The following is a 53,638-nucleotide window of genomic DNA, read 5'->3' as shown; positions in this document are numbered from 1 at the left end:
TCCTCGGCGCTGGATCGGTACTGCACAGCCACGTGGTAGCCCGCGCCCGCCAGCGCCAGCGCCACCCCGCGCCCGATGCCCCGTGCTCCGCCGGTGACGAGGGCGGTATACGGCTTCATGCGCCTTCCTTGATGGCCAGCTCGACTAGGGTGCGGGTAAAGCTGTTGAGCGGGTAGCTCAGCGCTTCTTCCAAACTGACCCAGGCCCACTGGACGATCTCCTCATTGGGCGCGACGCTTTCGCCCTCCGTGTGGGCAAAAAAATCGAACAACAGCATGTGTGAATCTTTGTGGAATTCGGCTGAGCGCACCGCTTCTTGAGTCTGGGCGGAGCGGATGCCGGTGATCTTCAGGCCGGTTTCTTCCACAAATTCGCGCTCAATGGCAGCACTCAGCGTTTCGCCGTACTCGACTTTGCCGCCGGGCACGCCCCAACTGCCGCGCCATTTGGTAGTCTGGACGATGAGGTAGCCAGCGGGGCCGCGCACCAACGCGCCGACGCACACCAGCGGCCTTGATGGGGGGGCAGCAGAAGAAGGGCTATTCATGGAGTGAGCTTAGCGGCTGGCGGGGGAGAGGACAGATGTTGTGCTCACGCTCAGCAGCGGAACAGCCAATCTTAGCGGTGCGCCGCCGATTTGAACCGGCTGGCGCGTGTAGGCTGCGGTTCTGCTTTTGGCGCTGCTCCCTGTTAGCCCACCGTGAAATCACGTTCCCTGAGCAGGCGCATTTCTGGCGACGGGGCGGGGCGGAAGGCCAGCAGCAAACTCAAAAAGCCCACCCGGCCCAAAAACATCAGGGCGACCAGCACCAGCTTGCCGCTGCCTGAGAGGTGCGGGGTGAGGTTGACGCTCAGACCCGAGGTGGTAAAGGCGCTGACCGCTTCAAACGCCAGCGCCAAGGGCCGCTGCCGCGCGTCACTGAGCATCAGGGCGAAGGTGCCCAGACCTATGGCCAGCACCGCCAGCGTGACCACCGTCAGCGCCCGCATCAGCGTGGACGTGGGCATACGCCGCCCCGCCAAGTGAACGTCTTGTTCGCGGCGCAGCACCGCTCGGGTCGCGGCGAGCAGCACGGCGGCGGTGGTGGTTTTGATGCCGCCCGCCGTTGAGCCGGGGTTTCCCCCGATAAACATCAGGCCCATGATCAGCAGCAGCGTCGGCGCGGCGAAGTGGCCGTAGTCGAGCGTGGCAAAGCCTGCCGAGCGGGCCACAGTCGTCTGAAAAGCGGCGTTCAGCAGTTTGGCCGGAACAGCCAGCGGCCCCAGCGTCGCGGCGCGGTTCCATTCCAGCGCCGCAAACAGCGCTGCTCCGGCCAGCAGCAGCGTGCCCGTGACCTGTAAGCCTATGCGCGTCTGGGTAGACAAGCGGGGTGGGCGGCGGCCACGCCGGAAGCGCACCTGCATATTGCGCTCCAGTTCGTCGAGCGTCACGAAGCCGATGCCGCCCAGCACCACCAAGGCCATCAGCGTCAGCAGTGAACTGGGCAGCAGGCGGGCGACACCGTCCGGCCACATCCCGAAGCCCGCGTTCCCGAAAGCCATGACGGCGTGGAGCAGGGCGTAGCGCGCTCCTTTGACGGCTCCTTCCAGCCGGATCATGTCGGGGAGCAGCAGGGCCGCGCCGACCAGTTGAATGCCCAGCGTCAGCGTCAGTACCCGGTGCAGCAGGCCCCGGAAATCTTGACCCGCGCGGACGCCCAGTTCTTCCAAAGCCTGAGCGCGGCCCATCAAATTCTTTCTGCCCAGTTCCACGAACCCGAAGGCCAGCACCAGCAGGGCCAGTGCGCCCACTTCGATCAGCAGGGCCAACCACACTTGACCGGCGGGCGTCAGCACCTCGGCGACGTTCACGCTGCTCAGACCGGTGGTGCAAACGGCGCTGGTCGCCAGCAGCAGGGCGTCTACCCAACTCAGCGCGTTCGTATGGGCAAGCGGGGAAAGCAGGCCCAGCGTGCCGATAAGGATCAGCCCCACCACGCCCACCACCAGCAGCTGAACCGGACGCTGGACGATCATCAGTGGGCGAAAGCGCAGCTTCACCGCTTGGGCGGTGCTGGGTGAAGCGCCGAGTGAAGTTGGGCGTGTTCGTCCCCGACATCATCTCCGCCTGGGCAGCGCAGGCCGTTGAAGTAAGCACTGCTGAGGTCAGCGCTGTGTCGTCCGGTAAGCTGCCAAGCGCTGCTAACCCGGTGGCACGCACGCCAAACCTGTGGGCGTGCCGCCAGCAAGAGCAGGGAGCGGGCCAGTTTCATGCTCTCAGTGTGCGCCGAGCGCCGGGTCTTTGGAATGGCCGCTGAGCCAGCCGGACTGGCCATCCGGCCAGCGGGCCAAGCCACCTGACCGAATGACGCGCCCGGAGCGGGGGTGCATTGTGTGGGCATGTCACTTCCTTCGCAGACCCCGGCACCGACCTTGCACACCGTCCAAACCCGCTGGGCTTTGCACGACTTCTGGGCCAGCTGTTTGGAAACGGGCTCGCTGCTGCGTCAAGGCGTGACCCGGCCTGTGTTGTTGGTCTGGGCACTTTTGCTCGGCGGCTTAACGGTCTTGGTGCTCAGCGGCAGCTAGGCGCTGGGCGGCTGCGCTAAGCGACTTCTCTGAGAGCCGGTTGGCTCGGCAGGCTGCACCTCGTCTCAGCGCCCCGTGTTCCGGTGTTCTGGCCCTAGAGCCAGCCCTGCCGCAGCGCCTTGACCGCCGCCTGAGTCCGGTCGGCAGCCTGCAATTTGACCAACAATTCCTGCACGTACAGCTTGACGGTGCTGACGCTGACCCCCAGCTGCGCCGCAATGTCTTTGTTGGACAGGCCGTCGGCGATCAGGCGCAGCACTTCCAGCTCGCGGGGGGTCAGCAGTGGAGCCGAACCCGGCGCACGCACGCCGCCCAGCACGTGGTGGGCCACCTGCGGATCGAGGTAGGCGCTGCCCGCCGCCGCCGCCCGCACCGCCAGCAGCAGCAGTTCGGGTTTGGCGCTCTTGAGGCAGTAAGCCGCCGCCCCGGACGCCAGCGCCGCGAAGACTTCTTGGCGCAGGTCGTGGGCGGTCAGCATCACGATCCGCACCTCCGGCCAGCCGCGCCGGATCTCGGCGGCCGTCTGAATACCGTCTATGCCGGGCAAGCCGATGTCTACCACCGCCACGTCCACTTCCACGCTGGCTAAGCGCTCCAAGGCTTCTTCGCCGCTACGGGCCTCGGCGACGACGTGCAAGTCGGCTTCCAAATTAAGGGTGGCCCGCAGGCCGTCGCGGGTAAAGGCGTGGTCTTCTACCAATAAAATCCGGATCGCTTCTTCAGACATGGGCCTTCCCTCCAGAACCAAGCTCTTCAGGAGCAGGCTCCCCGGTGACGGGCAGCGTCAGGGTAAAGAGGCTGCGGTTTTTGCTGGTGCGGGTGTAACGGACATGGCCGCCGTGGGCCTCGGCGATGCGGCGGGTCAGGTAAAGGCCCAGCCCGGTGCCGCTGCCCGCGCCGCCGCCCCGGAAGCGCTGAAACAGTTGCGGCTGACGGGACGCTGACACGCCCGGCCCCTCGTCTTGCACGCTCAAAATTGCCTCGCTGTCTTCCTCACCTAGAGAAACGCGCAGGGTGCTGGCGAGCGGGCTGAACTTGACCGCGTTGTCCAGCAGATTCTGAACGGCGCGGCGCAGATCGTGCGGGCGGCCCCACAGCCGCACCGCTTCCAGATCGCGCTCCACGATCAAGCGGCGCTCCTCGATGCGGGGGCGCAGGTCTTCGAGCACACTTTTCACCAGCGCCCGCAAGTTGACTTCCTCCATCAGGTCGTCGGCCTCGCCGCTCTCGTACTTGGTGACTAAGAGGAGCTTCTCGGCGAGGGCCAGCAGCGTGGCGTTGGACTCCAGGCCGTTTTCCAGCGTGCCCAGATATGTTTCGGGAAGCGGGCCGTACGCGCCGCGCAGGGCAGCTTTCATGTTCACCGCATTAGCGAGCAGTGGAGTCCGCAGATCATGCGAAAAGGCGTAGACCAGATCGCGCAGCAGTTCGCCGCGTTCGCTGACTTGCTGGCGCTGAACGCGTAAATCGTCTAACAGGGCGGTGCGCTCCAGCAGCGGTTGCAGCGCCGAAACCGCTTCAGCCGTCAGGGCCAGCGGAATCTGAGGCCGGTAAACGATCAGCAGCAAATCGCCGCCCTCGGTTCGGCGCAGCCTGGCCAGCAAAAGCGCTCCGCCGTCTGCCGCCCACACGTCGCCCGCGCCCACCGGCTGGGCCAGATACTCCAGCGGCAAGCGGCTATTCAGGTGGGAGCGGTGATCATCCGCTTCAACTCCTGGCGCAAAAGCCAGCGCGTGGGGACGGCGCAAGATGGCCTTTTCGACCGCGCCCACCTCGACGCTGCTGGCCCCGGTCAGGCGCTGGAGGGCAGTGGCGGCCCGCTCCACGAACTCGGCCTGACCCAGCGGGCCGCCCATGTCTTCAGCGAGGCGGCGCAGCAGGCGCTCGCGCTGCAACTGGCGCTCGTCCTCGGCGATTTGCACGGCCCGTTCGGAAGCCTCGCGGGAGCGCAGGGTCAGCCCGCCCACCAGCAAAATGGCCAGCAAGCTGACGATCCGGTTCGACAGGTCGGCGCTACTGAAGCCGTCGGCCCGCGCGTTGAACAAAGCGGCCACCAGTGAACCCAGCACTCCCAGCAGCGTCAAGATCAGCACCGGGCGGCGCGAACTGCCCAGCGCGGCCAGCGCCACCGGCACCGTGAGCAAGGTGCCCACCACCAGCGAAGCGGGCGTCAGCAAATCGATCAGCAGCACCACGCCCAGCAGCGTGAGGCACACCGCCCACAGCGTCGCGCTTTGCAGCGGCAGTTTGGGCGGCGCGAACAGAAGACGCAGGGTTTCCCTCATCGCCCTTGAGGCTACCCGAAAGCGGCGAGCGGGCCACTGGCCAACTGGCCAATCTGACTGGCCGATAGACGAATGGTAAGGATGAGGGCGTCGGCGCACCATAAAGTGGCACTGAAATGGCGACACTAAAATCACCGGCGTACCCGAGCTGAACGAGGAATTTCTGATACTCACTTTCCCCCTTTTCGAATCCGACCAGCTCGCCCCGAACCCTGGCCCTCACATCCGCACTGCCGGAGCCGAGGTTCAAGTGGCGTGGGTGCGCGAACTGGTGAACGCCGCCACCGAGCCGAAACCCAATTGGCCACTCAATGCGGCGGCTCCGCAGACTGGGCGCTGAAGAGATGCCGGACGCCGAGTCCCCTTCTGAGCGCTCCCCGCAGCGGCTGACCCTCCCCGGTCAGTCGGGCGGGTCCGCTGGTCCTGTGCGCGGCGTCCACAAAGTCTTTATCGGCATGGCGGCGGGCGTCGGCAAGACCTACCGGGCCCTCAGCGAACTGCGCGAGCGGGTGGCAAAAGGCGAGGACGCCCTGATCGGTATCGTGGAAACCCACGGACGCCCCGAGACTATCCGCGCCGCTGAGGGGCTGCCGCTGTTTCCCCGCCGGGTGATCCTGTACGGCGGCACCGAACTGACCGAGCTGGACGTGCCGGGTCTGTTGGCCCGCCGCCCCGAAGTGGTGCTGGTCGATGAGCTGGCCCACACCAACGCCCCCGGCAGCGAGCGCCAAAAACGCTGGCAAGACGTCGAAGTGCTGCTGGCGGCGGGCATCACCGTGCTGTCTACCGTAAATGTGCAGCATCTGGAATCGCTCAACGACACCGTGGCCCGGCTGACCGGCGTGCGGGTGCGCGAGCGGATTCCCGACGCCGTGCTGAGTGAGGCCACCGAACTGGTGCTGGTCGATTTGACGCCGCACGACCTCCGCGCCCGGATGAAGGCCGGTCACGTCTACGGCCCCGAAAAAGTGGATCAAGCGCTGGGCAATTTCTTTACCTCACCCAACTTGATGGCGCTGCGCGAAATCGCTCTGCGGCAAGTGGCGAGCGTGGTGGAGCAGGCCGCGCCGACCGGCAGCCCCGGCGTTCATGAAATCGTCGTCGTCGCCATTGCCGCCGAGGAAAGTGCTGGGCGCTTGATCCGGCGGGGCGGTCAACTGGCTGCCCGGCTACACGGTGCGCTGCATGTGGTCACCATTCGCGGCCCGCGCGTCACGTCCGATCAGTCGCGCCTGCTCGATGCCTACCGCACCCTGACCGTGGCGCTGGGCGGCCAGTTTGAAGTGCTGGACGGCGAAAGCGGGGTGGCCGCCGCATTGATCGGCTATGTCGGGCGCTCGCGGGCCACCCAAGTGGTCATGGGCGAAACCAGCCGCTCACGCTGGGCCGAACTCTGGCGCGGCGATTTGATCAAACAAGTTCTGCGAAGCACGCGGGACGTGGACGTGCACATCATCAGCCGGGACTGAGGGCAGCGTTAAACCGCTCGCAGCAAAACGCATTGCAGGTGCAGGGAGGCCATTCCCAAAAGCTGCCCGGTTGACCTGCTTGGTCGCCGATAACGTTCAGTGTGCTATGTCCCTTCACTCACTCGCCATTCAGTGATAATTCTGGGGCAACAGGAGGCACACACCGTGAACATAACGATTTTTGGCGGGACGGGGCGCACAGGCAGCGAGATTCTTCGCCGCGCCTTGCAAGACGGCCATGAAGTCAGGGCGCTGGTCAGGTCGCCCGAAAAGAGTGCGGCGCAAGCAGGCCTGACACTGATTCAGGGCGATGTGCGAGACGCGGAAGCGGTCAGGCAGATCATCGCCGGAGCGGACGCCGTCGTGAGTGCCCTCGGAACAGATTCGGCGACCACGCTGACTGAGGCGACGGCGGCCATCATTCAAGGCATGAAAGAGCACGGCGTAGCGAGAATCGTCACCATCGGAACGGCGGGCATCTTGGAGAGCCGAACCGAGCCGGGCAAGCTGCGCTATCAGACCAGCGACTCGCGCCGTAAGCAGACCTTCGCCGCAGAGGAGCACCAAAAAGCGTATGAGATGCTGCGTGATTCTCCGCTCGACTGGACGGTCATCTGCCCGACCTATTTGCCGGATGGAGAAGCGGTCGGCGGCTACCGGACGCAGCGCGATTACCTTCCGGTGGACGGCCAGCAGATCTCCACCGGCGACACGGCGGCTTACGCCTACGCCGAACTGCTGGCAAAAAAGCACATCGGTTACCGGGTGGGCATCTCTTACTGACGGCGAGCCTTCAGTGCCAAGTCACCCACTGACCCGCTGCTCAGTGCGCTGCGGCCTTCTTCGGGCGCAGATGCAGCGCCGCCACGATGAGGCCGCCCACCAGCACGCCCACCACCGCAGACCCCAGCGTTTCGACCAGCCACTCTACAATTCCCTTTGCGAAGGGAACGGCCTGCCCAGCTCCCAACGCCAGATCGTGCAGGGTGTGGGCAGGCCAGCTCAGCCCGAACTTGTTGAGTCCGTCGGTGAGGATGTGGCCGCCGACCCACAGCATCGCCGCCGTACCGATCACCGAGAGGGCCGACATGACCACCGGCATGCCTTTGACCAGCCCGCGCCCCGCAGCCTGAGCGGTCTTGGAACCGGTGGCGGCCAAGCGAACACCCAGATCGTCGGCCTTGACGATCAGTCCCACCACGCCGTAGACCAACGCCGTGATCATCAGCGCCACCGCCACCAGGATGATGGCGCGGGCAAAAATCGGTTGATCCGCCACCTCGCCCAGCGAAATCGCCATGATTTCTGCCGACAAAATGAAGTCGGTGCGAATCGCGCCCGAGACCATCTGCTGCTCGTGGGCGTCGCTGCTCAGCTTGATGACAGCTTCTCCCTGTGTATCGTGGTGGCCCCACACAGCTTCATACAGCTTCTCGGCCCCCTCGAAGCACAGGTACGCTCCGCCCACCATCAGCAGCGGATTGAGCGCCCACGGCAAAAACTGGCTGAGCAGCAGCGCGGCGGGCAGGATGAACACGATCTTGTTTTTCAGCGACCCCTTGGCGATGCGCCAGATGATCGGCAACTCGCGCTCCGGCGTGAAGCCAGTGACGTAGCGGGGCGTGACCGCCGTGTCGTCGATCACCACACCGACGGCTTTGACGCCCGCCTTGCTGGCCGCCGCGCCGATGTCATCTATGGAGGCGGCGGCCAGCTTGGCGAGGGCGGCCACGTCGTCGAGCAGTGCCACCAAACCGCCGCTCATGCGAGCCGCTTTTCGGGCAGCGGGAACAGGTTGCCGGACATGAACTGGAGCGTCATCAGACTTTGCATTCTAGCAAGGGCGGAATCTACTTCACCAGTGAGTTAACGCTGACATGAATTGATAAAGATCCGTCAACATCTTCTCCGCAATTCAAAACAAAAAAACCCCGTCTGAGACGAGGTTTCTTGATCTGGCTCGGCAGGTAGGGGTCGAACCTACGACCATTCGATTAACAGTCGAACGCTCTGCCACTGAGCTACTCTCACGAGAAATACAACGTCTATTCCAGTATATTTCCTCAACTGAACCCTGTCAAAGCCTCTAGAGAACAAACGATTACAGGTACGCTCTAAACAGTGCTTCAGCCATTTCCCCAGCACTCAGAGAACCTTTGCACTCTCCCGTCTCAGCAGTCAGACTGTATGTATATTTCACCTATTAAAAAACTATTCAGAGGTATTCCAACTATGCAAAATTCCAAGGTCAGACAGCTACAAACTATCCAGAGTTCGCTCCTCGCGTTTTCCAAGGAGTTAGACGAGTTGCGTGAACTGGTCATCCGTAAGCCTGACACGAGAAAAGCTGTCCAGGGGCAACCCGTTACGCCGCACTACACTGCTATACACAAGGAAGAACTCGGACAGGGACGCACGAGAAGCTATGTGGTTTCCTATCAGGTCAACCCAAACGGAGAAATGCAAATTGTGAGTGTATCTGTGACTGATACTGATGCCTAAATCTCAAGAGTCATTTTCTGTCGCCTTGAACTTTTGACGCTAGATTAAGATATGGGGAGACAAGAGCGGCGGTTGAGAGAAAAGGGAGAGCGGCAAAATAAGGCGAAAGAAGTTTCTAGTTTGTCTTCTCATAAGCGTTTGGGAAAAGATCTTGTGCCCCAACTGATGAATAATATGAACGTGAGGTTTTCATCTTGGATGAATGTTCGGATGCCTGAAATGCTTTGGGCTACTCTTTTGGTCTCAACTCTTCCACGAGAAGACGCTCTCAAATTTTTTCGGATTTTCGCAGAAAACTTCTCTGCGCTCTCAGAAGAAAAACGTCCGAAAGACTTATTCATTTCAGATTTGGCGTCTATAGACTATATTGAACTTGAACGGGTTATAAGAGTCGCAATTGATGGTGTTCCCAATGCATCTTACGCTCTGCGACCGCTTCTGCTCTTCCCAAACATCCCTGGCAGAGCTGTATGGGAGTCGGTTCTATCCGCGCCCGATGAGAATGGGCCCATGCAAATTGTTGAAGCCGTTTCCAAAGTGCTTAACCATCAGTCCGAAGAGGCAACAGATTGTAGATGGATAAGGGTTGTCTACACCATGCTTTGCGGAAAATTGATGTTCCCAGAATCGCTAGCTGACTTAGCAAGAGAAATACTAGAATACCCTAATTGGGGTCAAATGGAGAAGGTACGTCCATCTGTTCGTGCAGCAGAAATAACCTTGAGCCAGGTACGGGAGCATGGTGGTCTGCCAAACGAAGAGACTGAATGGACAAAGCATTTCTGGGAGGTAGGGTTTCAAGCTACTCCCTGTCTCGTTGGTGAAAGGGTTCATCAAAATGAAGAAATTGATGTCAACATTTTTCAAGATGAAATTTTTAGACTCCGAACAGAAGTTTCAGAAGCATTCATTGACACACAGACAACATCAGCCATTGATACTCGGCATGATGGGGCATTTGGTTTAATTTTATACGCCATAGATATATGCTCTGAAATTTCTCAACCCAAAATTCATAACGGTACTTTGGGGCGAATCGGATTAAGAACCGTCGTAGAAATTTTCATCACATTAAGTTACCTGATCAAACTTGATGATCCAAAAAAATGGGAAGCGTATCGCAATTACGGTGCAGGTCAAGCCAAATTAGCTTTTTTAAAATTGCTTGATGTTGAGTCTCTGCCCGACTTTGTTGATATGGAAGCACTTGAGGATCTAGCTAACGAAGACTTATGGCAGGAATTTTTAACTATCAAGATCGGCAATTGGGATGCTGGCAATTTACGGAAGATGAGTGAAGCAGCCGATGAAAAAAACATATATGACTCATTCTATGATTGGACATCAGGCTACATTCACGGTCAATGGGGAGTAGTTAGAGACACTACCATGACCAATTGCGTGAATCCCTTACATAGGTTACACCGTGTACCCAAACAATATCAGGATTACAGAGCTTCGGTCATTGGTGATTTGCGAGTTCTACTCGCAAACATGGTGAATAAGCTTAAGGTAATCTATCCATATTGATGTATTTATTTCATTAATACGCATCGAAAATCTGAATTCGGCGCTTCAGATTTTTAAATTTTCTATTCATCTCGACGCTAAAGCGGTCTAAGATTCTTTTTCTACATTGAGGGTATGTCGGCACTCAAAAAATCGAAGATGTCTCTCCTCAGCGGCACTTTATAGCCAGTGGGTAAAGCATAGATACCTCCTCTAGTAATAGCCATGAAACCATTGCAATGCTGCTCCGACCCACGTAGAGAATTAATTGCAGAAAATCCGTAATATTTATTTTATTAAGTTCTTATTTTATTCACACATACTACTCTTCACTGTTCGGGTGACGTATATGGTCTTCTGATGTTACCCCGTTCCTCCGGTTGTGACACTTGGAAGCACGCCGCACCAGACAATATTGCTCTAGTTCTCCATCATCGCCTTTTTTGACTCTTCCCTCTACTCGTCTATAGAACTAAGAAGTAGTAAGCCTTCATTGAAACCTTATTTCACCTGAGGAGGTGGATTCTCCATGCCCTATCTTCCCCTAACTCCTGAGGGTCTGGATGTCCTTGTCTCCAGAACCTTCCGTGAAGCCTTGAGTTCATCGTTTGAAATTCGTACCCCTGAGGATTGGTTCTTCCTCGCTTACCTCCTGTTTGGAACCTTCAGAGATGACGACAATGGGGCGGCTGTGGTGGATAGAGTTTCTGTAGCTAACCTTTTCGGAGTTGAGCCAAAGTTGATTACTCAAGGTTTGTTCAGATCAAATTTTTTAATAGCTGAGTTTGCGACCCGAACTGGTTTGCAGCTTCATCTCACCAATTCAAATTCTATTGTGGGGAAAGCCCGCACATGTAGAATTGTATTAAACGAACATTTACAATCCCTTTTCGAGCAGTGTCAGATTGGGCAGATTGAGATGGTGTATTTCATCTCTGGCAAATCCTTCTCTGAACGTGAGGAGCAACGCCGAAGAATCCTTCGTGCTGACGCCCGCGCTAATTTTCCGCTCTCTTCTCTTCGTCCTAACTTCGCTGTAGGAACTGCTCTAAATAGACAACCTCCGAAAAGTTTTGCTCCCTTTGTCAAGCGCCTTACTCAAGCCTGTGAATATGTCTCCACCACCATGAGCGGCGATAAGCGGACGGGGCAACTCAGAATCCTTTCCACGCTCTCCACCTTTTTCCCTCCCACCTACAAGCAAGTTAGGAATTCAGAGCGCCTTTTTACGGTAGGAGATTCCGCTGCCTACCTTTCGTCGGATGTCCGCGACATCCTTTTTTCGGGTACTTGGTCAGCCGATTTGAGTAACGCGCATCTGGTCATTGCAGCGCGACTATGGGGTCTGGATGACTTGTTGAACCTTATTGAAGAAAAGGGGAGTATCTGGCCTTACTTGATGTGCGAACTCCAGCTTCCAATCGAGAAAAAACCCGAATTAAAAAAAGTTATCTATGCCACGGTGTACGGGAAACCAGTCCCTCAGCTGAAGGGGCAAATCACCCGCGAACTGGGAAGAGAGTTCACAGAGCGGTACATGTTGCTGCCGATGACTGCCACGCTGCTCGAAGGGCGCGAACAGCACATGGATGGCATTCGCTCAAACGGTGGCATTACGGATGCTTACGGCAAATTCCACGCTCTAACGGACACAGGCGAAAAGGGAGAATCAGCAGTTAGAACAATTCTTTCCCGTGAGGTGGGAAGCTATGAATTTAAGGTCATGTCTGCCGCCGCAGAAATCATTCGTGGTTCAAATGGGCAAGTCTGGATACCTCTTTGGCTTCACGATGGAATTTATGTGAAATTCCGAGATGCGGCGCGGGTAGAAAACTGGAAGCTCAAAATCACTGAGGCTGTAGCGCTTGAGTCATCCAAATATGGAATGCCCTTGAAGTTGGTATGGGAACTAAGTTGAGCAGAAACTTTCGCCTCTGCTCACTCTTTTTCGGATAAATTATTTACAGTCTGTCAACTGGAGAGAATCGAAGGTGAGCCGTTTTTAGGTCATCGTCTAAAAAATTCACGTAGCGCCGTGTCATCTCCAGATTGGTGTGTCCCATAATTTGCTGCAAGGTAAACACATCACCACCGTTCCTGAGAAACTCAACGGCAAACCCTCTACGAAAGGCATGAGGAGCCGTGTCTTCTCGCTCCATGCTCTGAGACTTTCCTAGTTTTGCAAGTCGGATACCGACACCACTTTTTGTGAGTTGTTGCCCCGTTCGGCTGAGGAAGGTATGCCTTACCCCAGCGTGGTTAGGCTTCCTTTCCTTGCGGAGATAATTGGTAACAGCCTGCATCGTTCTGGCTCCAATTGGGACAAACCTTTCCTTGCTCCCTTTGCCCATCACCCGCAGTAAACCTCTCTCGAAGAGCAAATCCTCAAGCTTCAGCTCTGTGAGTTCCTGTAGACGTATGCCAGTATCGAAAAGGGTAAGTACTAGGGCAACGTCTCTGCTGGGCTGTTCTGATGCCTTACACGAGGAAAGGAGCTGCTTTACTCTTTCATTCGTGACCGTAGGATGGCGCTCTTTAGGGAGAGACGGTAAGCCAAGCCGTTTTGCTGGGTTGTGAGGAATCAATTCTTCCTCTGAGGCCCAATTGAATAATGCCCGTATGGCTCTGCCATGTCCGTGAATCCCACCTGGAGCCAACCCTTTTTCTTCAAGGGAGAGCAGGAATCCACGGAGGTGGAGGACAGAGAGGGTTGAATTCTCAAGTTCCTGTGCAGCGAGGTAGCGCCCGAAGACCCGCTGGGTACACTCGTAGTACTTCATCGTGGCCTTGCTTCTCCGCTTGACCTTGAGATGGTAGAAAAACTGCTGCCAGAGTTCATCGGTGGTCATCATCACACGACTCCTTTCTGACGTTGTTTTGGTAACTCGGAGAGCGAATGATTACAGCTCAGCACGCTCAAAAATCCTCGTGTGTAGCCTCGCCTCAAAACGAAAAAACCCCGTCATAAACGAGGTCTCTTTGATCTGGCTCGGCAGGTAGGGGTCGAACCTACGACCATTCGATTAACAGTCGAACGCTCTGCCACTGAGCTACTGCCGAACACCGCTTGAAGCAGGACACAACTTCAGCGACAGGAAGGATAGCAGTCCTGGGCAAAAGGTGCAAGTCCCCGCCCTGCGGCGTGCCCAGTCAGGCGCTAGGCTGGGCGCATGTCTTCTTACGCGACGGCCGACCTCTGCGACGCCTTTCCCGCTGTGCAAGTTTCTGCTCCTGTATGGCGCGATTACGGCGGCCTTATCCGTTTTAGCGGCAGGGTTATGACCCTTAAAGTGGAGGAAGACAACAGCTTGGTGCGGGCTGAACTGCAAACGCCGGGCGAGGGCCGGGTGCTGGTCGTCGACGCGGGCGGCTCGCTGAACTGCGCTTTGGTGGGCGGCCAACTGGCCCACCTGGGCGTGCAAAACGGCTGGGCGGGCGTGGTCCTGCACGGCTGCGTGCGCGACACCGCTGAGCTCGGCGGGCAAAAGCTGGGCGTCAAGGCGCTGGGCACCCATCCCCGCCGCAGCGAGAAGCGGGGCGGGGGGCTACGCGGTGGAGCGCTGGAATTTGCCGGACTCCACATTGAGCCTGGCGACTGGCTCTACGCCGATGAGGACGGCCTGTTGGTGTCGGCCAGCGAGCTGCACCTGACCGGGAGCAGAGAGTAGCGGCTCGGCCCACTTCTATTGCCCCGACTCATTCCCGCGCCGTAGAGGTGAGCGGGCTCGGGCAGATGCTCTAGGCAACGGATAATCAAACCAAAATAGCCTATACGGCCCGCTGGCCTAGCGCTTAGACTCATTTCCATGACGACCTCCCTCCCCCAAGGCTTTCAGACCGCCGCCCTCGCTACCGGAATCAAGCCCAGCGGCAAGCTCGACCTCACCGCCGTGGTGTCGCGCACGCCGTGCGTCTGGGCCTTTGCCGGAACGCGCAGCGCTGCCGCCGCCGCCTGCGTGACCCGCGCCCGGCAGCTCTACGACGCGGGCCTGCCGCTGCGGGCCATTTTGGTCAACTCGGGGGTCGCCAACGCCGCCACAGGTGAGGGCGGAGCCACAGACAACACCGAGATGAGCGAGCTGCTGGCCGGAGCACTCGATATCACCCCAGAAAGCGTGCTGAGCGCTTCCACCGGCATCATCGGTCACCGCTTGCCGATGGACAAAGTGCGCAGCGGCGTCCCAAAGTTGGCCAGCGAAGTACAAGGAGACGTGGACATTCACGCGCAGGCGATCATGACCACCGACACCCGCCCCAAGATCGCGGAGCGCACCCTGTCGGGCGGGCAGCGTATCGTGGGCGTAGCCAAGGGTAGCGGCATGATTCACCCTGATATGGCCACCATGTTCTCGTTCGTCTACAGCGACGCGGCGATTGATCAGGCAGCGCTGCGGGCGGCCTTTCCGGCGATTGTGGCCCGCACCTTCAATGCCGTAACGGTGGACGGCGACACCTCCACCAACGACATGGCGGCGGTGCTGTGCAACGCGGAAGCGGGCGCTGCCGATACCGCCGAGTTTCTGGCGACTTTGGAAGAAGTTATGCGCGACCTGGCCCGCGAAATCGCCCGCGACGGCGAGGGCGCGACCACCCTGCTGACTGTCAAAGTGACTGGCGCGGGCACCGAGGCCGACGCGCTGTTGGCGGCCCGCACCTGTGCCGGAAGTGCGCTGCTCAAAAGTGCGGTGCATGGCCGCGATCCCAACTGGGGCCGGGTGATTGCCGCGCTGGGCCGCAGCGGAGCCAGACTCAACCTCGATAACCTGCGAGTGGGCGTGCAGGGCGTGCCAGTCTTTCACGCCCAGCCGCTTCAGTACGACGCCGTGGCCGTTTCTAAGGCCATGAACGCCGAGGAAGTCGTTTTTGAAATCGACCTCGCCGTGGGCCAGAGTAAGGGCGAAGCGTGGGGCTGCGACCTCAGCGCCGACTACGTGCGGATCAACGCCGATTACACGACTTGAGTGCGGCGGCGGCCCGGCTTCTTGACAGCCCGTAGGGCCGCTGATAAGCTACCTACCGCTTGTGAAGGCTTTGGCCGGAGCATGAGCGGTGCGCGGGTGTAGCTCAGTTGGTTAGAGCGCACGCCTGATAAGCGTGAGGTCCCCAGTTCAAGTCTGGGCATCCGCACCAACTAGACCCAGCCTCGTCTTAGACGGGGTTTTTTTGTTGCTTCGGAAATGGTGGACTGAGTTTGAGCGGCAGTGACCGTGCTCTCTTGCCACACGCCAAAACACGTCGCCGAGAGCTGCCCAGCCCTACCGATCTTCGGGACAGATTCTTATGTCACCTGCGAGTCGTGGTGCGCGGCAAGGCAACACTGAGCTTCCACGGGGTGACCCGAACCAAGCTGGAGCACTTTCGAGCGGCTGGGCGACCTGACTGAGAGAGGCAGCGTCACTGACCTGAATTTCAGAATCTTAAGAATAAATGAATGCTTTTCCGTAAACCTTCTCACATGCTGCACAGGAATGCTGAAGGGGTCGCAGCAACTTCACGGCGGCAAAGGAACCCACCATGACAAACCGTATACCTCTTCAGATCGGCTGGGACATGACCGAGCCGGACGCGGCCCTCAGCGCTTTTCTGGCCAGCTTGCCCGCCCGCCCACAGCTTCTGGGCTTGGGAGAGCCGACCCACGGTGTCGAGGCCTTCCCCGTTTGGCGCAACCGCGTCTTCGAGTCGTTGGTAAAAACGCAGGGATTTTGCTCGATTGCCATCGAGAGCGACGTGTTTGCCGGAATGCGGGCCAGCGCCTACGTCACTTCAGGTCAAGGCACGCTGGATCAAGTGATGGAGGGCGGCTTCAGCCACGGCTTCGGCCAGATCAAAGCCAATCGCGACCTGCTGGCCTGGATGCGGGGCATCAATGCTGAGCGCCCTGAAGCACGGGGCGTGAGGTTTTACGGCTTTGATCCTCCTATCGAGAACCTGTGGGCGGCCAGCCCGCGCCACGCCCTGCTCGGTCTCCACGCGTTTCTGGCGCGGCACTTCGCCCACCTGCCGGTTGACCGGGGTACCCTCGAACAACGCTGCGGAGACGACGCCCGCTGGACCAACCCTGCCGCCGCCATGAACCCCAGCCAGTCGGTCGGGGCCACACAGGACGCCCGGCAACTGCGGGTGCTGACCGATGATTTGCTGGCCTTTTTAGATACCCAGCTTCCCGGCCTCGCGGCGCAGGACGGCATCTGTCCAGACCAAGTTTGGCAAGCGCAGTTGAGCGCCCGAACGGCTCTGGGTCTGCTGCGTTATCACGCCGTCCTTGCCAGTTCGTCACCGCAGCGCATTTCACAGCTCTTGGGACTGCGGGACGCGATGATGGCCGAAAACCTGACCGCCATCGCCGAGCAGGAACGGCCACGCGGCCCCACGCTGGTCTTTGCCCACAGCTCGCATCTTCAGCGCGGAGCCAGCCAGATCAGAATGGACAGCATGAACGCCGACTGGTGGCCCGCCGGAGCGCATCTGGCCGCCCACTGGGGCCAGCAGTACGCCTTTATCGGCATGGCCAGCGGGACGAACCTGGGTCTGCCCGCACCTTACCCAGAGCCAGTGACCCCACACTTGTACGCCGCCCCAGCGCTGACGCCCCTCCTGTCAGCAGGCCAGCAGAGGAAAGCAGAAAAGAACGCCGCCAGTTCTCCCTTGTCCCTTGAACGCCTCCCACAGAGCGACGGAGTGCTTTTCTTGCCGGTTCCTGCTCAGGAATGAAGAGGGCACGGGTGACGAGATTCTGTCCAGCGGATTCGGGCCGTCCAAACACTGCCGCCGGCCCAAGCTGTTGTTCAGGGCGCTTCGGCCTCAGTTCGCTCTGCGCCTTGCTCAGCGTCCTCGTCACCCATCAAGTGCTCGACCTGCTCGGCGTCCAGATGCTCGTGGGGGTGAATGGGCTGAAGGTGCGGGGCTGGAGGCAGTTGGCTGGGTGCGGGCCCCTGCTCGGCAGGCTGCTCTTCTTCAGCGGGGCGGGGAACGGCGGCCAGCGTGTTGAGATCAATATTCAAATCTTTCTCGTTGGGCATGGCTCATCATGCGCCCCGCCGGTCAGGGCCAATGTCAGACGCAGATTGGGCCAAGTTTGGGCGAAACTTGAACGCCTTCACACGTAACCGAGCACGTGGTGTAACCATAGGAAATTCACCTGAGCATTCTGCTGGGCATGAGACTCCCGATCAATTCAATCTGTCCTCCGTGTATCTCGGCACCACCACCCTCACCGCGCCTTAAAGCCCCAACTCGGCCCGTTGCGCTTTGGTCAGTCCCTTCACCACCAAGGCGTAACTGGCCCGCAGCAGCTCGCCACTGAGGTCATCCGGCAGGCCACCGAGGGGCAGCGTGATCCAGTGGCGCTTGTTGAGGTGGTACCCCGCCGTGATGGCCGAGTGCGCCGCCCGCAACTCGTCGCCGCGCTCAGGCCGCACTTTCAGCGAGAGGGTCGGCGATTCGGCGTCCAGGCCGCACAGGGCATACATCTTGCCGCCCACTTTCAGCACCAGAGTATCTAGGCCAAACGGGAAGGTTTCCTGTGACTGCGGCAGCGCGGCGCAGGCTTCACGGAGAGCGGTGACAGACTTCATGGCTTGATTGTGCCCGCATTTGGCTTGCAGTTGCGTGGGTCTGGCCCCGCTACACTCGGCGCATGACGGACTTCTTGGTATTGGGCGCAGGCGTCGCCGGACTGGCAGCGGCGCGTGATCTGGCCGCTGCTGGAATGCGCGTACAGGTGCTCGACAAATCGCGGGGCGTGTCGGGCCGAGCCGCCACCAAACGCTTTAAAGATTCACACGGTGAGGGGCTGCGCTTGGATCACGGCGCACGCTTTATGACCGCTCGGCACGCCCGCACACATGCGCTGGTCAGCGAGGGGCTGGAAGCGGGCTGGCTCAGCGAGTGGACACGCAGCGTTCCCGAATGGAAGGAGGGCCGCCTGATCGCCGCTCCAGACGGCCACCCACGCTATGTGGGCGCGGCGGGCATGAGCGACATCGGCAAAGCGCTGGCCGAGGGACTGGACGTCAAAACGGGCGTCCAGATCACCCAAATTGAGCGGCGTGACGGACAGTGGCAACTCCACAGCGCCGACGGGCAAATGTTTGGAGCGAAGACCTTGCTACTCAACGCGCCCGCCCCGCAACTCGCCGCCCTGCTGGGAGAACAAGATCAGACTGGGACGCTGAGCGCCGTCACTTTTCAGCCGTGCTGGGCAGTAGGCGTGGCGCTAGCAGCCGACCTTGAAGTTAATTGGCCTGCTCTGCGCGTCAGCAACCATCCGGCGCTGGAATGGGTGGCCCGCGAACACACCAAACGGCTCAGTTTGTCCGGGCCCAACCCGCCCTCGCTGATGCTGCACGCCCGCGCCGATTGGAGTGTTCAGCACCTCGAAGACTCGCCGCAGCAAGTCACGGCCCTGCTGCTCGAAGCGGCCCGGGAGATCGTCGGCGACTTTGAAGTGCTGGGCAGCTTTGCCCACCGCTGGCGCTACGCCACACCAGATCAGCGCTTCGCGGAAGCGTGCGGCTGGCTGCCGGATCAGCGGCTTGGCTGGTGCGGCGATTGGTGCCGCAGCGACGAACACGGCCCGCGCATGGAGGCGGCGCTGCTCAGCGGCTGGGCACTGGCCGAGCGGGTTTGAGCCAGTTGGCTTGCGGCGGTTGTTAAACCGCTTTGCCCAAACCATTAAACCCACAAAAAAGAGGGAGACTGGCCCGAACAGCTCGGCCGTCTCCCTCTCTACATGTATTCTCAGGCGTCTTGGTAGGTCTTCTCAATCGGCATACCCACCGCGTTGCCCCACTCGGTCCACGAGCCGTCGTAGTTGCGAACCTTGGGGTAGCCGAGCAACTCGCGCAGCACGAACCACGAGTGGCTGCTGCGCTCAGCGATGCGGCAGTAGGCGATCACGTCTTTGTCAGGCGTGACGCCTTCGCCGCCGTAGAGGGCGCTCAGCTCGTCGGCGCTCTTGAAGGTGCCGTCTTCGTTGGTGGCCTTGGCCCAGGGAATGCTGCGGGCACCGGGGATGTGACCGCCGCGCAGCACGCCTTCTTGCGGATACGCGGGCATGTGGGTGACTTTGCCGGAAAACTCGTCGGGGCTGCGGACATCCACGAGTGCGCCTTGTCCCGCCTGCACTTTCTCAATGTGCGCTCTGACTTCTTCGCGGTAAGCCCGCAAAGACTCGTCGCGCTTGAGTGCCGGATAAGGGCTGGGCGCGACTTCGGTGGGCGTGGTGACGAGTTCACGGTTCTCGGCCACCCATTTCTGACGGCCCCCGTTCATCAGCTTGAGGTTCTTGACGCCGTTGTAGCTCAGAAACCAGTAGGCATACGAAGCCCACCAGTTGCTTTTGTCGCCGTAGAGAATCAGGGTGTCGCCGTCTTTGAGACCCAGACGGCCCAGAAGCGCGGAAAGCTGCTCGGCAGAGATAAACTCGCGCATCACCGGTTCCCAGAAGTCGCCTTGCCAATCCACCTTGACCGCTCCCTCGATGTGGCCGGTTTCAAACAGCAAGATGTCTTCGTTGACTTCGATCAATCGCACGCCCGCGTCTTTGTGGTGTTCGGCCACCCAATCGGTGCTGACCAGTACATCTTTTACATATTCCATTTGCGTTCTCCTTGTGCTCTTTAGTGTCGGCTTTCTTCGCGCCTTGATAGTGGGATTCTGGCTTAATTGACAAAACCTGTCAACTGGTCGGGCGTTACCATGCGGGCAAGAGCGGGGACAGTAAACTGAAACCATGAATGAGCCGACCCCCGCCTTGCCCGAAAAGTTGCAGGAGATCGTGACCCTGTTTCGCAGCGCTCCCAAGCCGCTCAGGCTCCAAGCTTTGCTGGAATACAGCAAAAAGCTGCCCGCCCTGCCGGAGAAGTACGCCCAGCATCCCGAATTTATGCAGCCGGTACCGGAATGCGCCTCACCCTTTTTTCTGGTCACCGAAAATGACGGTGAAGGCGTGCAGATGTATTTCAAGGTGCCTGCCGAGGCTCCCACCGTGCGCGGCTACGCGGGCATTTTGTCGGAAGGACTGGCCGGAGCGACCCGCGAGCAGATTTTGAATATTCCCGATCAATTTTATATGGACATGGGCCTGAGCGAACTGATTACCCCGATGCGCCTGCGCGGTATGGGCGCAATTTTGATGCGCCTCAAAAACGAAGTACGCAGTGACAAGGGCCAGCCACAGGAAGAAGCCGTACCCGCCAACTGAGACAGTGTAGTTAATCTGACATTCATTCATGGAGAGGGCGGCGGCCTAAAGCATCAAAGGTGAGCTTGATGGGACTACGCTAAGAAGCGGAGGAACTTCCCATGAGCCGATTGCCCCGCGCTGCTTTTTGGCTTCCTGTTCTCACGCTCTCTGCCCTCGCTGTGGGCCTGAGTACCGCCCACAGCCAAAGCACCAATGCCCCACCGGCGGGCGATCCGCTGGCCATCAAGGCTGGCCCGCCCAATGCCCAACGCGGCGAGACGCTGACCAAAAGCTGTCAGGGCTGTCACGGCCCGATGGGTCACAGTACAGAGTCGGACAAACCCTCGCTGGGTGGGCAGATTCCCAGCTATACGACGCTGCAACTGGCCGCCTTCCGGGCCAAGCTGCGCCCCAGCCAGATCATGCAGGCCATCGCCGCCAACCTGAGTGATCAGGACATCGTGGATTTGGCAGCTTACTACGCCCAGCAAACGCCGCGTGGAGCCTGGGACGCCAACGCCGCGCTGAAGGCCAAGGGCGAGCAGATTTACGACAACGGCATCGTCGGGCGCAATGTCACGGCCTGCGTGGTCTGTCACGGCGCGAATGGGCGAGGCTCTAATTACCTGCACGTCGCCAGCATCACCCACCAGTCTCCCAAATACACCCTGGAAGTGCTGAATGAATTCAAGAGCGTGCCAGATTACAAGCTGGCCTACCCCAACGCCATGCACATCGTCACCGCCCAGATGACCGACGACGAACTGAGCGCCGTGACGGCTTACCTCAGCAGCATGGGCGCAGGCAAGTAAGGGATTTTAGAAAGGAGACAGGGGAGGAGGCCATCCGGCGGCCCTTCTCCCAGCCCCCCACGTTTTGTGCCTTCATGCGCCCTTGCCCCTTGGGGCGGGTGTAGCATGGCCGCATTGTGAGCGCCCCCAGTTCTGCCCGCCCCACACTCAAAACGTACTTGTCGCTGGTCAAGTTCGAGCACACCGTCTTCGCGCTGCCGTTCGCCTACGCCGGAATGCTGCTGGCGGCTCAGGAACTGCGCGGAAACGGCTGGCCGGGCCTCAGCACCCTGATCTGGGTCACGCTAGCGATGGCCGGAGCCAGAACCGCCGCGATGGGCGCAAACCGGGTGATCGACCGGGCCATCGACGCTGGGAACCCGCGCACAGCGGGCCGCGAGGTGCCCAGCGGCAAAGTGTCTCCGGCACAGGCGTGGGGGCTGGTGATCATCAGCTTGGTGGTGATGACGTTCTCGGCGGCCCAGCTCAATCCGCTGTGCTTGGCGCTGCTCCCACTCGCCGCCGCCTTTCTGATCGGCTATCCGTACATCAAGAGGTTTTCGTGGCTGTGCCATGTCTGGCTGGGCGTCACCGACGGCGCGGCGGCGGCGGGCGGCTGGATCGCCGTGACCGGCCACTTTGGCGCGGGCGCGTGGATCTTGTGGGCCATCGTCATCTTCTGGATGGTGGGCCTGGACGTGATCTACGCGACGATGGATTACGACTTTGACCGCGCCAACAATGTCAAGAGCATCCCCGCCCGCTTCGGAATTCCAGCGGCCCTCAAGATCGCCGCAGTCAGCCACGCGCTGACGTTCGCGTTGCTGATCGCTCTGGGCGTGGTGCTGGGCACCAGCTTTTGGTACTTTCTGGCGGCGGGCGCAATGGGCGCGATTTTGCTGTATGAACACCGCTTGGTCAATCCCAACGACCTGACCAAAGCCAACGTCGCCTTTTTTGACGCCAACATGTGGCTGGCCCTGACCATGCTGGCGGGTGTGGTGATTGACGTGGCGTGGCGGACACTGCGCTGAAAATGGGGTTGGGGTGGGCTGAGTTGACCGCCGCCGCTTCACTGGTGCCTTCAGCGGCGTCCGAGGCGTTTGCCGCCGGCGAAGACCAGCAGGCCCTCACGCTGCTGCGCCGCGCCCGTGACGGGCAGCCGGCGCAGTCGGCGCAGTGGGCCTACCTAGAGCGGCTGACCGGCCTGGTGCTGATTCACCTTCAGCGCGAAGTGGAAGGCACCTTCGCCCTAGATCGGGCCGATGCGCTGTTGGAAGCTTTCGGCTGGCCCATGCCGACGCTGGACGCGCTGACCGGAGACTGAATTCGGCGCTCCCCAGACGCTAGACTCCTAACATGTTGGAAACGTCCGTCGAGGACTTCGTCTCACGCTTTGAAGCCGACGCCGCCGAGGGTCAGCTTTACCCGCAGCCCGAAGGCAGCCCGCTGATGGAATTCGTGTCGGGGGGCCGCACGCTGTACCTGTTTGACCGGACTGGGCCGTACACCGCCAAACCCGGCGCGGCCCGCGTGATCGTTCACGGCACCTTCGCCCGCTTTGCCAAGCTGGCCAGCGTCCCTGAACCCTTAACCAAGTTGGCGGCGGTGGGCATTTCCGGTATGGAAGGCGTCGGCCAGATCACGCGGCTGGCCTCGCGCTTCACGGTGGTGGTGCAGGCCCGCTTGCCGCTGGTGCTGTCGAGCTTCACGCCGCTGCCGGAGCTGGAGGCCGGCGATTGGCTGAGCTTTGAGACGCAGCCGCCGCTGCACGGCTTTTTGGCGCATTAGAGATACTCCCCCTTTACCCTTCTTCTCCGCGCTCCAGCGGCTCCAGCAGCTTGAAGGCCAGCCGCTGCAAGTCGGCGCGGTCTTGGTCGTCCAGCACCTCGAAGATGGCCGTTTCGTTGGCGAGGTGAATGGGAAGCAGTTCATCGGCCAGCGCCCGCCCCGCCGGAGTCAGGCGCACGAACGCGCTGCGGCGGTCTAAAGGATTGGTGCGGCGCTCGGCCAAGCCCCGCGCCCTGAGGTTGTCAATCCGGTTGGTGATGCTGGCCCCGGTCAGGGCGGTGAGCTGGGCCAGTTCGGCGGGCGTCAGACCCTCGTCGGGGGCGCTGCGGCGCAGGGTCATCAGCAGGTCCCAGGTGGCGGCGTTGAGGCCCGAATGCCGGTGGGTGCGTTCGACTTGCTTGGCGAGCGCGGCCTGAAGGCGGCTCACCAGCAAATACGTCAGCATCGGGGCGGCGTCTAGGCCGGGGCGTACCCGCTGCCAATCGGCTTGAATGCGGCTGAGCAGTTTGGGCGTAGAAGACATGCTGCTGGTTATATCAAGCGCTCTTGCCCCCGGTACGTTTCCCGGTCAGTCTGCTGTGAAAGAGCGGTTGAGCAACGCCTTTGGGCCCTCACAGCGGCTGAACCTGTCAGGATGCTGGGGTGAGCCTCACCCTGCCGACCACCTCTCAACCCGCCGTATCCAAAGCTCAGGCGCTCAGCGCCCGCTGGGCCACCAGCGCCGTTTTCTTTGCCAACGGAATGGTGATGGCCACTTGGGTGGTGCGGGTGCCGAGTGTGCAAGGAGCGCTGCAACTTTCGCCCGCCACCGTCGGGATCGCCCTGCTGGGCATGTCGGTGGGCAGCTTGTTGGCCATGCCGCAAACGGGCCACCTCGCTGCCCGCTACGGTACCCGCCGCGTCACCGTCACGGCGGGCGTGTTGATGATGCTTGCCCTGATCCTGCCGTTTCTCGCACCGAATCTGTGGCTGCTGTTTGCGGCCCTGAGCCTGCTCGGCGCGGGCAACGGCGTGATGGACGTGGCCATGAACGCGCAGGGCGTCGCCGTTGAGCGCTGGTTGGCAAAGCCGGTGATGTCCAGCTTCCACGCCGCCTACAGCTTGGGTAACCTCGCCGGTGCGGGGCTGGGCAGCCTGCTGCTCGGCTGGCATCTGGGCAGTGTCAGCCACGCCCTGCTGATTACCCTGAGCATGAGCGCGGTGGTGCTGCTGGCCGGAGCAAAGCTGCTCCCCAAACGCGCCGATGAACCAGACCGTGAACCGGAGCCGGACGCGCCGCCTGAGTACGCTCCTTCCCAAGCTGCACCGGCCAACTCTTCCAGCGTGAATCCCTCCAACCCCAACACCCTGATCTGGATGCTGGGCCTGCTGTGCTTCTTGGGGATGATGGGCGAGGGGTCGCTGGGCGATTGGAGCGGGCTGTATTCCAAGCAGGTGCTAAGCCTCTCGGGCGCGGCGCTGGGCGCGGCTTACACCGCCTTCACGCTGGCCATGACGGTGGGGCGCGTTTTCGGGGACGGCTGGCGCAGCCGTTACGGCGATCAGCGGGTGGTGATGACGGGAGCGCTGCTGAGCGGCGCGGGCCTGTGCGCGGGCCTGCTGACACTCAACCCCTCCCTGATGGTGCTGGGCAGCTTGGTATTTGGTCTGGGGGTCGCCAACGTGGTGCCAGTCCTCTACGGCACGGTGGGCAAGGTGCTGGCCGGGCACGGCATCGCGCGGGTCGCCACCATCGGCTATGCGGGATTCTTGACTGGCCCGCCGCTGATCGGCTTCGTTTCGCAGCTCAGCAGCCTACGCTGGGGCATGACCCTGATTGCCCTGAGCCTGCTCTTGGTCGGCTTGCTGACCCCAAGGGTGTACCGGCGGCTGTCGGAGCGCTGAAACAAGCTGGGCCGCTGCACTACTCTGCTGAAGATGTGGCATCAAACCGAACTGACATTGCGCCCGTATCCACGCGGCTTCCATTTGGTGACCCGCGAGGTGGTGAGCGCCGTGCCGGAAATGGCGGGCCTCAAAGTGGGCTTGCTGCACGTGTTTATCCAGCACACCAGCGCTTCGCTGACGCTGAATGAAAACGCCTCGCCGGATGTGCGGCGCGACTTCGAGCGCTATTTCAATCAAAGCGTGCCGGACGGCTGGGCCGACTTCGAGCACCGTTTGGAAGGCGACGACGACATGGCCGCCCATATCAAGGCCAGCTTGCTGGGGCCGAGCCTGAGCCTGCCGGTACGGGCTGGGCGGCTGGCGCTGGGCACCTGGCAAGGCATCTATCTGTGTGAACACCGCGACCGAGGCGGGCCGCGCAGGCTCCTGCTGACGCTGACGGGGGAGAAGTAGAACTGCTGCTCTTGGAAGCCACCTTGGCCAGCGCTCAAAGAGCTGCACTACAGTAAAGCCATGACTGCCCTGCCCGCTTTCCCCGATTTATCGGCCCTCAAGCTCTCGGCGCTTGATTTTTCCGCCGCCCACTACACCCACATTCAACTGCGCTTTTCTGATACCGATCAAATGGGACACATCAACAACGCGGCCTACGCGGTGTATTTGGAAAGCTCGCGGCTGGCGCTGACCGCCTCGGTGAACCTGACCAGCCTCAAAGTGGTGCTGGCCCGCTTAGAACTCGATTACCGCCGGGAAGTCAAGCTCGGCCAGCAAGTCGAGATTCAAACCGTCGTCACCCGCTTTGGGAGCAGCAGTTGGGCCTATGCCTCGCGCCTCCTCGCGGACGGCGAAGTGGCCCTAGAGGCCCGCAGCGTGCAGGTGCAGGTGGAGTCCGACATGCGCCCAGTGCCGCTCAGCCCAGCCACCAAAGCGGCGCTGGCGACTTACTTTGCGGCTGAGTTGTCTCTCACCGTGTCGTCTCCCACAGTATCGGTGAGTGGTCGGCCATGACCGGCGGCGACCTCAGCGCCAATGGCGATCAAGTGATGTATCAGGGCGACGTGTGGGTGCGCCTCGACACCTTGCCGCGCCTGATTGCCGAGAGCGTGCGCCGCACCCTGAGCGCCCACGGCATCGTCAGCGTGGTTCGCACGCCGTTTCAGTGGGTGATGGCCTCGCCGGTCATCGAAATTGAAACCGGCGGCTATATGGGCGACGTGGGCTTGTACGTGCCGCAGGTGCAAAAGCAGGAAGCCGACGACCTCCTCGACCGCCTCAGCGCCGAAGCCGATCAAGACGGAACGGACTGGCCAGCCTGATCAATCCAAACTCATCAACAAGCAATGAAAAAACCCCGCACTTGACGGGGTCTTTCTTCTTTCTCTTTGGTGGAGCCAAGCGGGATCGAACCGCTGACCTTCTGAATGCCATTCAGACGCGCTCCCAGCTGCGCCATGGCCCCACACATTTTTGTCCTGCTCCTGCCTGTTTTCAGGCTTAAGTAGGTTAGCAGCGTCTCGGCGCTCTGTCAACACCGACCCTTCACAGACGAACGCTGACGGCTCTGCACAGACTCACCAGACGCAAATGCTAAACTCTGCTTTAGAATCGTGCCTCACCTCAACCTTGTTCCCCTCACTGCTGAAGAGTTGCAGCATCTGCTCGGCAAAGCGGCGGCCCAGCGCCTGCTCCCCGACATCAGCAGCGCCCGGCTGGCGGGCCGACCTTTTCCCGGCCCTGAGGTCAGCGGCGACTTGAGCTTTGAAGTGCGGGAGGAGCGCGATTGGGGAGCCTCGCCGGAGCAGTCGCGGGCCATCAAAGCGCTCGGCGGCGAACTGCTGGGGCTGGGCGCTTTGCCGCTGGGGGTCTTTTACGCCCCGGAGTTGCCCGAAGCCCGCCACCAACGCGCTTACCTGCTCGACGACGCCGCCCTCTCGCTGCGCTGGAGTGAGACGCCCAGCGGCCCAGCCCTGCCGCCGTTCGTGCAGGCCGTGACGCTGAGCCGCGACAAAGCCAGCGGCATCGCCGCGTCGCTGAGCAGCACCTCGGGCCTGCCTTTTTCGCCGGGGAGTAGCGAGGAACTCGACGTGCGCCTGTTGCCCGGTGCGCCGCTGAGCGAATTTTTGGCGGCCCACCGCAACCTCGCCGTCCGGCATGGGCGAGGGCAAAAGCTGAGCGGCGAGCAAGATTGGATGCGGGCTTTTCAAACGGTGCGCCAGCTCAACTTCCAAGCTTGGACGCGGCGCGGGTTGTTGATTCGGGAGTAAGGCTTACGCTGTCCGTTCGGGCGGGGTCGGTACGGTCAGCAACTCAAGCCAGTAGCGGCGGCGGGTCAGCGGCGGGGACACCTCGCCCGCACCGAGCAGTGTGCTGATGCCTTCTTCACCGAGGCGCTCCACTTTGGTCAGGTAAGCCCGCACCGATTCGGGTTTGTCAAAGCGGCGGGGGTGGGTATCGCCCTCCACGTACAGATCGAGCCACTGCAACTCGGATTCGCTCATAGTTCGCGCAAATCTTCCCAGAGCTGCCAGCCCACACCTTCGGGGGTAGCGTCTAGGAGCGGCCCGAGGCTTTGCGAAGCGCTGAGGGCGTCGGCGTTGAGGCTCTCGGCGCTGGGGCGGGCGTCGTACATTTGCAGCACGGTGAACTGGTAAAACGCCTGCGAAGCGGTGGGTTCGCCGTTTTCAAAAAAGGCGAAGGGAGCCGTGACCTTGTCCCACAGCACGTGCGCTTCACCGAGTTCATGCGGCATGTAGTTTTCGAGATCAAAGTCTTCAAACGTCTCGTTGTCTTCGTCTCCGGGATGCCACAGATAGCCTTGCAAAAGCCGCACCGCCGTCCGTCCAGAGTGCGCGGCGGCGTCGGCAGGGGCGTTAGAGTTGCTCACCTCCACAGTTTACAGTTTTGGCGGCGGAGGTGGGGGCAACGGGTAACTTGCCTCAACCCAACCAAAACTTTATTTGAGGTTTTTGCTTGCTTTGAGCGAGGCGGTGTTGTTGGTCGGCACCAAGACGATGGCGTTGGGCACCGGGCGGCTCCAGACGGTGTTGAGGTAGCCGCCGGTGCCCAGATACCCGCCCGACACGAAGACGGTGGCGCTCGAACCGCTGTCTAAGCGCAGCGCGTCGGTGACGCCCACGTTGTGCAGGGCGCGGGCAAAGGTTTCGGGCGTCCCAAATTCCAAAAAAGCCAGAGTGGGCTGGCCCTTGTAGATGGCAAAGGCCACCTGTCGGGTGGGCCGCCACACCCCGGTCAACACGTTGAAGGCTTCGCGCTCTGGGTTGAGCACGATTTCGCCGCCTTGCAGCAGCATCGGGCCAGCGCTCAGGCCGTCGCGGACGCCCTGCCATTCTTGAGATTGGTAATTGAGAGTGGCCTGAATAGAGCTGCCCTCTGCCGTCGGCAACTGCGGAAAGCGGGCCGGATCAAAGCTGAGGCTGATGCGCCCCGCCACTGGCACCGCGCCGCCCAGTTCAGCTTTGCTGACGCCGCTCGCCGCCGCGTTGAGGGTCAGGGTCAGGAGGCCCGCGCCGCCAACCGCCGTTTTGCCGTCGCCGACGAAGGCGGTCAGCAGCTTGGGCGCGGGGCGGGCCGTCACAGTGTTGACCATCAGCGAGCCGAACGCGCCGGTGAGCATGTAGCGTGGGCGCGGAAACCCGAACAGCGTTGTGCCGCCCTCGCTAAAGCCCACCGTGCCGCGCCGCTCCAAGCTGGCCGCCAGCAGCTTGCCGCCCGCCGCCACGAAGTCCACCGGCAAGCTGCTGGGCGGATCAAAATAACCGCCGTTGACGCCCGCCACACCGCCGACCCGCCGCACCAGCTCCGAGACGTTCAGGGCCACGCCGACCGGAGCGGCCACCACACGCGGCGTAAACTGGGCCGGATCAAAGCTCAGCAGTGACAGGCCACCGAACGCCTTTAGGCTCACGCCGATTGGCAAAGCGTCCGGGTTGATCGGCGGCGGCACATCGGCGCTGAGGCTGGTCGCCGTGTCGATCACGATCCGGTCAGGGTCGTTGAGGGCGCTGACTTGGCTTTGGCCGCCGCCCGCATCCAGCCGCACTGTCACGCCGTTGCTATCGGGCGCGAGGGTCAGGGTATCGCCGCTGTCTAGGGTCTGCACGTTGGGGTCGGCACTCACCTGCGGCAAAAAGAGGGTCACGCCGCCGCGCTCGTTCTTGGCGCTGTACGTGGCTGGCCCGCTCAGATCAATCACCAGGCGCTGAAGCTGAATGTTGCGGACAGTGCTGAGGCTGGAGCGCGTTCCCACGATCTTCGGGCCACTGAGCAGTGGGGGAGGGGTGGGGGCCGGGAGGGGTGTCGGCGCGGACGTGGTCGGCGCAACTGGAGGAGGAGCCACTGGGGTCGGCGTTATTGAGGTTGGAACAGGCGCAGGCAGTCCAGCAGGCGGCGCGATTGGTGTCGGCTCGATACTGGCACTCCGCAAGGAAGGCTTTTGAGCGACCTCGGCCCGCAGTTCCAGCACCTCGGTGACCGCTTTGTTGACGGCGGCTTTCACGGCAGCCGGACTCGCAGATATTGGACTCACGGCTGTTGAACTCGTGACCGGTGGACTCGTAGCCAGGGGGCTTGCAGAACCTGAATGGCCCACAGCAGGACTTGCCTTCACCGGACTGGGCAGCTTGACCACAGGTTTGACTTTCTCTGGCGCGGCCTTTGGTGGGCTGACTGGCGGTGGGCTGGTTGGCGCGGAAACCGCTTTGAGCGCGGTGGGATTGATACTGATTTTTGCCCCACTGGGTTTCGCCACGTCAGGTTTTGACGCACTGGGTTTTGATGTGCTGGGTTTCGGCACACTCGGCTTTGGACTCGCCTGCACCTTGGCGGCCTGCACCACTTTGAGCGTTGCCGGAGCCGGAGCCAAGTTGAAGCCGAATTGCGGCACCGGCAACGGCACTTCTCTGGCGGCCTGCACCACCCGCACATCCAGCTGCTCGGCATTGCCCGCCAGCGGCACACCCAGCGCCCGCAGCACGTCTAGGCCCACGTGGAGGCTGCCGCCCGCGCCGTAGCGCTCCGGGGCGGGCAGCGGCGCAGGCAGAGCGAAGCCGGACGCTGCCCAGCCTCCCTGCGGCGTGTAGCGCAAACTGCGCGGGCCGTAGCTGAGCCACACGTCCTGCGGCTTGTTGCGGGTTTGCAGGCCCAGCTGCGGCAAAAACCAAATCGGCAGGCCTTCTTTTGAGCCTGCGAGCAGCTTGGTTTCGATCACCGGACTGGTCGGCACGCCGCTGATGACCACCGGACGGGCGGCAGCCAGCGTCAGTGGGGCCAGCGCAAGCAGCGCAGCGAGGCGCACACTGAACGAAGACAGGCCGGAGCGGCGGGCGGCAGTGGGCAAGCGGTTCACGCTGGGCAGTGTAGCGGCTGGCCCAAGGAAGGTGATGAACGGCGCTGGCCGCAGATGAGGGTCGCCGAACTCGGCACTCCAGTTAAGGCAAGGAGTTCTGTGCGCCGCTTGTAAGAACGCCCCACTTATACTGCGCCTTGATGATTGAGCCTTCCCTCGCACTCTACGGTGAACCCTTTGATCAGGTCGAGACGCAAATCGAAGACCTGCTCGTGGCGACAGGCGTGCGCTACTGCCTTCTGGTCGACCGCAAGGGTTTCGTGCTGTCTCACAAAGAAGCGCTGTGGGCACCTAGGCCTCCCGCCCTCGACTCGGTGGCGACTTTGGTGGCCTCCAACGCCGCCGCGACTGCCGCGCTGGCCAACATGCTCGGTGAGCGGACCTTCAGCGAGCAAATTCACCAAGGCGAACAAGGCGCGATTTATGTGGAGTCGGTGGGCGACGTGGCCCTCCTGACCCTCATCTTCGACAGCAGCGTGCCGCTCGGGCGTGTCAAATTACACGCCAAAAAAGCCATCTTGGCCCTCAACGAGGTGATGAAAAACCTCAAAGAAGCGCCGCCCATCAAATTCGACGCCGACTTCGGCAGCAGCGCCACCGCCCTCCTCGACGACCTACTGGGCTGAAGATAAGCTAAAGTGAGGCTCAACGCTTAGTTTTAGACAAAGAGAGTGCCCACAAACTGACGTTTTGCTGCTCGGCCACCGTTTCGCCCGCCTCGTGTGCGGCCAGACCCAAAGGGGAATGACGTGAGTACCATTAACTTCGCCGCCCGCGAAATCAACTGCAAGATCGTGTATTACGGCCCCGGCATGTCCGGAAAAACCACCAATCTCAAACAGGTCTTTTCCAAAGTGCCGAGCCATCTGCGCGGCGAAATGGTGAGTCTGGCCACCGAAGATGAGCGCACCCTCTTCTTCGACTTCCTGCCGCTCGATTTGGGCAGCGTTCAGGGCTTCAAGACCCGCTTTCACCTTTACACCGTGCCGGGACAGGTCTTTTACAACGCCAGCCGCAAGCTGATTTTGCGCGGCGTAGACGGCATCGTCTTTGTGGCCGACAGCGCCCCCAACCGCCTCAGGGCCAACGCCGAAAGTATGCGTAACTTGCGCGAGAATCTGCTCGAACACGGCATCGACGTCAAAGAAGTGCCGATGATTCTTCAGATCAACAAGCGCGACTTAGAAGGCGCACTCTCGACCGAGATGATCCGCGCCGTGATTGACCCCAAGCACGAGTTGCAGTGGCATGAAGCGGTGGCCGATCAAGGCCGTGGCGTCTTTGAAACGCTCAAGACCGTCTCGCGGCTGGTGCTGGAGCGGCTGGCCAAGGGGCAGTGAACGAAAACCAGCTTCCACGACTCACCCTGTCCATTTTGGGCGGCGCTGATCCCACCGAGTTTGCGGTGGCGCAGTGGCCGCCCGATTTCATTTTGCCAAGCGGGCTGCTCAGCGGCTCTTTTTTCAGCTTGACCCGCAGTGAGGATGAACTCTCGCTGGTGTGCGAAGCCAGCCTCGTGCCGGAAGGCGTTCAGCACCAAGCAGGCTGGGTAGCCCTCAAGCTGCATGGTCCGTTTGATTTTGCCCTCACTGGCATTCTGACGGCGGTGCTCAATCCTCTGCGGGACGCCGGGGTGGGCATTTTCGCCGTCTCCACGTTCGACACCGATTATGTGCTGGTCAAGCGTGAGCGACTGAGTGAGGCCATTGCAACTTTAAGCGCAGCCGGACACAGCCTTCAGGATTGAGCCTGAACGAAATTGAGCCGCGCTCCGACCATCTCAAAGCCTGCCCGCTTCACATTGCGCTCGCTGACGCTGTTGGGCGCGACATCGACAGCCGCCAGTGTCGCGCCCTGCTCGCGGGCGACGTGCAGGCGGGCAGCGAGCAGCACTGACTGAATACCTTGCCCCCGAAACTCAGGCAACGTTCCGGCACTGAACAGCAGGGCCACGCCGCCCTGTGCATCCGGCATCACCGTCACGGCCCCGAAGCCCGCCCACTGTTTATCTCGCCGGACGCCCAGCCGCAGCACGTCCGGCACATTCGCCGCCAGCCGCATCATTTCCCGGCTCTCCGCTCCAAACGCTTGCGGGGTGATTTCAGCCCATTCGTCGGGCGTCATTTCCCCGACATCAAAGGCCGAAGCAGGTGAGGCGCTGGAGAGCGTGCGGGCGTAGGTGTGAAGCAAGTAATCCAGGTGGTAGTTTCTGGCCGCCAGCGCCGTGAAGAGTGCCGGATGCGCGTGCGAGTGTACCAGCAGAGCGGCTGCCTGCGAGTGGAGTGCGTAAAAGTCCTCTATCTGCGCCAGAACTTCCGCCGCGTTTTCCTGGTCTGTCGCTCCCAGGGCAACGTTGACCGGCAATCCGGGGCCAGCGTAGACGGCGCTCAGCGGGCCAAAGGTCGCCCACTTGCCTGGATAACCCCGCCAGCTCTCTGCCAGGGCCGCCTCCACCCGCTGCAATGGCGTCGTCTGTACTGTGGTCATTTGCTTAGCTTACCGCCCAGCCGCTACGCTCAGGGCATGAATGTTGTCATCAGCGTGGATATGGAAGGCGTGTGCGGAGTCAGCTCATGGGTGCAGGTCAGCCCGCCGGAATTTGGGGGTCTGGTGAGTGGCAGCGAGTACGAACGCGCCCGCATCCAGATGAGCCGCGAGGCCAACGCCGCCGCGCTGGGAGCCTTTGAAGGCGGCGCGGCGGGCGTGCTGATCGCCGACTCGCACGACACCATGAGAAACCTCTTGCCCGAATACTTGGACGAGCGGGTGCGCTACGTGTCGGGCAACGATAGGGCGCTGAGCATGGTGGAGGGTGTTCAGGAAAAAGGCGTGGGAGCGCTGATGATGGTCGGCTACCACGCCCGCGCCGGAACGCAGGGAGCGCCGCTGGCCCACACCTGGAACGGCTCGGTGCGCGACGTCAGAATCAATGGTGTACAGGCTGGAGAGCCGTACCTCAATGCACTCTTGGCCGGACATTACGGCGTGCCGACGGTGTTTATCAGCGGCGACGATGTGGCGGTCAAGCAGGTGCAGGAAAGCGTCGGAGCTGAGGTGGTGGGCGTGGCAGTCAAAGAAGGCCTGAGCATGTTCAGCGCCGTGCATCTGCACCCCGCCGAGGCGTGCCGGCAGATTCGGGCGGGCGCGAAAAAAGCCGCTGAGGGCATGCACAGCGCCCAGCCATTCACCGTTTTGTTTCCCGCCAGCGTGCAGCTGTCCTTTGACCACCAAGCGCGGGCCGACCAAGCCGGGCGCGTGCCGGGCGTGACCCGCATCGACGCCGTGACGGTGGGGTACAGCAGCCCCGACGCCTTCCACTTGTTCCAGATGTTCCGAATGCTGTGCAAGGTGGCCGAAGTGCAGCTGAACGGCTGAGACAGACTGCGCCCTTTGAGGCCGCAACCGGATTTCTCACGTTTACGGCGCGGCTGAGCGGAGTCCATCTTGTCTGAACGGTAGAGAGCGGCGGTCGACCCCTCAGTTGCTGGTACTCAGATCGGCGCACAGCGGAACGGTGGCCAGATTGGACGCTTCGTATACGTCGACGTAGGCCGCGCCCGCCAAGCCGCTGGTGGTTTCGCTTCCCTGAATGCTCAGCGCACCGTTGGCGTCGGTGGCAAACGGCTGATTGCCGATCTGGGAAGTCGTCCCGGAGTCGCCGATGACTGCGCCGCCCGATCCACAGTTACCCGCGCCGGTGACGCTTCCCAGCCCGTAGTAGTTGGCGGCGTAAGCAGTGTTGGGGAGAAGGCCGGTGGCCGTAATGACGGTGGTGGTCGTCCCGTCCGTCAGGTCGCTGCGAACCAAGCTGCCCGCTTGAGCGCTGTATCCGGCCTGCGTCTGCGGCAGCAAAGTATGTGTGGCCGACGTACTTGGGACACTGGCTTGGTTACAAGCGGCAAGGGCCAGACCACCAACGATGCATAGGGCGAGTACTTTCATGATTTTCCTCCGTTTTTCTTACGAACGGAGCGTAGGAGCGGAGTGTGAAGGCTCCGCGCACTTTACTCGCAGATCGGTCGAAGGTTTATGGCCTAAGTCTTGGGCGGGCGACCAAATGACGCACCAACAAGGCACAGCGCTGAACCAATTGACGGACTGCCTCCGAAACTTGCTCGCAGCCCTCCAGCTAACAACCCTACAAAGAAGACACATCCAGTCCAAAGATTGCACAATAACGGCCACACACCTTAAAGACTCCGCATTTGACAGACGGCTGCGCGAGGTTTCTAATGCTTTTGACACCAAACCCACTTTTTCGGAGGTTTCATGAAATTGACCCGTACCAGCGCCGCCAGCTTACTGATGTGCAGCCTTATCTTGTCGAGTTGCGCTCCTGTTATGAATACTGCGGCTCAGCCCACCCGCGAGCAAGATACGCGGGTGTTCACGGCGGCAGTGCCCAGCACGCCCTCCATTGCAGGGGCCACACTGTACAAGGGCCTCTACGCGGGTGAGCACGGACAGGCTAGTTACCTGATCGAAGTGCCGGAAAAGTGGAACGGCAAATTGGTGATGTACGCCCACGGCTACGCAGGCACAGGCGCGGCCCTGACCGTTGCGCCGCCCCCCATCCGCGAGTATCTGGTTTCGCAGGGCTACGCTTGGGCGGCATCGAGCTACTCGTCTAACTATTACGATGTGCGGTCGGGCATCGAGGACACCAACGCGCTGGCTCAGCAGTTCGGGGCGCTGACACAGAGCAAGTACCCCGCGCCGAGTGCAACCTACATCATGGGCGTCTCGATGGGTGGGAATATCGCCGCCGCCGCCGTGGAAACCGAAACGCTGGCCAGCGCCAAACACAAAGTCAATTACGCTGCCTCGATGCCGCTGTGCGGAGTACTCGACCCACCGTATGAATTTCAGTGGCTGGGCGACTACACCCTCAATGCCCAAGAACTCGGCGGCTACGGTTCCAGCACCTACCCGGCCAGCAGTTTCCAAACCTTGCTGCCCGACATCAAAGTAGGGCTGTTCAGCGACAGCAGCGGCGACCTCTGGACGCCCAACACCGTGCAGGGCACCCGGCTGCGCGACATTGCACAGAACCTGACTGGCGGGCCGCGTCCGGTGTTTGAACTCGGCTTCAAGGTAGGAGCGCTGCAAAACGCGGTGCTGAGTACCGGCGGCTCGGACGGCACCCTCACCGGCATTTTGACCAAAAACTTCTACGGCAACCAAAATGCTGTGTACCGCTGGACGCAGGGCCAGACCCCCACCGCCGCCGAGGTCGCCTACAACCAAGCCGTTTTGCGAACCACCGCCGATCCGAGCGCCAACTTGCCCCGCGCCGACGGACTGCGCTGGCTCCCGGCCATTAACGCCCAGTTCAAGGTGCCGGTGCTGACCATGCACACGCTTGGCGACTTTTACGTGCCGTTTGCCCACGAGCAGCATTACCTTCAAATGGCCCAGAAAAACGGCACTTCAGGACTACTGGTGCAGCGAGCGATTCGGGCGGCTGGGCACTGCGAATTCGTGGGAGCAGAATTCGTGGAAGCATTCAACGACTGGATGAAGTGGGCCAGCGGCGGCCCCAAACCTGCCGGAGACGACGTACTGACGCCCAGCGTGGTGGCCGACGCCAAATACGGCTGCCAGTTTACCCGCGCCACCAGAACAGGTGTGGACGCCTGTCAGCCTTAAAACTACTCAGCTTTCCATTTTCATGGCCATGACGCTGCTGCCCGCGTCCACGTAAACCACTTGTCCCGTAATGCCGCTGGCGAGGTCGCTGAGCAGGAATAAGCCCAGCTTACCGACTTCCTGCGAGGTGGCGTTGCGGCCCAGCGGCGCGGCTTTGGCGGCTTGGTCGTACATGGTGCTAAAGCCGGGGATGCTGCGGGCGGCAATCGTACGCATCGGGCCAGCGCTGATGGTGTTGATGCGCACACCCTTCGCACCCATTTCGGCGGCGAGGTAGCGGGTGGCGGCCTCCAAGGCGGCTTTGGCCACGCCCATCACGTTGTACTTGGGCACGACTTTTTGTGAGGCGTGGTAGGTCAAGCTGATCACGCTACTGCCCTCAGTGAGCAGCGGCTCGGCGTGGCGGCACATGCTGACCAAGCTGTAGGCGCTGACCGACAGGGTGGTGTTCCAATCGGCAGCGGTGGTGTCGAGGAAGCGGCCTTCCATCGCTTCACGCGGAGCAAAGCCGATGGCGTGAACCACCGCGTCGAGTTGGCCAAACTCGGCTTTGATGGCGGCAAACAGGGCTGTCAAATCGTCTTCGCTGGTGGCGTCAGCCTGCCGGAGCAGCACCCCCGGATACTCTTTAGTGAGTTTTTCCAGTTCGGGGCGTAGGCGCTCGCCCTGATAACTAAAGGCCACCCGTGCGCCCGCCGCGAGAAGTTGCTCAGCGATGGCCCAGCCGAGGCTGCGGGCATTGGCGACGCCCATGACTAAGGCCGTTTTGCCGCTCAAATCAAGTGAGATCATGCTTCAGAGTTTAGCGGGCCGTGAGGTGGGAAAGTTGGAGCAGGTCTAAAAGGAGCTGATTTTGATAAGGAAGCTGGGCGAATAGAACTGCTGGTAAGCATTCTGCCAGAGCACGACCGCTAAGCTGCGAGGATGAGCGCCCGCCCCCGTTTCTTCCGGCCCTTTTGCTTTTCAAGGAAACCGTGACCGCGCTACAAACCACTCCCACCTTAGCGGAGCAACAGGCGGGCCTGATGCCGCTGGCCGCCGCCACCCTCGCCCAGCTTGACCGGGTCATCTTGGGCAAGGCCGAGCAAGTCCGTCTCTCGCTGGCCTGTTTGCTGGCGGGCGGACACCTGCTGCTCGAAGACGTGCCGGGAGTCGGCAAAACCACGCTGGCGCAGGCGATAGCGGCCAGCCTCGGCCTGCATTTTTCGCGGATGCAGTTTACCAGTGATTTGCTGCCCGCCGACCTCCTCGGCGTCAGCATTTACGAACCGGCCCAGCGCGAATTCCGTTTTCACGAAGGCCCGATTTTTACCCAACTGCTGCTGGCCGACGAAATCAACCGCGCCACCCCCAAGACCCAGTCGGCCCTCTTAGAGGCGATGGAGGAGCGGCAAGTCAGCGAGGGCGGCACCTCCCGCGCCCTGCCGAGTCCCTTTTTCGTGATCGCCACCCAAAACCCCGCTTCGCAGCTCGGCACCTTCGCGCTGCCCGAATCACAACTCGACCGCTTTTTGATGACCGTCTCGCTGGGCTATCCCGACCCCCGCGCCGAGCGTGAGCTGCTGCTGGCGGGCGGACGCCGAGACGCGGCCCGCCAGCTGAGCGCCGTGCTGATGCCCAAAGCGCTGCTGGCCGCTCAGCAGGCCGCAGCCGCCGTTTACGTGTCGGGAGCGCTGGCCGATTACGTACTGGCCCTCGTGACCGCCTCACGCCTGCACCCCGACGTGCAGACCGGCCTGAGTCCCCGCGCCGCGCTGGGCCTGCTCTCGGCGGCGCGGGCGTGGGCCTGGCTCGCAGGCCGCCAACACGCGCTGCCCGAAGACGTGCGGGCGGTATTCGGCAGCGTAGCCGCGCACCGCTTGCTGGGCCGCTCCAGCGGGGCCGCCAGTCCGGCGGTGGCCGCCCAGCTCCTCGCAACGGTGGCGATTCCTTAAGGAGAGCTGGTAAACGTGTGGCGGGAAGGGTGAGAAGCGGCTCAGATACGGGCGGGAGCAGTGGCCATACTGGTTTTGATTTTCGCCCCAAGTCCCTGCAAGGAGCCACCCAATGACGCCCAACCCCGATTTGTCCGCCCCCAAGTCAGCCACTCCCCAATCGCCTGCCCCCAACCCTGAAACGCTGGCTTTTTTTCAGGCTGTCTTTGAACTGGTGCGGGCCGGAGACGCCGAGCAGCTCGCCCCACTACTGAAAAAGGGCCTCCCGGCCAATATCAGGAACCAGAAGGGTGACAGCTTACTGATGCTGGCCAGCTATCACGGCCACCTGGAAGCGGCCCGGCACCTGCTGTTGGCAGGCGCTGACCCCGAACTGGCCAACGACCAAGGGCAAACCCCGCTGGTCGGCGCGGCCTACAAAGGCGACTTGGCGATGGCCAAGCTCCTTCTTACGCACGGAGCCGACACCGAAACGTCCGGGCCCGCCGGAAAAACCGCGCTGATGATGGCCGCCATGTTTAACCGCTTGGAGATGCTGGAGTTGCTGCTGTCCAGCGGAGCCGACCTAAAGACCCGAGACGTGGGCGGCCTCTCGGTGGTGGACGCGGCCAAACTGATGGGCGCACACGAAGCGGCCGCTCAGCTTGAAGCGCTGCTGACTCAAGCGCCAACAACCCAGCAGACCTGATCTCCCACCCTCTTCTCTAAGGAACTCCATGACCCAGCGCCCTGCCAGCACCACTCCCCCTCGGCCCCTCTCCAGCAGCTTGCGCGAGCGCGTGAGCGAGTGGGCCAGCGATGATGGCAACGCCGATACCGGGCAGGGCGTCACTATTGCGCCCGCCACCCACTTTTCCAAAGGACCGCGTGTCTACCCGACCCGCTTCGGCGCGGCGTTTCTCCTCACGGCGCTGCTAACGCTGATCGGCTGCGTCAATTACCAACTGAGCCTCGGCTATCTGGTGACTTTTTTGATGCTGGGCCTGTGGGTGGTGGGCGCGGTGTCGGCCTCGCGCAGCCTCAGCGGGCTGACCCTCAGTGCCGCGCCGCCCGGGAGCGCTTGGGCTGGACAAGACGCGGTTTTTGCTGTGCGGGTGCAAAATCCGTCCAAGCAGATTCGCAGCAGCTTAAGACTGCGTGCCCACCGCCCGCGTTCGGCGGCCATCTGTTTGTTCGACGTACCCTCAGAGGCCGAAACCCGCGCCGAAGTGCTGATTTTCGCGCCCAAGCGTGGCCCGCTGTTGCTGCCGCGCCTCCGGCTGGAAGGCCGCGACCCGCTGGGACTTTGGCGCGGCGTGACCTATCCGCTGCTGAGCGCCGAAGCGCTGGTGTATCCGGCCCCTGAGGAGGACGCGCCGCCGCTGCCCAGCAGCAAAGTCGGCGAAGGCAGCGGCGAAAAACGCCTAAGTGGGCAAGAGGATTTCGCGGGCATCCGGCCTTATCTGCCGGGTGACGCGCCTAGGCAAGTGGCGTGGCGGCAATCGGCCCGCCTCGGTGAGCTCCAAACCAAACTCTTTGACGCGCCCGCCAGCTTTACCTTGCGCCTGAGCTACAGCGAGTTACGCGGCCTGAACACCGAGGAGCGCTTATCGCGCCTGAGCGCCTGGGTTTTGCAGGCCCGCCAGCAAGACGCCCGCTACCGCTTGGAGTTGCCGAGTCTGAAGCTGGAAGAAGGCAGCGGCGAAACGCAGGCCCGCCGTGCCCTCAGCGCCTTGGCACTTTACCGTGCAGCTGAGAACGTCCCCGATCAGCCGCCCGCTGCTGCTCACCAGTCCACGGGGAGGAAGCGCCGATGACCACCCTCAACTGGCCCAGCCGAAGCCGCAGTCTCAAGCGGCCCACTGACCCTGCCGCCCCGCTGCCCGCGCTGCTGACCACTCTGGCTGCGCTGCTGCTGTGCGCCGCGCCGTATGTGTCACGGATGCCGTGGTGGGCCAGTTTGCTGTTCGCGGCGCTGCTGGCTTACCGCGCCGCGCTGGGGCTGGGCCGCGTTCCCGCTCTGCCCACCCTGACCCAAACCCTGCTCTCCCTGCTGGTGGTGGCGGCGGCAGGCTGGGGCCTTAACCAAACCTACGACACCCTGCTGGGGCGAGACGGTGGCACGGCCATTTTGGTGGTGCTGACCAGTCTCAAAGCGCTGGAAACCCACAGCGGGCGCGACGTGCAGGCGCTGGGCTTGCTGGGCTTTTTCCTGACCGTTACCCACTTTTTTTACGTGCAGGACACCCTCACCGCCGTTCACGCGATGCTGTCCATGCTGGCCCTCTCGGCGGGAGTGAGCTTACTGGAGCGGCCCAAGAGCTTGGCCGGCCTCCCCGCATTCGGCCTGAGTAAGGCGGGGCTGCTGGCTCCCTTTGGGCCGCTGCGCTCGGCGGGGGTGCTGCTGCTGCAAGCTTTGCCGCTGGCCGCCGCGCTGTTCGTGCTGTTTCCGCGCCCTGACAGCCCGCTGTGGCAAATGCCGGTGAGCAGCAAAGGCCAAAACGCTTCGGGCTTGTCCGACAGCGTCAATCCGGGCAGCATCAGCAGCCTCGCGCTCAGCGACGAGGTGGCGTTCCGGGCGCAGTTTGAGGGCCAAGCGCCGCCGCCGAGCAATTTATATTGGCGCGGCCCGGTGATGGAGTTTTTTGACGGCGAAACGTGGCGGCTGGGCCGTGAGCAGCGGGCGCTACCAGACGTGCAGGCACTTGGCCCCGTCCAAAACTACACCCTGACAGCAGAACCCAGCCAGCGCACCTGGGTGCTGGCCCTCGACGCCCCCGCCTCGCTGCCTTCCGGCACGGCCATCACCCAAAACCTGCAAGTCATCAAGCCCAGCCGGATTGGCAGCCGCACCCTCTTTAAACTAAGCGCTGCCACCGCCTACCGCTATGGCCTGAACGCCGATTCGTTTTGGCTGGAGCGCAACTTGCAGCTTCCAGACCGCAGCAATCCGCGCATCCGTGAGTTGGCCAAGACTTGGCTGAATTTGCCGCCCCTCGAGCGGGTCAAGGCGGGGCTGAACGTGTTTGCGGCGGGCAGTTTCGCTTATACCCTCAACCCACCGACCCTTCCCAGCGTCAATGGGATGGACGCTTTCGTGTTTGAAACGAAGCGCGGCTTTTGCGAGCACTTCGCCAGCTCGTTTGCCATCATGATGCGCTCGGCGGGCGTTCCGGCGCGGGTAGTCACCGGCTATCAGGGAGCTGAGCCCAACGGGGGCTACCTGATCGTGCGCCAGGCCAACGCCCACGCCTGGACAGAAGTCTGGCTGGCTGGGCAAGGCTGGGTGCGGGTTGATCCCACCGCCACCGTTTCGCCTGACCGCATCGAAAGGGGTGTTTCGAGTTTGCGCGGCGCTCCAGGGCTGGCCAGTGGCAATCTCGGCTGGCTGGGCGGCCTGAGCCTGCGCCTCGACGCGCTGCAAAACCTCTGGAACACCTGGGTCATCGGCTACGACGGCGCTCAGCAGCGCCAACTGTTTGCCAAGCTGGGCCTCGGCGAGCTTGGTGACTGGAAACTGACGGTGTTCGGCATGCTGGCCATCGGGCTGGCTTTCGTGCCGATGCTCCTGCGCCGCCGCCCGCCGCAGGAGCCGCTGAGCGCCGCCTACGCCCTGCTTGCCCGCCGCCTCTCGCTGCCCCGAGCGCCGCAGGAACCCGCCAGCGCTTACGCAGCGCGGGCTGCCGAGCGCTACCCGCAACACGCCGAGCACATTGAAACCCTGATCGGCGAGTACCAGCTGCTGCGCTACGGCCCCCAGCCGACCGACGAGCAGATTCGGGCCTTCGCGGCGCAGGTGCGGGAACTCAAAGTGAAAGCTTAACCAACTCGCCAGAAATAAATGTTCTCCCCACTGAAAGCGTTCACTTTCTCAGCCCCGGCGTCTACCCTGAGCGTCATGCACAAACGTTCTCGCCTGAACTGGCGGCACTGGCTGGCGCTGCTTCCCTTCCTGCTCGTTTCAAGCGCGGCCCGTTCCCGCCCAGCGCCCTCCCACACGGCGCGGCCACAATGAAGCGTCCCCGCAGCGCTCTCTTTGTTCCCGGCGACAAGCCCCGCGCCATTGCCAAGTCGCGCACGCTCGGCGCGGACGTGATTATTCTGGACTTGGAAGACGCGGTGGCTCCCGAACACAAAGAACAGGCCCGTGAAAATATCTGCGCCGCGCTGCGGGAGGGCTTTCCCTGTCCGGTATGGGTGCGCCTCAACATTTCCGGCAGCATTTGGGAACAGGCCGACCAAGAAGCCGTGCTGTGCGAAAAACCCGACGGCTTGGTGCTGCCCAAAGTCGAGGAAGCGGGAGTGGCCCGCAGCATGACGCTGGGCGTGCCGCTGTGGCTGATGATCGAGACGGCGCGGGGCGTGCTGGCCGCCCCCGACCTCGCCGCCGAGCAGAGCGTGGCGGGCCTGATCGTGGGAGCCAACGACCTCGCCCACGACCTGCGAACCGGCCCAGACCCAGAGCGCACGCCGCTGCTTTTTGCCCTCAGCGCGGTGGTGCTGGCCGCCCGCGCCCACCGTAAAGGCGTGCTGGACGCCGTTTACAACACCTTTACCGACACGGTGGGTTTTGAGCGCGAGTGCTTAGATGGCCGCGCTCTCGGCTTTGACGGCAAAACGCTGATCCACCCCTCGCAGGTGGAGACGGCCAACCGCAGCTTCGGAGTCAGCCCAGCCGAGGTGGAGGCCGCCCACGAACTGCTGCATGCCTGGGAAGCGGGCCGCCGAGAGGGCAAAAGTTTGGTGACGGTGCGGGGCCGGATGGTCGAAGAAATGCACGTCAAAGCGGCGCAGGACGTGCTGGCACAAGCCGGAACGTCCGCGCCGCTTTGAAGGTCGGGGCGGCTTTAACAGGATTTCAAAAAATTCAGACCACGTTTTCGGGAAAATCCAGCTTGTTGGCGTCGCTCCACAGGCCTTCGAGGTCGTAGTATTCGCGGGCTTCTTTGGTCATGATATGCACCACGACGCTGGCTCCGAAGGCCAGCAGCAACCAGCGCTCCGAGGGGCCTTCGACGGTGGGGCGCGAAAATCCAGCTTCCACCGCTTTGGTGCGGACATTCTCGCGCACGGCGTTGAGCTGCAGGCCCGCCGTGGCGGTGCAGATCACGAAATATTCGAGGGTGGTGCTGACTTCGGTCAGGTCGAGCACCACCACGTCCTCGGCGCGGCGCTCGCGGGCGGCGTCCACGATGGCCCGCAGTTGCGGCAAGAGGGAATCGGTCGAGGCGTCGGTTGAAGTGTGGGCGGCAGAAGGTACTTTGGTCATGAAAACTCCAGAAGAAAAGTTAGGGAGCGGGTGAACTGGCCGCAGGGGTAAAGTGGTTAAGGGCGGCGAAGAGTTGCGGCGCGTCGCCACCGAGCAGCACGCCGATCTGGCCCGCCGCGACCGGAAAGCGTTCGCCCTGCAATCTGGGCAAGTTGAGTTGGTCGGCGATATTTTGAGCGGTTTCCACGTCGGACTGGGTAAAGACTTGGCTGCGCTCACCTATTTTGGGCAAAGTGCTCAGCCGCACATTGGGGTAGCCCGCCGCGTGAAGGGCGTCCACCATCGGCGGGCCGAGGCCTGCGCCGCTGGCATCTTCGAGCAAGATGGTCACGGCGCTACTTGGCTCGGCCTTGAGGGAGTTGCCCCAGACTTTGGCCAGCTCCTCACGGTTGACCGCCAAGTTAAAGCTGCGGCGGATGGTGTCGGTGGGCAAGGTGGCAAAGCTGAGCTTGAACTGCGAAAGCACCGGCTGAACGGTGGTGAGGAGGGTGGGATCGAGGTTGGTTTCCACGCCGTTCATCACGCTGAGGATGGTGGGAACAGCGCTCAGGCCGCCCGGGGTGGTCAGCTTGCTGGCGAGTTGGCTCAGCGCCTGCTTTTGGTGGTCGATTCGGCCGTAATCGTCGCCAAAACCTTTGCGGACGCGCAAGTACCACACCGCTTCTTGGCCTTCCAAGTGGTGCGGCCCCGCCGCCAGCTTGAGATTCACGCCTGCCGCTTTGTCGATCCACTCGATGCCGCCCGCCGGAACGTTGACGTCGAGGCCGCCCAGTGCGTCGATCACCCGCGCGGCTTCCTCAGTTCGCACGATCAGGTAATTGTCTACCCGCTCACCGGTAATGGTTTCCACCGCGCTGACCAGTGCCTGCGGCCCGCCATCCCAGTATTTGCCGTTGACTTTTTGCTCGGCGGCAGATTTCTTGGGATCGAAGTCGCCCACATTGGTATCGCGCGGAATCGAGAGCACACTGACCCGCTTGCCCTGTACCTTGACCAGCATCAAGGTGTCGGTGTTGGCGGTTTGAATGACGCCCTTGCGCTGATTTTGGTCTTTGCAGGGCTGGTGGTAGTAGCAGTAAATCACGTCACGTCCCGCCAACAGCAAGGTAAAATTGGGCAAGCTGCCACTCAGCACCACATTGCTGCCGCCGCCCTGACCGTTACTGGCGCTCAGGGCGTAGTAGCCGCCGCCGCACAGCGCCGCGAGCGTCAGCAGGGAGAGTTGCAACGGCCTAAGCCAGCGCCGCCGCGTTTCCTGGCGCTGGGTTCCTTGCCGCTGGGCCGGTTGACTCTTCATGCGCTGGGAGGCAGTGCGCCGCGCTCTTGCAGGCCCTGATACGCCGAGAGCGTGCGCGGATGCACCGGAATACCGCGTGCCTGCAGGTAATGCACCTTGGAGCTGATCGCCAGTGCCAAAGCGCCTTCCAAGTCCACCATCGCCAGTTCACGGATGTGCTGGTTGACGCCCCGCCCCGGCTCCGAAACGTCGGCGACATACACACAGGCCGAAACCGAGCAAGCGCTGCGGGGGCCGGTGGTGTGGTCTTCGACGGCCCGCAGCACCACCTCGTCACGGTAGCCCCAACGCCCCAACAGCGTGCGGGCTGCCCGCCCGTGCAGCGCCAGCGGATGCGCGGCGTCAATCGGCACTTCCGGCGGCGCGAGGCGCAAAAGCTCGCTGTCAGGCAAATCACGGGCGATGTCGTGCAAAATGCCCGCCAAATAAGCCCTGTCCGCATCTAAGCGGTTGGCCCGCGCAATTTGATAAGCCAAGTCCGCCACCCGCACCACATGATCGTAGCGGCGGGCTTTGACCATCAAGCGTGCCCTGCTTTCCCACTCGGCCAAATCCGCCAACGGGCGCGGGGCGGGGGGCGTCCGAGTCACGGCCGAGTGAAGCATGATGGAAGGTGGAAAGGCCACGACTGCATCGCTCAAGTATAGCGCCGTTTGACTCAGAAGCCCTTCAGACGACCCTAAAAAAGCGGGCTTCACGGCAGACGAATAAAGAACATCAGCGGCGAGAATCGTCATTGTCTTCAAAATACTCGAAACGCAGCCCCCCGATGTCGACACTGTCACCTTCACGTGCTCCGACCCGCTTGAGCGCGTTGTAAAGGCCCTGACGCTTGAACACCCCCGACAAGTATTCGGCGGCGTCTTCGAGGTGGCGGGCAAAGCGCTCGATCTTTTCTTCGAACCCGCCGCCCTTGACCATCCAGATGCGCTCGACTTGGCCGTCTTTGTCGGCTTCCTCGCGCAGTTCGAGCTCCAGTGCGGGCACCACGATCAAGTCGCTCTCGACTTCCAGCGCGTGGGTCTGCGCCCACAGCTCGCGGGAAGGCAGTAGCTCGAAGAGGGCCAGGCGCAGCTCGGTGAGGCCCATTTTCTCGGCGGCACTGACCTGCAAGACCGGCAAACCGAACTTGGCCAGCTCGTCTTCGGCCATCATCGCCACGTCTTCTTCCACCGTATCGATTTTGTTCAGTGCAATCAGCGCCATGCTGTCGAGCAAGCTCGGATCGTAGCTGCGGAGTTCGGCTTGCAGAGCCTGCAACTCGCGGGCCGGATCGACCGCCACGTCCAGGACATACACCAACATGCGGGTGCGGCTGATGTGGCGCAGGAACTCCAAGCCCAGCCCTTTGCCCTCACTGGCTCCCTCGATGATGCCGGGGATGTCGGCCAGCGTCAGGCGCTCCTCGTCGTTTTTGGCGCTGACGACGCCCAAAATGGGCGAAAGGGTGGTAAACGGATAAGCGGCGATCATCGGGTTGGCGTTCGACAAGGCCGCCAACAAACTGGACTTGCCCGCGTTGGGATAGCCCACCAGGCCCACGTCGGCAATCAGGCGCAGCTCCAAGCGGAGTTTGCGCTTCTGGCCGCGCACCCCGATCTCGGAAAAGCGCGGAGCTTGCCGGGTACTGGAAGCGAAGACGCTGTTACCGCGCCCGCCCGCGCCGCCTCTGGCGACTGTTTTGAGCTGGCCGGGCGTGATCAAATCAGCCACCGCTTTGCCCGTTTCAGCGTCGAAGGCAGTGGTGCCGACCGGCACATCGATGATGATGTCTTCGGCGTCTGAGCCGTTGCGCAGGCGTCCCTCGCCGCCGTTGCCGGTACCAGCCTTGAATTTGCGGCGGCCCAGCAGGCGCTCCAAACTCTCGACGCCTTCCACCGCCCGCAAGATGATGCTGCCGCCTTTGCCGCCGTGTCCGCCGTCGGGGCCGCCTTTTTCCATGTATTTGGCGCGGTGAAAACTCATCGAACCGTCGCCGCCGTTGCCGCCGATGACTTCAATTTCTAATATGTCTCTGAAGGCCATAAATACTCCGTGAAGCTGTGGTGCGGTGAAGCGCTAGAAAATACCTAAGGCGGAGCGCCTGAGGCCAAAAAAAGCCGAGCGCGTGGCCCGGCGTTCTCAACCTCTTCAAGCCGCCTGAATGTAACTTGATTTCAGTCGGCGGCGAGTTGAACGGCGGGGGCCAACACGCTGATAAAGCGGCCCTTGTTGCCCTTGTTGGCAAACACCACTTCGCCGCTCACGAGCGCAAAGAGGGTGTGGTCGCGGCCCATGCCGACGCCGACGCCCGCTTTAAACTTGGTGCCGCGCTGGCGAACCAAGATGTTACCGGCCAGCACTTTTTCGCTGCCGAATTTCTTAACGCCGAGGTACTTGGGATTGCTGTCGCGCCCGTTCTTGGACGAGCCTACGCCTTTCTTGTGAGCCATGTTGGTGTCCTCTCTAAAGTCAATTGATGGGGGGTTCTGGTGCATGGGTGAGGAAGACCCTCACTTCATCCGATGTTCGCGGCTTTAGAGCCTCAGCCCTGAATGCCGGTGATCTTGATGGCCGTGAACTGCTGGCGGTGGCCGGTACGGCGGCGGTACTGCACGCCACTCTTGTACTTGCGGATATAGATTTTCTTGAGCTTGCCGTGATCGACAACTTCGGCCATAACGGTGAACTTGGCAGCGTCTTCGCCGAACAGGACTTGCTCGCCACCGATCATCATGGCCTTGAGGTCGAGCTTGTCGCCCATTGCGCCGCTCAGTTTCTCGACGCGGATTACGTCGCCTTCCTCTACGCGGTACTGCTTACCGCCGGTCTGGATAATTGCAAACATCGTGTTGGCTCCCTTGTGACTCCGGCCTGTTCAGTCACGCTTTGCCGAGTGGCAAGAGGTGAAGAAGGCTTCGGAGAAAGCACCCGCCAAAAAAGCAGGGCATCAGCGCAGAATTGTATCACGCCTGGGGGCGGCACTCAAGTTGCTCAGAAATACAAATCGTCGTCATCGTCGGAGTCGTCTTTCACAGCTTCGGTCGAGTCGGCTGCGTCTTGTTCCAACTCGGTACCCAGCGGCGCAGTCTCGTCCAGCGCTGCCCTCAGTGCGTCGATGCGCTCCCTACAGATTTCGTAGGCGGCCTGCGCCTGAGTCAGCAGCGGCAGCACTTTATCGAGGTCAGTTTCGCCCGCTTCCAACTCGGCGGCGATGCTGTTGAGCTGCTGATAAGCGGCGCGGTAACTTTGGGTCTTGGCCGCGCCCGCTGGAGCTTTTCTGGCGCTCATCCCCGGGCGGCGTCAATCAGGGCGCTGGCTCCCTGCTTGAGCATGTCCTGGGCCAGTTCTGCGCCCAAGTCGGCGCACTCGGCGGGGTCACCCTGGGTGCTGCCCTGAATAACCTTGCTGCCGTCGAGCGCGGCCACCCAGCCTTGCAGGGTCAGCACGCCGCTCTTGAGGGTCGCCATTGCGCCCACCGGGGCCATGCAGCCTGCCCCGAGTCCAGCCAGAAACTCGCGCTCGGCGGTGGTGCGGTCGTCGGTGCTCAGGTCGTGGATGGCGTAGGCCACCTCGATGCCCAGATCGTCGTCGCTGCGGGTTTCGAGCGCCAGTGCGCCCTGACCCGGCGCAGGCAACAGGATGGTGGGGTCAATCAGCTCGTCGATGCGGTTTCGCAGTTCGCTGCGGATCAGGCCCGCCGCCGCCAAGATGATGGCGTCGTATTCGGGGCCAGCCAGCGCAGCGAGGCGAGTATCCACGTTGCCGCGAAGCTCCACCACCTCGAAATCAGGCCGAAACGCCTTCAGGAACGCTTTGCGGCGCACGCTGCTCGTTCCGATCCGGGCCCCCTGCGGCAACTCGGCAAGCTTTTTCATGCCCTCCTTGCCGACCAGAGCGTCGCGGGCGTCTACGCGCTGCGGAATGCTGGCAATCTCCAGGCCCTCAGGCTGCTCAGTGGGCAAATCCTTGAGGCTGTGAACCGCGATATCAATGCGGCTCTGTAGCAGGGCGTCTTCAATTTCTTTGACCCAAAACCCCTTGTCCCCTTGGGCGGCCATGCTTTCCAGACTGGCCCGGTTGCGGTCTCCCTTGGTGAGGATGGTTTGGATGCGAAATTCGGTTTCCGGCCATTCTTCTTTGAGGCGGGCCACAACCCAGCGGGTTTGTGCGAGGGCCAACGCCGAACCCCTCGTGCCAACAGTGATAGAGCGCATAACTCGCTCCATTATGCCAGCCTTTTGAGCGGGGTGCTTGAGGCCCGCTGACAATGTTGCGGTGAGAGCACTCTGAGATCAACACTCTGGGATCAGCCAAAAAAAAGCGCCCTCACCAAGTGGAGGGCGCTGAGCCGCACAAAAACGCTGTATTGAACTTGCTTCAGATCATGGCAGGCATTCCGTCCGGTAGTCCGGGCATTCCCGGCAAATCGTCGTTTTGGCTGGGATTGGGTTCTGGCATTCCCGGCGTGTCGGGGTTGACTGGCGGATCATAAACCGGCACACCCGCGTTTCCGGGCATTCTTTCCGGCAACGGGGCGGGCATATTGGTCGGCTCGGTGGCGGGCGCAGAGGGAGGATCGGTCATGGGCAGTGGCCTCCTGGTCAAGTGAGAGTGAAGTGGGGAGGAGGTCAGTATGGCCCACTTGCTTGTCAGCCAAACGAGAAGACGGTGAAGTGTCCTTTACGGCGCACCATCAGCCAAGTCGCTTAGCCCGCTTGACAAGCCCGTGGAGCACTTGTAAGCTAACTGAGCCTGAAATGCCGAGGTGGCGGAATTGGTAGACGCACTAGTTTCAGGGACTAGCGCCGCGAGGCGTGGGGGTTCAAATCCCCTCTTCGGCACCACCCAGAGTTTCAAAACAAAAAGCGGTTTTCACCTGAAACGTGAAAGCCGCTTTTTGTTGCTCTATGCTAACGGCTATGAAACACAGTGCCAGCTTAGAGTTGCCCGCCCGCCCCGGACCCGAAGCCTATTTTACTGGCCCAGTCTGGATGCAGCCCCTGACCTCCGAAGTCATGCGCGTGACCTTTACGCCCGGCGCACGCACCGCCTGGCACACCCACCCACACGGCCAAACCCTGCTGATCGTCAGCGGCAGCGGGCGGGCGCAAAAGCGCGGCGGGCCGGTAATGTCGTTTCAGGCCGGAGACATCGTGACCGTTGAAGCCGGAGAGGAGCACTGGCACGGCGCGGCCCCCGACTCGGTGATGTCGCACTTCGCGCTGCAAGCCGGTCAGACCGTCTGGCTGGACAAGGTGACGGACGAGGACTACACGGGCTGAGCCCATAACAAACACGAAAAAGCGCTGAAGGCACAGGCCCCAGCGCTTTTTCGTGCTTAGTACTCCTTACTTTTTAGGCTCGTCGGCGACCTGACCCACCACGCCGGGCGCGACCCACGACATGCTGTTGAGGTCGGCAATGCTCATGGTCTTACCGGCAGCCACGCGCACCACGCCGTTGCGGTCTTTAATCGGGCCAGTAAAAGGGTCGAACTTGCCGCCCTTTTCCATCTCGGTGTCGAGCGCCATAATCCGGTCATACACGCTGACCGACTTGCCGCCGACCATCATCTTGGCGGCCTTGAGCTGCGGCACGAACTTGGCGTTGAAGGGCAGGCCGTTGTCCGCGCCCATCTCGACGGCTCCCTTGCTCAGCAGCCACCAGTAATCCACGTTGGCGAGGTTTTTGTTGGTGTAGGTGCCGTTGTGAACTTTGGTCAGGAAATCGATGTAAATCTTGTCCCAGTGAACGACGTGGCCGCTCACGACATTGTCGGGGCTGAATTTGAGCATCGGGTTGTAGTGACTAAACGTCGGGATGTTCTTGGCTCCGGCAGTCTGGACGCCGGTGGCGGAGTCCTCGGCGCTGGTCAGCACATCCGCGCCCTCGGAGAGCAGCGCTTCGCTGGCCTCGCGGGTTTTGGCCGGATCAAACCAGGAGTTGATCCACTTGACATTGACATTGGCTTTGGGATTGGCCGCCTTGACGCCCAGCGCAAAGGCCGACAGGTGGCGCTTGAGTTCGGGAATCGGGAAGGTGCCGACAAAGCCCACCTTGCCGCTCTTGGTCAGCGCCCCAGCAGCCAGGCCGTTGAGGTAGTAGACCTGATAGAAGTCGGCCATGTAGGTGGCCATGTTGGGGTTGCGCTTGAAACCGGCATTGTGGGCAAAAATAATACCGGGGTACTTCTTGGCAGCGGCCAGGGTGTCATCCATGTAGCCGAAAGAGGTGGTGAAAATCACTTTGCAGCCGTTCTTGGCCAGCCGGTCAATGACCGGGAGCGCTTGGCCTTCTTGCACGCTTTCTACGTACTGGGTTTCCAGCCAAGGCAGCGCCTTCTCGGCGGCTTTGCGGCCCTGGTCGTGGGCGTAGCTCCAGCCGATGTCACCGGTGGGGCCGACGTAGATGAAGCAGGCTTTGAGCTTGGCGTCTTGTGCGCCCGCCTGAGTGGCAGCAGAGGCAACGGTGAGGGCGAGGGCCAGCGTGAGCAGCTTTTGAATCTTGTTCATGGATTCTCCTTGAAAAAAGATGAGCGGGAATCTAAATCTTAGCTTAATGTAGAGTATTTTGGGGAAAGTATCTGATGGGCCAGCACTGCCGAGGCGCGTTTTACCTTTCGCCACGCGTGTACGGTCTACCCAAGGCTTCGGGCGCGGCTCCCTGCTGCCCGCGCAGGCCCGCCAAGGCCAGCACGATGATGACCAGCAAGTAAGGCATGGCCGAGAAAAATTCGGTGGGAATGAAGGTTTTGCCTTGAAGCCGAAATTGCAGGTAGTACAGCAGCCCGAAGAAAATGGAGCCGAAAATGGCCCGCAGCGGACTCCAACCGACGAAAATCACCAGCGCCACCGCGATCCAGCCGAGGCCCGCCGTCATGCCATCTGTCCAGGAGGGGCGGTAGACCAGCGACAGATACGCGCCCGCCAGGCCCGCCATCGCACCTCCAAAGGCCACTGCGCCGTAGCGGATCAGGTTGACATTCAGACCCAGCACGTCGGCGGCGGCGGGGTTTTCGCCCACTGAGCGTAAGGTCAGGCCCGCGCGGGTGCTGGTCAGCCAGAAGGCCAGCAGCAGCGCCAGCACGATGGCCCCGATGGTAAAGGGCCACTGGTTGGGCTGCCCGATGAGCGGAAAGCCCTCGTACTTTTTGCCGAGCAGCCCCGCCACGCCCAGGCCCAGCAAAGTCAGGCTCAGGCCCGACACGAACTGATTGGCCCGCAGGGTAATGGTGACGAAAGCGTGCAGCAGCGCCGCCAGCCCACCCGCCGCCATCGCCGCGAGAATACCCAGCCAGATGCTGCCGCTGCCGGGTGAGCCGTCGCCGTAAGCCACCGCGAAGCCCGCCAGAGCGCCGAGCGCCATCATGCCTTCCACGCCGAGGTTGACCACGCCTGCCCGCTCGTTGATGACGGCTCCGAGCGAGGCGAGCAACAGGGGCGTGCCGAACGCGAGGGCGCGGAGCAGGGCATTTAGAATTTCATCCATGTGACTCCTTGAGTGGGGGATAAAGAGTGGAGATCTTCGCTGAACTCACTTTCCAAACTTGATCCGGTTTTTTACAAAAATCTCGCTGGCAATCAGGCTCATCAAAATGACGCCAGAAAACACGTCGGTGATGCGGAATGGCAGGTTCATATTGATTTTCAGCACGTCGCCGCCCGCCAGGATGATGCCCATCAGCGGCGCGGTAATGAGGCACAGCAGTGGGTTCCCGCGTGCCAACCACGCCACGATGACAGCCGTAAAGCCGTAGCCCGAGGAAATCTGGCTGGGTTCCAGCAGTTTGTGATGGATGCCCGCCACCTCGCCCACGCCCGCCAGACCCGCCGCGCCACCAGTAATCATGGCCATCTTGAACAGCACGCTGTTGACGCTGATTCCGGCGTAGCGGGCCGCCTCGGGATTCTCGCCCGTGACCCGCAGCTCGTAGCCCCCGGTGCTGCGGCTCAGAAACCACTGGAGGCCCACCGCCAGCAGCACGCCCAGCAGCAAAGTGGGCCAGCCAACTTGAGTATTTGGCAAGGTCGGGAGCTGAGCAAAATCAGGGAAGTCATCGGAGTAAATGAAGCCGCGCACGTTCTTGCCTTTCCAGGGGCCGTTGATCAGGTAAATCAGCAGATAAGTGGCCACGTAGTTGAGCATCAGGGTGGTCAGGATTTCATTGACCTTGAGGCGGGTTTTGAGCAGCGCGGCGATGATTGCCCACAGCCCGCCTGCCAGAGCGCCGCCCACAAACATGGTGGGCAGCATCAGCAGCGGCGGCAGCGGCGTGAACAGCGCGATCCCGCCCGCCGCGACTGCCCCCAGCAGAAGCTGACCTTCCGCCCCGATATTGAAAAACTGTGCCCGGAACGCCAGCGTCAGACCAATGCCGATCAGCAGCAGCGGCGTGCCTCTCCGCAGCACCTCGGCCCACCCGCTCCAATCGCTGACGGTGCCCTGAAGCATGGCGGCGTAGGCTTCGAATGGATTGGTTCCAGCCAGCCAGAAGATCAGCCCGGCGACGACTAAGGCAAACACCAGCGCCCCCAACGTGACCCAAGCGACGCGCCCGCGTGGGGGGTCGGCAATCGGCGTGAAGCGGATCACGCTTTCAGCCCCCGCGTGTGGTTGACTTCGTCCGGCCCGGCATTCTCGGTCAGGTCGCCGGGGCCAGCGCCGTGCGGCAAGCCTCGACTGTCTGCGCCGCCCGCCATAATCAGTCCGATGCCTTCGCGGGTGGCCGTCGCCGCCGGATACGGCCCCAGCAACTCGCCGTGATACATCACCGCGACACTGTCCGACAGCGCCAGCAATTCGTCGAGGTCTTCGCTGACCAGCAGCACGCAGGCCCCGCGCTCGGTGGCGTCCATCAGGGTGCGGTGAACTTGCTCGGTTGCGCCGATGTCCAAGCCGTAGGTGGGATGAACGGCCAGAATGACCTTGGCCCCATCCTTTTGCGAACTGTCACCGAGTTCGCGGGCCAGAATGATTTTCTGGATGTTGCCGCCCGACAGCAGCCGCGAAGGAGTGTCCACGCCGGGGGTGCTGATGTCAAAGGCTTTGACCATACTTTTGGCGTGGGTGTCGAGTGCCCCGAGGTCGCGCACCGCGCCGCGTGCCAGTGGGGGCTTGGCGTAGTCGCGCAGCGCCAGATTCTCGGCCACCGTCATGCTCGGCACTGTGCCCATGT

Annotated in this window: 61 protein-coding genes and 4 tRNA genes (2 of these 65 cut by a window edge); 32 read left to right on the top strand and 33 right to left on the bottom strand. The window is 61.8% G+C overall.

Annotated features, from left to right (window positions below):
• From FNU79_RS00595 to FNU79_RS00580, 4 genes are all read right to left on the bottom strand, one after another.
• On the bottom strand, positions 1-119 hold the beginning of the coding sequence (locus FNU79_RS00595; RefSeq protein ID WP_143718999.1) for an SDR family oxidoreductase. Its footprint begins 628 nt before the window's first position; only the first 119 of its 747 coding nucleotides appear in the window; it begins with the start codon at positions 117-119; its stop codon lies beyond the left edge, outside the window.
• Positions 116-547 (bottom strand): NUDIX domain-containing protein, encoded by a 432-nt coding sequence (locus FNU79_RS00590; RefSeq protein WP_143718998.1) that lies wholly within the window; start codon positions 545-547, stop codon positions 116-118. Before FNU79_RS00590 ends, FNU79_RS00595 begins: the two co-directional genes overlap by 4 nt.
• Before the next feature lie 143 nt (positions 548-690).
• A complete protein-coding gene (locus FNU79_RS00585; protein ID WP_143718997.1) occupies positions 691-2,040 on the bottom strand; it encodes a TrkH family potassium uptake protein in 1,350 nt (449 codons plus the stop codon).
• On the bottom strand, positions 2,037-2,381 hold the full coding sequence (locus FNU79_RS00580) for a hypothetical protein (RefSeq protein ID WP_143718996.1): 345 nt from the start codon (positions 2,379-2,381) through the stop codon (positions 2,037-2,039). Before FNU79_RS00580 ends, FNU79_RS00585 begins: the two co-directional genes overlap by 4 nt.
• On the opposite strand from FNU79_RS00580, the gene FNU79_RS00575 reads away from it, so the two are divergent.
• The gene (locus FNU79_RS00575; RefSeq protein ID WP_143718995.1) at positions 2,380-2,568 is read left to right on the top strand and encodes a hypothetical protein; all 189 of its coding nucleotides are present in this window, start codon (positions 2,380-2,382) and stop codon (positions 2,566-2,568) included. The genes FNU79_RS00580 and FNU79_RS00575 overlap by 2 nt on opposite strands.
• 94 nt (positions 2,569-2,662) lie before the next feature.
• Here the strand turns inward: FNU79_RS00575 and FNU79_RS00570 are convergent, their stop codons facing one another.
• Entirely contained in the window at positions 2,663-3,295 is a 633-nt protein-coding gene (locus FNU79_RS00570; protein WP_143718994.1) for a response regulator transcription factor, read from the bottom strand.
• Positions 3,288-4,853 (bottom strand): sensor histidine kinase, encoded by a 1,566-nt coding sequence (locus tag FNU79_RS00565; protein WP_225429788.1) that lies wholly within the window; start codon positions 4,851-4,853, stop codon positions 3,288-3,290. Before FNU79_RS00565 ends, FNU79_RS00570 begins: the two co-directional genes overlap by 8 nt.
• 344 nt (positions 4,854-5,197) lie before the next feature.
• Here FNU79_RS00565 and FNU79_RS00560 point away from each other — a divergent pair, with 344 nt between their 5' ends.
• Both FNU79_RS00560 and FNU79_RS00555 read left to right on the top strand, forming a co-directional pair.
• Complete coding sequence (locus FNU79_RS00560) at positions 5,198-6,322, top strand: sensor histidine kinase KdpD (protein ID WP_143718992.1); 1,125 nt, start codon at positions 5,198-5,200, stop codon at positions 6,320-6,322.
• Positions 6,323-6,487: 165 nt separating this feature from the next.
• Entirely contained in the window at positions 6,488-7,105 is a 618-nt protein-coding gene (locus FNU79_RS00555) for an NAD(P)-dependent oxidoreductase (RefSeq protein WP_143718991.1), read from the top strand.
• A 40-nt stretch (positions 7,106-7,145) separates the two neighbouring features.
• Here the strand turns inward: FNU79_RS00555 and FNU79_RS00550 are convergent, their stop codons facing one another.
• A complete protein-coding gene (locus tag FNU79_RS00550; protein ID WP_143718990.1) occupies positions 7,146-8,087 on the bottom strand; it encodes a DUF808 domain-containing protein in 942 nt (313 codons plus the stop codon).
• Positions 8,088-8,896: 809 nt separating this feature from the next.
• Between FNU79_RS00550 and FNU79_RS00540 the strand changes: the two genes are divergently transcribed.
• The gene (locus FNU79_RS00540; RefSeq protein ID WP_185974565.1) at positions 8,897-10,354 is read left to right on the top strand and encodes a DUF5677 domain-containing protein; all 1,458 of its coding nucleotides are present in this window, start codon (positions 8,897-8,899) and stop codon (positions 10,352-10,354) included.
• 508 nt (positions 10,355-10,862) lie between these two features.
• The gene (locus FNU79_RS00535; protein ID WP_143718988.1) at positions 10,863-12,251 is read left to right on the top strand and encodes a hypothetical protein; all 1,389 of its coding nucleotides are present in this window, start codon (positions 10,863-10,865) and stop codon (positions 12,249-12,251) included.
• A 43-nt stretch (positions 12,252-12,294) separates the two neighbouring features.
• On the opposite strand, the gene FNU79_RS00530 is transcribed toward FNU79_RS00535, so the two are convergent.
• Both FNU79_RS00530 and FNU79_RS00525 read right to left on the bottom strand, forming a co-directional pair.
• On the bottom strand, positions 12,295-13,185 hold the full coding sequence (locus tag FNU79_RS00530) for a tyrosine-type recombinase/integrase (protein WP_225429787.1): 891 nt from the start codon (positions 13,183-13,185) through the stop codon (positions 12,295-12,297).
• Positions 13,186-13,318: 133 nt separating this feature from the next.
• A tRNA-Asn gene (locus FNU79_RS00525) sits at positions 13,319-13,393 on the bottom strand.
• Positions 13,394-13,503: 110 nt separating this feature from the next.
• Here FNU79_RS00525 and rraA point away from each other — a divergent pair.
• The 4 genes from rraA to FNU79_RS00505 all read left to right on the top strand — a co-directional run bounded on the left by rraA (position 13,504) and on the right by FNU79_RS00505 (position 17,044).
• Complete coding sequence (rraA, locus tag FNU79_RS00520; RefSeq protein WP_143718987.1) at positions 13,504-14,001, top strand: ribonuclease E activity regulator RraA; 498 nt, start codon at positions 13,504-13,506, stop codon at positions 13,999-14,001.
• Between the two features lie 138 nt (positions 14,002-14,139).
• Positions 14,140-15,294, top strand: a complete 1,155-nt coding sequence (gene argJ, locus FNU79_RS00515) for a bifunctional glutamate N-acetyltransferase/amino-acid acetyltransferase ArgJ (protein WP_143718986.1) — start codon at positions 14,140-14,142, stop codon at positions 15,292-15,294.
• A gap of 92 nt (positions 15,295-15,386) precedes the next feature.
• Positions 15,387-15,463 (top strand) — tRNA-Ile (locus tag FNU79_RS00510).
• A 384-nt stretch (positions 15,464-15,847) separates the two neighbouring features.
• A complete protein-coding gene (locus FNU79_RS00505) occupies positions 15,848-17,044 on the top strand; it encodes an erythromycin esterase family protein (protein ID WP_185974564.1) in 1,197 nt (398 codons plus the stop codon).
• Positions 17,045-17,118: 74 nt separating this feature from the next.
• Here FNU79_RS00505 and FNU79_RS00500 read toward each other — a convergent pair whose 3' ends face one another.
• On the bottom strand, positions 17,119-17,352 hold the full coding sequence (locus FNU79_RS00500; protein ID WP_143718985.1) for a hypothetical protein: 234 nt from the start codon (positions 17,350-17,352) through the stop codon (positions 17,119-17,121).
• Positions 17,353-17,553: 201 nt separating this feature from the next.
• On the bottom strand, positions 17,554-17,907 hold the full coding sequence (locus FNU79_RS00495) for an MmcQ/YjbR family DNA-binding protein (protein ID WP_143718984.1): 354 nt from the start codon (positions 17,905-17,907) through the stop codon (positions 17,554-17,556).
• Between the two features lie 62 nt (positions 17,908-17,969).
• Here FNU79_RS00495 and FNU79_RS00490 point away from each other — a divergent pair, with 62 nt between their 5' ends.
• The gene (locus tag FNU79_RS00490; RefSeq protein ID WP_143718983.1) at positions 17,970-18,962 is read left to right on the top strand and encodes an NAD(P)/FAD-dependent oxidoreductase; all 993 of its coding nucleotides are present in this window, start codon (positions 17,970-17,972) and stop codon (positions 18,960-18,962) included.
• A 110-nt stretch (positions 18,963-19,072) separates the two neighbouring features.
• On the opposite strand, the gene FNU79_RS00485 is transcribed toward FNU79_RS00490, so the two are convergent.
• Positions 19,073-19,933 (bottom strand): sulfurtransferase, encoded by an 861-nt coding sequence (locus tag FNU79_RS00485; RefSeq protein WP_143718982.1) that lies wholly within the window; start codon positions 19,931-19,933, stop codon positions 19,073-19,075.
• Positions 19,934-20,066: 133 nt separating this feature from the next.
• Here FNU79_RS00485 and FNU79_RS00480 point away from each other — a divergent pair, with 133 nt between their 5' ends.
• From FNU79_RS00480 to FNU79_RS00460, 5 genes are all read left to right on the top strand, one after another.
• Complete coding sequence (locus tag FNU79_RS00480; RefSeq protein WP_124870624.1) at positions 20,067-20,537, top strand: SufE family protein; 471 nt, start codon at positions 20,067-20,069, stop codon at positions 20,535-20,537.
• A gap of 101 nt (positions 20,538-20,638) precedes the next feature.
• The gene (locus FNU79_RS00475; RefSeq protein ID WP_124870627.1) at positions 20,639-21,331 is read left to right on the top strand and encodes a c-type cytochrome; all 693 of its coding nucleotides are present in this window, start codon (positions 20,639-20,641) and stop codon (positions 21,329-21,331) included.
• 116 nt (positions 21,332-21,447) lie between these two features.
• The gene (mqnP, locus tag FNU79_RS00470; protein ID WP_164473450.1) at positions 21,448-22,344 is read left to right on the top strand and encodes a menaquinone biosynthesis prenyltransferase MqnP; all 897 of its coding nucleotides are present in this window, start codon (positions 21,448-21,450) and stop codon (positions 22,342-22,344) included.
• A gap of 23 nt (positions 22,345-22,367) precedes the next feature.
• Positions 22,368-22,637, top strand: coding sequence for a hypothetical protein (locus FNU79_RS00465; RefSeq protein WP_225429786.1), 270 nt, complete (start codon positions 22,368-22,370; stop codon positions 22,635-22,637).
• Between the two features lie 32 nt (positions 22,638-22,669).
• The gene (locus FNU79_RS00460; protein WP_143718981.1) at positions 22,670-23,101 is read left to right on the top strand and encodes a hypothetical protein; all 432 of its coding nucleotides are present in this window, start codon (positions 22,670-22,672) and stop codon (positions 23,099-23,101) included.
• Positions 23,102-23,114: 13 nt separating this feature from the next.
• Here the strand turns inward: FNU79_RS00460 and FNU79_RS00455 are convergent, their stop codons facing one another.
• A complete protein-coding gene (locus FNU79_RS00455) occupies positions 23,115-23,624 on the bottom strand; it encodes a MarR family winged helix-turn-helix transcriptional regulator (protein WP_143718980.1) in 510 nt (169 codons plus the stop codon).
• Between the two features lie 119 nt (positions 23,625-23,743).
• On the opposite strand from FNU79_RS00455, the gene FNU79_RS00450 reads away from it, so the two are divergent.
• From FNU79_RS00450 to FNU79_RS00435, 4 genes are read left to right on the top strand one after another with little or no spacing between them, the layout of a single operon-like run.
• A complete protein-coding gene (locus tag FNU79_RS00450; RefSeq protein ID WP_143718979.1) occupies positions 23,744-24,985 on the top strand; it encodes an MFS transporter in 1,242 nt (413 codons plus the stop codon).
• 33 nt (positions 24,986-25,018) lie between these two features.
• A complete protein-coding gene (locus FNU79_RS00445) occupies positions 25,019-25,441 on the top strand; it encodes a secondary thiamine-phosphate synthase enzyme YjbQ (protein ID WP_124870640.1) in 423 nt (140 codons plus the stop codon).
• A 60-nt stretch (positions 25,442-25,501) separates the two neighbouring features.
• Complete coding sequence (locus tag FNU79_RS00440; RefSeq protein WP_124870644.1) at positions 25,502-25,996, top strand: acyl-CoA thioesterase; 495 nt, start codon at positions 25,502-25,504, stop codon at positions 25,994-25,996.
• Entirely contained in the window at positions 25,993-26,304 is a 312-nt protein-coding gene (locus FNU79_RS00435) for a hypothetical protein (RefSeq protein ID WP_143718978.1), read from the top strand. Before FNU79_RS00440 ends, FNU79_RS00435 begins: the two co-directional genes overlap by 4 nt.
• 67 nt (positions 26,305-26,371) lie before the next feature.
• On the opposite strand, the gene FNU79_RS00430 is transcribed toward FNU79_RS00435, so the two are convergent.
• Positions 26,372-26,447 (bottom strand) — tRNA-Ala (locus FNU79_RS00430).
• 148 nt (positions 26,448-26,595) lie between these two features.
• Here FNU79_RS00430 and FNU79_RS00425 point away from each other — a divergent pair.
• Complete coding sequence (locus FNU79_RS00425; protein ID WP_225429785.1) at positions 26,596-27,252, top strand: hypothetical protein; 657 nt, start codon at positions 26,596-26,598, stop codon at positions 27,250-27,252.
• Positions 27,253-27,255: 3 nt separating this feature from the next.
• Here FNU79_RS00425 and FNU79_RS00420 read toward each other — a convergent pair whose 3' ends face one another.
• From FNU79_RS00420 to FNU79_RS00410, 3 genes are all read right to left on the bottom strand, one after another.
• Positions 27,256-27,486, bottom strand: coding sequence for a hypothetical protein (locus FNU79_RS00420; RefSeq protein WP_124870655.1), 231 nt, complete (start codon positions 27,484-27,486; stop codon positions 27,256-27,258).
• The gene (locus tag FNU79_RS00415; RefSeq protein ID WP_124870658.1) at positions 27,483-27,872 is read right to left on the bottom strand and encodes a DUF3208 domain-containing protein; all 390 of its coding nucleotides are present in this window, start codon (positions 27,870-27,872) and stop codon (positions 27,483-27,485) included. Before FNU79_RS00415 ends, FNU79_RS00420 begins: the two co-directional genes overlap by 4 nt.
• A 69-nt stretch (positions 27,873-27,941) precedes the next feature.
• Positions 27,942-30,353 (bottom strand): phosphodiester glycosidase family protein, encoded by a 2,412-nt coding sequence (locus FNU79_RS00410; protein ID WP_143718977.1) that lies wholly within the window; start codon positions 30,351-30,353, stop codon positions 27,942-27,944.
• Positions 30,354-30,493: 140 nt separating this feature from the next.
• On the opposite strand from FNU79_RS00410, the gene mglB reads away from it, so the two are divergent.
• From mglB to FNU79_RS00395, 3 genes are all read left to right on the top strand, one after another.
• A complete protein-coding gene (mglB, locus tag FNU79_RS00405; RefSeq protein ID WP_124870663.1) occupies positions 30,494-30,979 on the top strand; it encodes a GTPase-activating protein MglB in 486 nt (161 codons plus the stop codon).
• Positions 30,980-31,102: 123 nt separating this feature from the next.
• Positions 31,103-31,693: a GTPase MglA gene (gene mglA, locus FNU79_RS00400; RefSeq protein WP_124870666.1), complete on the top strand. Its 591-nt coding sequence runs from the start codon at positions 31,103-31,105 to the stop codon at positions 31,691-31,693.
• Entirely contained in the window at positions 31,690-32,100 is a 411-nt protein-coding gene (locus tag FNU79_RS00395) for an ACT domain-containing protein (protein WP_185974563.1), read from the top strand. Before mglA ends, FNU79_RS00395 begins: the two co-directional genes overlap by 4 nt.
• Here the strand turns inward: FNU79_RS00395 and FNU79_RS00390 are convergent.
• Positions 32,091-32,840, bottom strand: a complete 750-nt coding sequence (locus tag FNU79_RS00390) for a GNAT family N-acetyltransferase (RefSeq protein WP_143718976.1) — start codon at positions 32,838-32,840, stop codon at positions 32,091-32,093. The two genes, FNU79_RS00395 and FNU79_RS00390, sit on opposite strands and share 10 nt — an antisense overlap.
• A 36-nt stretch (positions 32,841-32,876) precedes the next feature.
• On the opposite strand from FNU79_RS00390, the gene FNU79_RS00385 reads away from it, so the two are divergent.
• On the top strand, positions 32,877-33,728 hold the full coding sequence (locus tag FNU79_RS00385) for a M55 family metallopeptidase (protein ID WP_143718975.1): 852 nt from the start codon (positions 32,877-32,879) through the stop codon (positions 33,726-33,728).
• A 102-nt stretch (positions 33,729-33,830) separates the two neighbouring features.
• Here FNU79_RS00385 and FNU79_RS00380 read toward each other — a convergent pair whose 3' ends face one another.
• Positions 33,831-34,295, bottom strand: a complete 465-nt coding sequence (locus FNU79_RS00380; protein ID WP_143718974.1) for a hypothetical protein — start codon at positions 34,293-34,295, stop codon at positions 33,831-33,833.
• A 327-nt stretch (positions 34,296-34,622) separates the two neighbouring features.
• On the opposite strand from FNU79_RS00380, the gene FNU79_RS00375 reads away from it, so the two are divergent.
• On the top strand, positions 34,623-36,002 hold the full coding sequence (locus FNU79_RS00375; RefSeq protein WP_143718973.1) for an alpha/beta hydrolase family protein: 1,380 nt from the start codon (positions 34,623-34,625) through the stop codon (positions 36,000-36,002).
• Between the two features lie 6 nt (positions 36,003-36,008).
• Here FNU79_RS00375 and FNU79_RS00370 read toward each other — a convergent pair whose 3' ends face one another.
• The gene (locus tag FNU79_RS00370; protein WP_143718972.1) at positions 36,009-36,794 is read right to left on the bottom strand and encodes an enoyl-ACP reductase FabI; all 786 of its coding nucleotides are present in this window, start codon (positions 36,792-36,794) and stop codon (positions 36,009-36,011) included.
• A gap of 182 nt (positions 36,795-36,976) precedes the next feature.
• Between FNU79_RS00370 and FNU79_RS00365 the strand changes: the two genes are divergently transcribed.
• From FNU79_RS00365 to FNU79_RS00345, 5 genes are all read left to right on the top strand, one after another.
• On the top strand, positions 36,977-37,936 hold the full coding sequence (locus FNU79_RS00365) for an AAA family ATPase (RefSeq protein ID WP_404825727.1): 960 nt from the start codon (positions 36,977-36,979) through the stop codon (positions 37,934-37,936).
• A gap of 112 nt (positions 37,937-38,048) precedes the next feature.
• Positions 38,049-38,624, top strand: coding sequence for an ankyrin repeat domain-containing protein (locus tag FNU79_RS00360; RefSeq protein ID WP_143718971.1), 576 nt, complete (start codon positions 38,049-38,051; stop codon positions 38,622-38,624).
• Positions 38,625-38,652: 28 nt separating this feature from the next.
• A complete protein-coding gene (locus FNU79_RS00355; RefSeq protein WP_143718970.1) occupies positions 38,653-39,732 on the top strand; it encodes a DUF58 domain-containing protein in 1,080 nt (359 codons plus the stop codon).
• Complete coding sequence (locus FNU79_RS00350; RefSeq protein ID WP_143718969.1) at positions 39,729-41,738, top strand: transglutaminase family protein; 2,010 nt, start codon at positions 39,729-39,731, stop codon at positions 41,736-41,738. Before FNU79_RS00355 ends, FNU79_RS00350 begins: the two co-directional genes overlap by 4 nt.
• A gap of 188 nt (positions 41,739-41,926) precedes the next feature.
• On the top strand, positions 41,927-42,748 hold the full coding sequence (locus FNU79_RS00345) for an HpcH/HpaI aldolase/citrate lyase family protein (protein ID WP_143718968.1): 822 nt from the start codon (positions 41,927-41,929) through the stop codon (positions 42,746-42,748).
• A 34-nt stretch (positions 42,749-42,782) separates the two neighbouring features.
• Here FNU79_RS00345 and rsfS read toward each other — a convergent pair whose 3' ends face one another.
• From rsfS to FNU79_RS00300, 9 genes are all read right to left on the bottom strand, one after another.
• Positions 42,783-43,184, bottom strand: a complete 402-nt coding sequence (rsfS, locus tag FNU79_RS00340; protein ID WP_143718967.1) for a ribosome silencing factor — start codon at positions 43,182-43,184, stop codon at positions 42,783-42,785.
• Between the two features lie 19 nt (positions 43,185-43,203).
• Positions 43,204-44,481 carry an LCP family glycopolymer transferase gene (locus FNU79_RS00335; protein ID WP_143718966.1) on the bottom strand — a complete coding sequence of 426 codons (1,278 nt, stop codon included), beginning with the start codon at positions 44,479-44,481 and terminating at the stop codon, positions 43,204-43,206.
• Positions 44,478-45,071 (bottom strand): bis(5'-nucleosyl)-tetraphosphatase (symmetrical) YqeK, encoded by a 594-nt coding sequence (yqeK, locus tag FNU79_RS00330; protein ID WP_404825725.1) that lies wholly within the window; start codon positions 45,069-45,071, stop codon positions 44,478-44,480. Before yqeK ends, FNU79_RS00335 begins: the two co-directional genes overlap by 4 nt.
• A gap of 127 nt (positions 45,072-45,198) precedes the next feature.
• Entirely contained in the window at positions 45,199-46,506 is a 1,308-nt protein-coding gene (gene obgE, locus FNU79_RS00325) for a GTPase ObgE (protein ID WP_143718964.1), read from the bottom strand.
• A gap of 131 nt (positions 46,507-46,637) precedes the next feature.
• The gene (rpmA, locus tag FNU79_RS00320) at positions 46,638-46,913 is read right to left on the bottom strand and encodes a 50S ribosomal protein L27 (protein ID WP_124870708.1); all 276 of its coding nucleotides are present in this window, start codon (positions 46,911-46,913) and stop codon (positions 46,638-46,640) included.
• A gap of 92 nt (positions 46,914-47,005) precedes the next feature.
• Positions 47,006-47,308, bottom strand: coding sequence for a 50S ribosomal protein L21 (rplU, locus tag FNU79_RS00315; protein WP_124870712.1), 303 nt, complete (start codon positions 47,306-47,308; stop codon positions 47,006-47,008).
• Between the two features lie 146 nt (positions 47,309-47,454).
• On the bottom strand, positions 47,455-47,751 hold the full coding sequence (gene xseB / locus FNU79_RS00310) for an exodeoxyribonuclease VII small subunit (RefSeq protein ID WP_143718963.1): 297 nt from the start codon (positions 47,749-47,751) through the stop codon (positions 47,455-47,457).
• Entirely contained in the window at positions 47,748-48,677 is a 930-nt protein-coding gene (hemC, locus tag FNU79_RS00305; protein WP_143718962.1) for a hydroxymethylbilane synthase, read from the bottom strand. Before hemC ends, xseB begins: the two co-directional genes overlap by 4 nt.
• Before the next feature lie 163 nt (positions 48,678-48,840).
• Positions 48,841-49,047 (bottom strand): hypothetical protein, encoded by a 207-nt coding sequence (locus FNU79_RS00300; RefSeq protein ID WP_124870721.1) that lies wholly within the window; start codon positions 49,045-49,047, stop codon positions 48,841-48,843.
• Between the two features lie 175 nt (positions 49,048-49,222).
• Here FNU79_RS00300 and FNU79_RS00295 point away from each other — a divergent pair.
• Both FNU79_RS00295 and FNU79_RS00290 read left to right on the top strand, forming a co-directional pair.
• A tRNA-Leu gene (locus tag FNU79_RS00295) sits at positions 49,223-49,307 on the top strand.
• A 75-nt stretch (positions 49,308-49,382) separates the two neighbouring features.
• Positions 49,383-49,745 carry a cupin domain-containing protein gene (locus tag FNU79_RS00290; RefSeq protein WP_143718961.1) on the top strand — a complete coding sequence of 121 codons (363 nt, stop codon included), beginning with the start codon at positions 49,383-49,385 and terminating at the stop codon, positions 49,743-49,745.
• Between the two features lie 66 nt (positions 49,746-49,811).
• Here the strand turns inward: FNU79_RS00290 and FNU79_RS00285 are convergent, their stop codons facing one another.
• The 4 genes from FNU79_RS00285 to FNU79_RS00270 all read right to left on the bottom strand — a co-directional run.
• Entirely contained in the window at positions 49,812-50,975 is a 1,164-nt protein-coding gene (locus FNU79_RS00285; protein WP_143718960.1) for a BMP family ABC transporter substrate-binding protein, read from the bottom strand.
• Positions 50,976-51,075: 100 nt separating this feature from the next.
• Complete coding sequence (locus FNU79_RS00280; protein WP_143718959.1) at positions 51,076-51,951, bottom strand: ABC transporter permease; 876 nt, start codon at positions 51,949-51,951, stop codon at positions 51,076-51,078.
• Positions 51,952-51,996: 45 nt separating this feature from the next.
• On the bottom strand, positions 51,997-53,055 hold the full coding sequence (locus tag FNU79_RS00275) for an ABC transporter permease (RefSeq protein ID WP_225429784.1): 1,059 nt from the start codon (positions 53,053-53,055) through the stop codon (positions 51,997-51,999).
• Positions 53,052-53,638, bottom strand: the 3' end of a protein-coding gene (locus tag FNU79_RS00270) for an ABC transporter ATP-binding protein (protein WP_143718958.1). The gene runs 1,057 nt beyond the window's last position; only the last 587 of its 1,644 coding nucleotides appear in the window; the start codon falls outside the window, past its right edge — the gene reads right to left on this strand; its stop codon occupies positions 53,052-53,054. Before FNU79_RS00270 ends, FNU79_RS00275 begins: the two co-directional genes overlap by 4 nt.

It is taken from the genome of Deinococcus detaillensis, assembly GCF_007280555.1.
Lineage (GTDB): Bacteria > Deinococcota > Deinococci > Deinococcales > Deinococcaceae > Deinococcus > Deinococcus detaillensis.
The sequence above is the reverse complement of the archived record's forward strand: the minus strand, read 5'-3'. Positions and strand labels throughout refer to the sequence as shown.

Excerpts from the sequence above, each read along its gene's own strand:
- FNU79_RS00590 (WP_143718998.1), bottom strand. The coding sequence starts at position 547 with ATGAATAGCCCTTCTTCTGCTGCCCCCCCATCAAGGCCGCTGGTGTGC.
- FNU79_RS00575 (WP_143718995.1), top strand. The coding sequence starts at position 2,380 with ATGTCACTTCCTTCGCAGACCCCGGCACCGACCTTGCACACCGTCCAA.
- FNU79_RS00580 (WP_143718996.1), bottom strand. The coding sequence starts at position 2,381 with ATGCCCACACAATGCACCCCCGCTCCGGGCGCGTCATTCGGTCAGGTG.
- FNU79_RS00570 (WP_143718994.1), bottom strand. The coding sequence starts at position 3,295 with ATGTCTGAAGAAGCGATCCGGATTTTATTGGTAGAAGACCACGCCTTT.
- FNU79_RS00565 (WP_225429788.1), bottom strand. The coding sequence starts at position 4,853 with ATGAGGGAAACCCTGCGTCTTCTGTTCGCGCCGCCCAAACTGCCGCTG.
- FNU79_RS00560 (WP_143718992.1), top strand. The coding sequence starts at position 5,198 with ATGCCGGACGCCGAGTCCCCTTCTGAGCGCTCCCCGCAGCGGCTGACC.
- FNU79_RS00550 (WP_143718990.1), bottom strand. The coding sequence starts at position 8,087 with ATGAGCGGCGGTTTGGTGGCACTGCTCGACGACGTGGCCGCCCTCGCC.
- FNU79_RS00535 (WP_143718988.1), top strand. The coding sequence starts at position 10,863 with ATGCCCTATCTTCCCCTAACTCCTGAGGGTCTGGATGTCCTTGTCTCC.
- FNU79_RS00530 (WP_225429787.1), bottom strand. The coding sequence starts at position 13,185 with ATGATGACCACCGATGAACTCTGGCAGCAGTTTTTCTACCATCTCAAG.
- rraA (WP_143718987.1), top strand. The coding sequence starts at position 13,504 with ATGTCTTCTTACGCGACGGCCGACCTCTGCGACGCCTTTCCCGCTGTG.
- argJ (WP_143718986.1), top strand. The coding sequence starts at position 14,140 with ATGACGACCTCCCTCCCCCAAGGCTTTCAGACCGCCGCCCTCGCTACC.
- FNU79_RS00505 (WP_185974564.1), top strand. The coding sequence starts at position 15,848 with ATGACAAACCGTATACCTCTTCAGATCGGCTGGGACATGACCGAGCCG.
- FNU79_RS00500 (WP_143718985.1), bottom strand. The coding sequence starts at position 17,352 with ATGCCCAACGAGAAAGATTTGAATATTGATCTCAACACGCTGGCCGCC.
- FNU79_RS00495 (WP_143718984.1), bottom strand. The coding sequence starts at position 17,907 with ATGAAGTCTGTCACCGCTCTCCGTGAAGCCTGCGCCGCGCTGCCGCAG.
- FNU79_RS00490 (WP_143718983.1), top strand. The coding sequence starts at position 17,970 with ATGACGGACTTCTTGGTATTGGGCGCAGGCGTCGCCGGACTGGCAGCG.
- FNU79_RS00485 (WP_143718982.1), bottom strand. The coding sequence starts at position 19,933 with ATGGAATATGTAAAAGATGTACTGGTCAGCACCGATTGGGTGGCCGAA.
- FNU79_RS00480 (WP_124870624.1), top strand. The coding sequence starts at position 20,067 with ATGAATGAGCCGACCCCCGCCTTGCCCGAAAAGTTGCAGGAGATCGTG.
- FNU79_RS00475 (WP_124870627.1), top strand. The coding sequence starts at position 20,639 with ATGAGCCGATTGCCCCGCGCTGCTTTTTGGCTTCCTGTTCTCACGCTC.
- FNU79_RS00460 (WP_143718981.1), top strand. The coding sequence starts at position 22,670 with ATGTTGGAAACGTCCGTCGAGGACTTCGTCTCACGCTTTGAAGCCGAC.
- FNU79_RS00455 (WP_143718980.1), bottom strand. The coding sequence starts at position 23,624 with ATGTCTTCTACGCCCAAACTGCTCAGCCGCATTCAAGCCGATTGGCAG.
- FNU79_RS00445 (WP_124870640.1), top strand. The coding sequence starts at position 25,019 with ATGTGGCATCAAACCGAACTGACATTGCGCCCGTATCCACGCGGCTTC.
- FNU79_RS00440 (WP_124870644.1), top strand. The coding sequence starts at position 25,502 with ATGACTGCCCTGCCCGCTTTCCCCGATTTATCGGCCCTCAAGCTCTCG.
- FNU79_RS00435 (WP_143718978.1), top strand. The coding sequence starts at position 25,993 with ATGACCGGCGGCGACCTCAGCGCCAATGGCGATCAAGTGATGTATCAG.
- FNU79_RS00420 (WP_124870655.1), bottom strand. The coding sequence starts at position 27,486 with ATGAGCGAATCCGAGTTGCAGTGGCTCGATCTGTACGTGGAGGGCGAT.
- mglB (WP_124870663.1), top strand. The coding sequence starts at position 30,494 with ATGATTGAGCCTTCCCTCGCACTCTACGGTGAACCCTTTGATCAGGTC.
- FNU79_RS00390 (WP_143718976.1), bottom strand. The coding sequence starts at position 32,840 with ATGACCACAGTACAGACGACGCCATTGCAGCGGGTGGAGGCGGCCCTG.
- FNU79_RS00385 (WP_143718975.1), top strand. The coding sequence starts at position 32,877 with ATGAATGTTGTCATCAGCGTGGATATGGAAGGCGTGTGCGGAGTCAGC.
- FNU79_RS00380 (WP_143718974.1), bottom strand. The coding sequence starts at position 34,295 with ATGAAAGTACTCGCCCTATGCATCGTTGGTGGTCTGGCCCTTGCCGCT.
- FNU79_RS00375 (WP_143718973.1), top strand. The coding sequence starts at position 34,623 with ATGAAATTGACCCGTACCAGCGCCGCCAGCTTACTGATGTGCAGCCTT.
- FNU79_RS00370 (WP_143718972.1), bottom strand. The coding sequence starts at position 36,794 with ATGATCTCACTTGATTTGAGCGGCAAAACGGCCTTAGTCATGGGCGTC.
- FNU79_RS00360 (WP_143718971.1), top strand. The coding sequence starts at position 38,049 with ATGACGCCCAACCCCGATTTGTCCGCCCCCAAGTCAGCCACTCCCCAA.
- FNU79_RS00355 (WP_143718970.1), top strand. The coding sequence starts at position 38,653 with ATGACCCAGCGCCCTGCCAGCACCACTCCCCCTCGGCCCCTCTCCAGC.
- FNU79_RS00350 (WP_143718969.1), top strand. The coding sequence starts at position 39,729 with ATGACCACCCTCAACTGGCCCAGCCGAAGCCGCAGTCTCAAGCGGCCC.
- FNU79_RS00345 (WP_143718968.1), top strand. The coding sequence starts at position 41,927 with ATGAAGCGTCCCCGCAGCGCTCTCTTTGTTCCCGGCGACAAGCCCCGC.
- rsfS (WP_143718967.1), bottom strand. The coding sequence starts at position 43,184 with ATGACCAAAGTACCTTCTGCCGCCCACACTTCAACCGACGCCTCGACC.
- FNU79_RS00335 (WP_143718966.1), bottom strand. The coding sequence starts at position 44,481 with ATGAAGAGTCAACCGGCCCAGCGGCAAGGAACCCAGCGCCAGGAAACG.
- obgE (WP_143718964.1), bottom strand. The coding sequence starts at position 46,506 with ATGGCCTTCAGAGACATATTAGAAATTGAAGTCATCGGCGGCAACGGC.
- rpmA (WP_124870708.1), bottom strand. The coding sequence starts at position 46,913 with ATGGCTCACAAGAAAGGCGTAGGCTCGTCCAAGAACGGGCGCGACAGC.
- rplU (WP_124870712.1), bottom strand. The coding sequence starts at position 47,308 with ATGTTTGCAATTATCCAGACCGGCGGTAAGCAGTACCGCGTAGAGGAA.
- xseB (WP_143718963.1), bottom strand. The coding sequence starts at position 47,751 with ATGAGCGCCAGAAAAGCTCCAGCGGGCGCGGCCAAGACCCAAAGTTAC.
- hemC (WP_143718962.1), bottom strand. The coding sequence starts at position 48,677 with ATGCGCTCTATCACTGTTGGCACGAGGGGTTCGGCGTTGGCCCTCGCA.
- FNU79_RS00300 (WP_124870721.1), bottom strand. The coding sequence starts at position 49,047 with ATGACCGATCCTCCCTCTGCGCCCGCCACCGAGCCGACCAATATGCCC.
- FNU79_RS00290 (WP_143718961.1), top strand. The coding sequence starts at position 49,383 with ATGAAACACAGTGCCAGCTTAGAGTTGCCCGCCCGCCCCGGACCCGAA.
- FNU79_RS00285 (WP_143718960.1), bottom strand. The coding sequence starts at position 50,975 with ATGAACAAGATTCAAAAGCTGCTCACGCTGGCCCTCGCCCTCACCGTT.
- FNU79_RS00280 (WP_143718959.1), bottom strand. The coding sequence starts at position 51,951 with ATGGATGAAATTCTAAATGCCCTGCTCCGCGCCCTCGCGTTCGGCACG.